A 54,832-nucleotide genomic window follows, 5' to 3' on the forward strand; every position below is an offset into this window, starting at 1 on the left:
TCAAGGAATGCGCACGCTCATTGTGAACTTACTGAAGTAGAAAAGCCGAATAATGGCGATATTCGACCGTCATTTCTGCATTTTCAGCCATATGTACCCAGAGGAGTTCACAATGAGCACCGGTCAGAGCATTTTGAGGCTTAATGGAACAAACTTATTCCTTGACGACCCATGCAATAGGCATTGCCCAGCCAAGTATGGCGCGAATTCGGCCACACGGATGCCAGACGCGGCGCATTCTGGCTCATCCATATGCTTGGCACACGTCCGTCAGGACTGCGTGAACCCAAGAGATTGAAACCGTTCTTCTCCAGTAGCCAATTCGGGTGCTGGGTGGCTATCGACAGACCCTCTTCGAGGGTCAGCGGCAAACGGTCATCGGAATCAATGAGCTTTCTGGCCACATCGGGTTCTCGATTCACGTACGCGGTTCCGGTATGAGGGTCGATCACAATGTAGAACGGCCCCTCAGGAGGCTCAAAGCCATGCTGAGGCGTAAACGAGATGATGTCCCGAGGCGGCAGTGTCGTGAAGCCGGCCATACGGTTGATACTCGTGCGTGCGATCAAGGATTCGGGAGAAACCAGCTCCCGAGTCGGCACCAGAACAAAGCCGATTGTCAACTCACTGTCCTCAAGGGCATGAATGATCGGTTTCGCCAGTGCTCTAAATGCCGAATCGCTCATGTCGGCAACGTCGGGGTATCCAAGCGCAACGATGCGATCAAGTTGCCTCTGCGCCTCATCCGATGCTCTCGACATGTTGATTCCCCTCACCGATGCAATACAACAATATAACATCCAAGTCTCATGCGGTCCCGAGCCAACCCGAACCTACAAACAATACGATGTGCCTTTCAGTACACCCCACGGCAGCAATCCATGCAATGCACCTCAAAGCACATCGTAACTCAATGCTTGAAAGTCAGTGTCTATGCCTCACAGCTTGAAATACTTATCTGCAATGATCTCGGCAATCTGAATGGCATTCAGAGCGGCTCCCTTGCGCAGATTGTCGCTGGTTATAAACATGGAGAGACCCTTGCGACCAGGGACAGCCTGATCCTGACGGATTCGCCCAACGAAGCTGACATCCTTTCCAGCCGCCTGCAACGGGGTTGGAATATCGGTGATGGTCACGTTCTGAGCCTTGGCAAGCACTGCTCGGGCATCATCAGGAGTCACGTCATGTTCGAATTCGGCATTGACACTCATACCGTGTGCCGTAAAGACTCCGACTCGAACGCAGGTGCATGATGCGGCGAGCTCTGGAAGATGAAGGATCTTGCGACTCTCGTTGCGCAGCTTCTGCTCTTCGTCCGTTTCTTCGCTTCCATCATCAACGATTCCTCCAATGAAAGGCACAACATCGAAAGCGATGGTGCGCGCAACCTTGGTCGGTTTCGGAAAATCGATGGCAGAACCATCGAAAACGAGCTTGTCGGCACCCTGATCCAGCGCGGCCTTGGCCTCATTCATCAATTGCAGCGCACCTGCGCGACCTGCACCGGAGACTGCCTGATATGACGACACGATGAGTCTGCTCAGGCCAAATGCATCAGAAAGTGGCTTCAGCACTGGCATGCAGGCCATGGTCGTGCAGTTTGGATTGGCAACTATCCTGTTGGGAATATCGTCGAGATCGTCTGGATTAACTTCGGAAACGACCAGCGGCACATCGTTATGCAAACGCCATTGCGAAGAATTGTCGACAACGAATGCTCCTTTTTCGGCAAAACGTGGTGCCCACACCTTCGAGGTACCGCCGCCCGCAGAGAAAATGGCAATGTCGATACCGCTCAGGTCGGCCTTTGCAACGTCTTCGACTGTGATCTTCCTATCACACCATTCCAACACCGTACCTGCTGAGCGGGCAGAGGCAAGAAAACGCAGATTCTTTACCGGGAACCTGCGATCTGCCAGGATGCGGCGCATAACCATGCCGACCTGGCCCGTGGCTCCGAGTACGGCTACATTGATTCCCTGTTCATTGATTAAGGTCATTTCAGCGTCCTGTTCCTCCATAGACAACGGCTTCAACCTGATCTGCATCAAGCTTGAATGCAGTGTGAATAGCGCGCACGGCATTGTCAAGTTCCCGCAGCGGCACCAGTGCGGAAATGCGGATTTCCGATGTTGAAATCATCAGCACATTGATGTTCTCATCACTCAAGGCACGGAAATAGGTGGCAGTGATGCCAGAGTGATTCTTCATCCCCACACCTACCAGGGTCACCTTTCCCACATCAGGATTAACATCGATGCCAGCTGAGTTCCACTCTTTATTCTCGCGGCGCTCAAGAATTTCGGTGACTGCCTTGGTCTGCGACTCAGGCATGGTGAATGAGATATCGGCAGTGCCCGTTTCTGCGCCTGCCTGCACAATCATGTCAATGTTGATGCCGCCTTCAGCAAGTACTGTGAATAGTTCCGCAGCAACGCCTGGGCGATCGGGAACGGCACGCAGCGTCACCTGAGCCTCAGTGCTGTCGTGTGCAACTCCTGAGACGACAGGCGACTCAGGTCCGTTCAGATCGGGGAAGAGTTCCCCCATGGACTTACCGGCTTCTGTGTTAGTCATATTCATTGTGCCTTTGTTGTCTTGCTGATACTGCTGATGCTACTGGTGTTCGAAGTGTTCATGAGTCCTTGGCCTGATTCGTCATTCAGGTTCTACCCACTCATTGTGGTACATCACTGCCACAGGAAATCAAACGTTCGGAATGCGAGATGGATTCACATCCTGAGGAAGAATCAGGGTTCCCGGACGATGCGAGAACGAGCTGCGCACATGCAGCGGCATACTGAATCTTCGCGCATATTCCACACAACGCAGGGCAAGCACCTTGGTTCCCGCCGCTGCCATTTCCATCATCTCATCGTACGACAAGGTCGGAATGCGGCGAGCGGTCGGAACGATGCGAGGGTCCGCCGTGAATACACCGTCCACATCCGTATATATTTCGCAAACGTCGGCGCCAAGAGCCACTGCCAGAGCAACGGCGGAGGTATCCGAGCCACCTCGACCAAGCGTGGTGGCGTCGCCTTCGGTGCTTACTCCCTGGAACCCGGCAACAATGCCGACGTTGCCCTTCGAAAGTGCCCGCGCCACGCGCTGTGGCTTCACCGAACGAATGTGCGCAGCGCCATATCGCGCATCGGTCACGAAACCTGCCTGTGAACCGGTGAATGAATAGGCCCTATCCCCCTGAGCATGAATGGCCATGGCAAGCAGACTCATGGAGATTCGTTCGCCTGCGGTCATGAGCATGTCCATCTCGCGTGCAGGCGGATTGGAATCGATATCCATGGCCTGATCGATCAGGTCGTCAGTGGTGTCTCCCATTGCAGAGACCACCACGGCAACATCGTTCCCCGCCTTTTTGGTAGAGATGATCCGTTTGGCGACTCTTTTGATCGAATCTGAATCCGCAACGGAGGAGCCGCCATATTTCTGAACGATAAGTGACACATCAATCCAATCTCACAGCCGAACTCAACAGGCACGACATTTTCTCTTCAGTTTCAACGATTATACATTCCGCATGGGCAAACATGACCATGATGTCCAGAAGAGCTCGTTTACGCCGGACGTCTGCCCGATAAGGCACGACCAAGCGTGACCTCGTCGGCATACTCCAAGTCGCTGCCGACCGGCAGTCCACTCGCCAGACGTGTCACCTTCAGCTCCAGTGGAAGCAGCAATCTACTGAGATAGGTAGTTGTCGCCTCACCCTCGATATTCGGATCGAGCGCAAGAATGATCTCCTTCACCTCATCGGTCTTGAGACGTTCGAGGAGGCTTGGAATTCTCAAATCAGCCGGACCGATGTTTGACATCGGATTGATCGCGCCGCCGAGAACGTGATACACGCCCTGGAACTCACGAGTGCGCTCGATGCTCATAACATCCTTCGGCTCTTCCACCACACATATCGTACTGTGGTCGCGACGAGGATCCGAGCATATCGAGCACGGGCTGCTCTCGCATACGTTTCCGCAGATTTCACAGAAGCGCACCCTTGCCTTGACCGTGGTGATGGCATCGGCAAGTTCCTGTGCCTCCTGCTGGTCTGCGCCAAGCAGATAGAACGCTATTCTCTGCGCACCTTTTGGGCCGATGCCAGGCAGCCGAGCGAAGGAATCTATCAGTTGCTGAATTGCGCCATCATAAGCGAGTGCCATTAATCATTCCCCTGTGCGTGCTGTTGGCTGTTGCGACGTTGTTGGATATTCCTTGGATTCTGCGGATCATCTGCGGCAAATTCTTCGATTTTCTTCACATTGAACAGCTGTTTGATGTCGTCCAGCTTCAGCGACTGATCAGTGTTGAGGGCCGGATCATCCATGGAGTAGGTGTCTTGTGAAGGATCTATAGGAGTCTCACGCTGTAGGACTGCCGTTCGCGCGGCCAGTTGTTGCACATGATGAACGGATCTGGTCTGCGTCTTCGGGGGTTGGTCACGCTGATTGGCACTCTGGGATTGCACCGAGTCAGATCGCCCCAAATCAGGTCTCGCTGTGCCGGATTCTACCTTATCGGAACCCGCAGGGTCAGCGTTTATGGTATCGGGTTGTTCTGTGTCAGCTGGCCCCGTCTGCGACGGTGCCAGGCTTGACGATGCGACGTTTTTCGGGGCCCACGGGTCAACCGAGTCATTCATGTCTGGCAAGGCCACATGTTTCGTATGCTGGGCAGATCGGGAATGTGCCAAGGGCTTGTTGATGGCAGAACCAAGATTCGATGCCGAGAGACCAGCCTTCTGCAGGGCAATCTGCCGTTTGACATTCGCCACCTGTTCAGGCGACATTCTGCGAGTCGAAGCGACCTTCTCGCCATTTGCCGCAAGCCCAGATGGGAAAATCATGGTTTCAGAGTCAAATGCCTCTTGAACGGCGTGCATCACGATCTTGGGAACGCTCGTCTGCCCGTGCACTGATTCCCGAGACACCGCAAGGGCAAATGCATGCTGGCTGAGTGGGACGTTGAATGTCATCAACAGCCGTTTTCTGCCCTGTGGAGCATCGATAACCGCCACAGTCGGAACCTTATCCCTGCTCACATATGCCCTGACATCGCTTGGAAGGCTCGTTACCACAGCATCCCAACGCTCGTCGGGGCTGGCATTGTTCATGATCTTGGTTTCGGCAGCCGTTGCGCTTTGCACTTCGTCTGATTCACCGGTACGCTCCGCGTCATTCACGGCGTTCGTGCTGCCGGCTCTCGCGCCATCATCACTCTCGATGCTGTTGGCGTTACCATCGGCAGCATTCGCATTACCAACGTTACCTGCATTGTCAGCATCGCTCGCATTACGCGTCCGACCCGAGTTTTCCACCTCAGTGCCACGACTCTCATTCTTGACCGGCGTCTCGGATATCGCGGCAGGTGACGAGGCAGTTCCTTCGGCACGACGTTCAGAGCCGATAAAGCCTGCGCCGTTTCGAGGCATGGAACTCTGCCTGTGTGCATTGTCTCTCTGGCCAGCGTGCTGCAAAACCTTGTTCGTTGCAATTGCCTGTGCCTTGGTCTGAGGATGCAGTTCATCCGCTCTCATGGCCAACACCCTTGCAGCAAGGAGTTCGAGCCGCATTCTAGGCGAGATGGCACCATTCATATTCGACAAGGTCATATTGATGGCATCTGCAATGTCGTTCAACGCATGCAGACCCAACGAAGCGCTCTGGTGCTGCAATTGCGAAAAGCTTTCATTGCCGTCGTCCAGTTCAAGCACTGACTGAGCCTTGGAACCGCTCACTGCAACGACCAAAAGATCACGAATTCTCGAGAGCAGATCCTCAACGAAACGTTTGGGATCAAATCCGCCAATAACAACCTTTTCAATCACAGCATACAGAGCTTCGCCATTCTGCTGGGCTATGGCATCAATGGAGTCCGAAATCATGGCATCTGGAGTAAAGCCAAGCAACGCACTGGCTGCCTCGTGGGTGATCACACCATCCTCTGCGCCTACCATCAGCTGATCAAGCACGGACATCGTATCTCGAACAGATCCGCCACCCGCACGCATGGCAAGACGCAGCACCCCCGCTGCCGGCTTCACCTGTTCCTTCTCACATACTTGCTCGAGATATGGTCCCATAACCTCGGGCGGCACCAGGCGGAATGGATAGTGATGAGTCCTTGAGCGAATTGTGCCGATGACCTTTTCAGGCTCAGTCGTTGCAAAAATGAAGATGACATGCTCAGGCGGTTCCTCAACGATTTTGAGCAGCGCGTTGAAACCTTGGCTCGTGACCATATGTGCTTCATCAAGGATGAATATCTTATAGCGATCTCGTGCGGGTGCAAAGCCTGCCCGTTCTCTCAGCTCACGGGCATCATCCACACCGTTATGGCTAGCCGCATCGATCTCGACGACGTCAATCGAACCCGGACCACCAGTAGCCAGATCCCGGCAGCTTTCACACGTGCCACATGGGTGGCTGGTGGGACCTTTCTCGCAGTTGATGCAGCGAGCAAGAATGCGAGCGCAGCTGGTTTTCCCACAGCCTCGAGGTCCGGAAAACAGATAGGCGTGGGTTAGCTTGCCCGAATCCAAGGCCCTTGAAAGTGGCACGGTCACTTGGTTCTGACCAATCACCGCATCAAACGTATCTGGACGATACCGGCGATATAATGCGAGTCCCATACTAACCAACCTTACTCATTCTCGACCTTGTCCTGAACGACTCAAGCATAGTAATCTGCAACGAACTTATACGTTCTCAGCAACAATCCGCCGCTGTATCGATATCGGCCGTGCAGGTCGCGTTCAGCATTCCTGCGGTCCTGCCCGTGAGGCGTATGCCATCGAAGGTATCAACGTGATTGAAACGGCAACTTCCGCTGTAACAATGATATCGTCCTTATCTATACTGCACGAGACGAACACTGCATCATTCGCCATCAGTGCCTTTCGAGCCAGTTCACATGGATCGGCATCGCCTTCTTGCCACGCCTGAGCCGCCACGAGCGCGGCGGAATCCGATGCGGTCTGGGCCTTTGCCTTGGCGAGTACCATTGCCCCGAATGCGAGGCTGATCATCAGAACAACTCCGATGCAACAGATCAGAGCCGTTGCCTGGATCGTTCCTGAGCCGGCATCGTGAGCTGCATACCAACGATTGGCATGTGATTCATGGATTCCCATGCATGCCCGTCGAGATTGGATCTTGCGGCATGGCGCAGTACATTTCGGCACTCTATGGACTCCCTTCACGACTCGTGGTGGAATGCAATGGCTCGTCCTGACATGCGAATCGGCAGGATACCCAAAGAGTCGGCAATGATCGGACATTGTGTGGAAACCGTTGTCGAATCGGCACTCTCGCTCAGCGATACTCTTGCCGCACTCCCTGCAATGGCATGCACCAGAGCTGAAGCTCGAGCCGCATCCCCGCTCACCACAATCTCTCGAGCGGCGATGCGTGCAGCCTCCTGGCAGTTCAATCCGACTATCACCGTGCGCGTCAGACCGAGAATCAGCATGGCAAGTGCCATAACAACGGGCAGCAGGATGGCAAATTCAGCAGTGACTGTTCCATGGTCCGCCGCAGCACAGCGCTGACGCACGGAACTCATGAGCTCGCGGCGGCTCAGTACGCAGAATCGATGCAAGCAGGCGCGCATGTACTCACACAGCGAGCGCACGGTTTACCAATTCCGTGAGTAAGGATTTCACTGCCCCAGATTTCAAAATGGCTACCAGCAACCCGGCAAATCCTGTCGCGGCAATCAATACCACCGCGTACTCTGCAGTGGCCATGCCGGACTCTGGTTCTGCGGCCAGCACTCGAATGTGCCGCTCAGCCCGGCACATCTGCAGCAGCATGCGCTTTCGTATATTCAGAATCCGCAGTTCATGCAATCTTCCCCACTTTCTGTGAACTTGAGATTGCTGCGCTGATGAATGCCTACTCATGTTCATGCCGTGCATGATGAACTCCTTAGATCGAAAGAATGTCAATATGGTCGTTCCATTATCAAGAAACGCCGAGGCTGACAACAGCGAATTCAGACAATGTGGTCGAATGTGACATCCGCACAGATCCATTCAGCGAATGCCTTCAGAACAGATCGCTTGCAAATGCCGCCAGACACGGAATCACGCCAATCATGATGAATGACGGCAAGAAGCACAGACCAACCGGAAGCAGGATGCGCACAGAAAGTCGTGCACCTGCATCTTCAATGCCGCGCCTGTCATCTCTGTCCAGCTGTTCGATAACTGCCTCAATTCTGAGAATCGGCGAAACTCCATGCCGCCACGAGGGCTCAAGCGCGTCAGCAAGGCGTGCATAATATTGCGTACATTGCTGCTTGCCGAGAGTCACATATTCATTCGTGACGCGAGTACTCCCGGTCGTCTGAGCTGCTCCATGGTGGATAGTTCGTGCATTCATCCGATTGGTGTGCTCCATCAAGACCCCACGGCTCCAATCCTCGTATTTCCATGCTTCATGCCATGTGGTTCCAGTCTGCAACAGTTGCGCGATTCGTTGCAGACCACTCCCCAGTTCTCCCTCCAGCGCCTCGCCGACAAGCTCAAGCGCTCTGGGAATTGAGGCACCGTGGCGGACGCATACCGTTATCATCTCCAACACAAAGGGGATGGATACGTGCAGTTCGCTCTCGTCAATATGAAACTCGCCATGTCGTCTTTTTCTTAACAGGAGCAGCACGAGCACACCTCCAAAGAATCCCGCGCACACCGCCGCGTTCATTTCGACAATCCCTTCTTCAACGATCGAGTCCATACCAACCCGCATGCATATAACGCGAGCCCGATGGCAAGACATGCGGCTCCAGGAATCGTGGTGAATAGAAAACGCATCGTCTTCGCGCCTATCAGCTCTCCCAAGGCAATGGACACCAAAGGAAGCCAAGACAAGAGTCGGATGGTCGCCAAAGGCATGGAACAGGCCTGTGTTCGTAGTTCTTCGATACGCTGCGCACGACTCAGCGATGCGCCCACAGCATCCAGGCACTTTACCATCTCACATCCAGACTGGGCGCTCAGCCTATATGCAGCAAGCAGATGATGCGCAACTCGAACAATCTCGGCGCTGTTGCCGTGTCCGCCGTGTGCGGCTTCAACAAGATTCATGGCACGTTGCAGGTTCAATTCCTTCGTTGCAAACTCTCTGCCGGCAACCTCTTCAAAAGCGGTGACTACATCTGAACCGTTGCGCAACAGCGAGGATAATGATGCAATCAGGGCGGGAATCCCCATACGGTATGCACCCGAGGAACGCAAACGCCCTATGCTGCGACCACCAGAGTCCCTTGGTGCAAGCAGAGCAGCATTATGAGCCGAATTGCTTGAGAATTCGTCAAGCATACGCAATCTTGCATTCCATCCAAGCTGTCGAAGCGACCTGCTCACTAACCATATGGAGCACATCAGCAGCACAACGCAAACAAATCCATAGGCAACGTCATCGACACGATTCCACACCTCAATGATTTGCATGGTCACCCTCACCTCGCGACACCATATGGCCTGAATGGGGTCGATGTTCAGCCTCGGCACCTGTTGTTTCTGCGTCAAGTCGAGAAGAGCCGATCACGGGCATTTCTGATGTCAGTGAGCCAAAATCCGAGTCCTCGACATTCCAGCGAGACATCACATGATCGAATGCGGAAGAACACTGCACTGCAGAAAAACCGTCCCATATTGCAAGACTGCGTCCAACACATGCATCTGCCGACGCAAGCTCCAACCTGCCAATCTGGGCCAAACGACGTTTGCCCCGATGACGGGCAAGGTGCAGGACTATGTCGAATGCTCCGGTGGAAAGCATGTTCAGTGTCTGCACGCTCAAGCCGGCTTGCAATCCAAGCGAGAGCATGCGCGCGGGCACACGTTCGACACTATCGGCATGCAGGGTCGCCATGCCGCCATGATGTCCGGCATTGAGAGCCATCAGCAGATCAGTGATCTCGCCGCCTCTGCACTCTCCAAGGATCACGCGATCCGGTCGCATACGCAGGGTGGCTCGAAGCAATTCACTCAGCGAGATAGCTCCGACACCTTCGACATTCGCATCACGCGTCGCCATTGCAATATGATTCAGCCTGCCAATATCCCCAAGCTCCCTTGTCTCCTCAACGGTGATGATTCGTTCCCCACTCGCGCATTCCTTGAGCAAGGCCTTCAACATTGTCGTTTTTCCGGTACCGGTACCGCCGGTGATCAGAATATTGGCATGGCCAAGAGCAATATTTCTCAATACCTGCACCCATGCTCTGGGAATCATGCCCCGCTCGTACAAAGTGGCGAGAGAAGCTTGCACCCGATCCGGAAACCGTATGGAAATCGAAGCTCCCTGCGGCACCAATGGGGCAATCACTGCATTGATACGCAATCCATCCGCAGTCGAAGCATCGGCGATGGGACATGAATCATCGAGTCGTGTACCAAACTGTGAGCACAGTTGCACTGCGAATTCTCGAACTATGTGAGGTGATTGCAACCATGGCGGCCTGCATCGTTCCTCCATGCCTTCCCCTCGATCAGTCCATACGCGACCATCCGCAGTGATTGCAAGATCAGTCACACGGCAATCGTTGGCAAACTCATGTAATGGTCCGAAGGAAATGACATGTGCTGCTGCGTTGCCTCGGCCTTGCGAAGCCGCTGACTGTTCCTTGGTTGAAATGAGCATCTCTGCGCTCGTCTCTAGCGAGATCGCCTGTGGCGAGTACCTCTGTGGGAAGCATGCGATGAAACCGAATGCTCCGATTTTCCAACCGTGTCACGCTCAATCGTTGCTAACAGCGCTCTATATTCCTTGGGAATCGAAGCAATGCCAAGTCCTTGCACAATGGACATACTCAATGCCCGTTGTGGCAGCATTGCATCGATAATGGGCATCTGCAGATATGCCTTGGCATCGGCATCATTCATCCGAACCGACTGTCCGCATGCCAGATGCGGATGCATGCCGACAATAAGCACCTGTTCCTCTCTGAATTGCCGAATCAATCGCGTCAGATGATGTTTCGCCCGCGCCATCCCCAGCACCGACATCTCAACGAGCATAATGATATGCAACTGATCGGAAAGACCGTAATCCGTGAAACTTTCAGCAAAACCATGCGTGCATCCCGCATCGACAACCACAAGCTCGTGTATCTGTGCCATGGCTTCCACTGCCGCCTTGATCTCCCACGCTTTCACCATTGCACCATCGCCATTCGTTCGATAATTCCATGGGTCAGCGGCAAGAACCGGAATGCCCTCCCAATGTGGCAATTCCGAGCGCAGCGCTGCACCTGAAAGATGTCCAAGCGGCGCTGACACCTCGCTCATTCTCAATCCACTTTCGCCTTCGATGCCCAATATCACATCCAGGCCACCTATGCGTATATCGAGATCGACAAGCGAGGTTTTTCTGCCTTGGTTGGATGCATGCAGAGCAAACATTGACGCAAGCGTCGTCAATCCCAGACCTCCACTCGGTGCGGTGAACACAACCGTCTGTGCCAAGTTCGAATGTTGGATAGGAATGTGAGTGCTGGTAGGGCCGGAATCGCCTCGTGCATGTTCTGTAATCATAATGCCATTGAAGCCGTCCCATTCGTGCTCTTCCATTCAGATCTGGCAATGTGGTCGAATGTGGAATTCACAACGCGACACGCCGAAGAATGAGGACCTAGCTGGGAACACACACAACTGAACATTCTTCTGCGCGATACAGCACATCAGATAACAATCTTCTTATTACTGCTAACTTCATATAACAAAAAACAAATAAATGTCACATTGTCCAATTCTGTCCTTCAGAGCTTGAATCCATGAGCCAAAGGAGCATAATAGTAACTGCAAGGAAAACAGAATAGAGCAGAAGCCCACAAAGGTATATGGTCACGAGGACTATTATGTTGAACGGGCATTGGATGGACTTACCGTTACAACAAGGATGTTGTGCAGAGATTCTGCCACTGTTGAACTTGCAGGGGAACCCCCTCATCAGGGGGTTCCCTTTTTTGCGTTCCACGGTCTTTTAAGCAGTCACGGGGTTAGGGCTATAGGCACATAGGGTGTTTGCTGGTTGATAATCCTGTTTGACTTAGGGTGCATGAAAGCCAACCCTGTGCCCGCATTGCGGCACCATCATGCATCGCAACAGAACCACGAGAGCAGGAACAACCCAATGCCGATGCCCGCCATCCCGACCTCCCTTGTCACTCCGACCGAATCCACCTCCCTCGTCGCCCCGACCCATTGTCATCTCGAGCGAGCGCAGCGAGTCGAGAGATCTCACCCTTGCGAGCATCAACAGCGAAGATCCCTCGACTCGCTGCGCTCGCTCGGGATGACGATGGTGTTGTCGTTCATACGGCCGACTCTGACGATGGAACATACAGTTTTGACAAGTTCATACGGCCGACTCGTCCCGCTCGCTCGGAATGACGGGAGCGGAGCATGGCATCAATTGGAACGAATTACACGCCAGCACACCAGCGAAGACTAAAACCCACACTCCTGTGCCTATAACCCCGCGCCTGTACTTCCGAAATTGCCACAAAACTCGGGTTAATTGGCAAAAAAGTGTGTCTGATTGTTATCCGCTGCGTTGCGTGTGCTGCACAGGTTGTGCTTTGGAAGTCGTTTCTCGAACAAACTCAAACGAAAAGCGACTTCCAAAGCACAACGTGCAGAAAAACTGAATGCAAACGCACAAGCTGCACATCATGCGTGCATCTTTGCGATATTACCAAGGTGAAAGTCCCCAAGCGGCTGACCCGTTGTCTAAGATGAATTGCGCCTGAATTATTACGACATCAACGCCGACACATGCCACCCCTTCAACTAGGATGGTGGCATGGCTCAGATATTTGACGCACCTTCGAAATCCGTGCTCCGCAGTCAGATTGCGGAACACATAGCGGAGACCGAACGTTCAGTACGAAAAATCAACCCTGATGAGGGTGCAGCTCCTCTGCCCGAAGATCGTTTCTTCGACCGTGAGATTAGCTTGCTCAAGTTCAACAAGCGAGTTCTGGAACTGGCTCAGGACGATACACAGCCGATGCTTGAACGGGCCAATTATGCGGCTATCTTTGCCAGCAATTTGGATGAGTTCTTCATGGTTCGCGTTGCAGGACTGAAACGAAGGGTAACGACCGGCATCGCCGTGACCGCCGCAAGCGGACTCAGCCCACGTCAGCAGCTTCGCTCCATCTCTGAGCAGGCGCACAAGTTGCAGGATGAATATGCACATTACGTCATAGACCATATACTTCCTGAACTTGCTCAGCAGCATATCGTGCTGCTGAGCTGGAACCAGCTGACTGCCACGGAACAGGAGCGCCTGTCCCGCTTCTTCCGTCAGCAGGTATTCCCTGTCTTGACCCCACTGGCAGTGGATCCCGCTCACCCATTCCCTTATATTTCAGGCAATTCCCTGAATCTTGCGGTTCTTGTTGAGAATCCAATCTCTGGAAAATCGCACTTTGCCCGTGTGAAGATACCCGATAACATGCCGCGTCTGGTCGCGGTTGACGACCTCACCGACGAGGAGGGGCGCGAGGAACGCTATGGCTTCATAACAATGGAGAATCTGCTGATTGCGCACCTTGAATCGTTGTTCCCTGGCATGGTGATCAAGGAGGCGCGTTCATTCCGCGTCACGAGAAACGAAGATATCGACGTTGAGGAGGACGATGCCGAGAATCTGCTGAACGCCATGGAGAAGGAATTGCTGCGCCGTCGTTTTGGCCCCCCGATTCGTCTCGAGATTTCAGACACAACATCGCCGTTCCTTTCACAACTGCTGGCAAATCAGCTGCGTGTCAGCGACGATGAGGTGTATCGGGTTCCAGCTCCGCTCGACTTCACGGTACTCTTTGAACTGCAATCGATCGATCGCGCGGATCTGAAGTATCAGCCTTTCATTCCGATCACCAACCGGCAGATTGCAGAGGTTGAATCGAGTCGTGCGCAAGACATCTTCGCCGCGATTCGCGAGCACGACATCATGCTTCACCACCCTTACGACTCATTCTCTACCTCTGTGCAGGCCTTTCTTGCACAGGCAGCGGCTGACCCACAGGTGCTGGCTATCAAGCAGACGCTGTATCGAACATCAGGCAACTCCCCCATCATCGATGCATTGGTCGATGCCGCTCATGCCGGCAAGCAGGTGCTGGTGCTCGTCGAGATCAAGGCACGTTTCGACGAAGAGGCAAACATCGCCTGGGCACGCAAGCTCGAACGTGCAGGCGTCCATGTTGTCTACGGCATTGTTGGACTGAAAACCCACTGCAAGCTGCAACTGGTGGTTCGTCAGGAGGCCGATGGTCTTCGTCGATACTGCCATATCGGAACTGGCAACTACAACCCGAAGACCGCCCGGCAATACACCGATCTTGGTTTGCTTACCTGCGACCCCGTGGTTGGCCAGGATTTGACACGCCTCTTCAACCAGCTTTCGGGGTACGCTCCAAAATCGAGCTTCCATCGATTGCTTGTCGCTCCGCGCTCCGTGCGCTCTGGACTCATTGAGCGCATTCAGCGCGAGGAGGCAGCTGCCAAGGCCGGAAAAGATGCATGGATCAAGATCAAGGTCAACTCCCTCGTTGATGAGAAGTGCATCGATGCGTTGTATCGTGCCAGCCAGGCAGGAGTCAAAATCGACATCGTTGAACGCGGCATATGCGCAATCAAGCCCGAGATCCCAGGCCTAAGCGACAATATTCATGTACGTTCGATTCTCGGACGATTCCTTGAGCACAGCCGTATCTTCGCCTTTGCGAACTCACAGGGTCCACAGATTGGCGAAGGTCCGATTTCCGGCCCAGAGGTATGGATCGGCTCTGCCGATCTGATGCACAGAAATCTCGACCGCAGAGTCGAAGCTCTGGTAAGAATCACATCTCCCGATGAAGTTGACGAACTGATCAAATACATCGACCTGCAGATGGCCGACACCACAGCTTCGTGGCATATGAAGGGCGATGGCAGCTACATTCGCCACTCACGCGACGAGCAGGGCAATCCGCTCGTTGATTGCCAGGAATATCTGATCAAGAAGCACACACGAATCAAGAGACCTACTCACTGAGACACCATATTGCGGCTGACAGCACATCACTGTTAGCCGCAATTTCTTGGTGTGGCGCGAAGCCCGGCACGATGCATCTCTGGCAGTGAATGGCGCATGCAGGGTATTCGATGCCGCTGGAAGAGATAGCAGGAGATGATAGATGTCTACAACGACTGAGGCAGCTGGAGCAATCGTATATCGCTGGCGCACTGCCGCCACTGCTCGAACGCCCGATGATGCAACGAAGCTTCCCCTGAGTGACGACGAAGTTCATGAGGTGATGGGCAACATTGAACTCTGCCTGGTTCACCGTCCCAAATATACGGATTGGAGCTGGCCGAAGGGCAAGGTTGAGGAGAACGAATCCCTGTATCACACAGCGGTGCGCGAGGTTGGTGAGGAAACGGGGATTGCCATTGCTCTGGATTCGTTTCTGAGGGTGGTCGAATACCCGCTGAACCGTGAGGGCGGCAAGCTGCGTAAAGGTAACATCTCTGGCAACAAGCGCGTCTCATTCTGGATGGCTCATATATTGCCGTCTCGGGATGCAGAGCGGCGCAAACTCACCTTTGGACCCGTTCATGAGCCGGATCTCAACGAGATAGATGACGTGCGCTGGGTCAGTGCCAACGAGGCAAGGCACATGCTCTCGCACTCGACCGATAGGGATGTGCTTGATGAATTCACCGATAGGGTGCAGGAGGGTGCACTGCATTCGCGGATTATCTTCATCGTGAGACACAGCAAGGCAGAATCGCGGAAAACATGGCTCGGTGAGGATTCTGACCGCCCGCTGATGCCACGCGGGGCAGCGGCCGCATACGCGATTGGCCGCGAACTGGCATGTTTTGACCCCACGCTGGTGGTCTCGTCGCCATGGCTACGTTGCATTGACACGATCCGACCGTTCTCGCTGCAATCAAGACTTCATATCCACGAGGATGAACGGCTCACCGAATCGAGCTATGAGACATCTCCGGACGATACACTTGCCTCGATGAACGAGGTCATCGAAGAATCCATTCGCCTGCGGAAGAATTCAATTGTATGCACCCACAGGCCCCTTCTGGGTGGTATCTTCGACCTCGTACGTGCGTTATGTGTAAGCACCTCCCTGGCGAAACGTCTGCCGACAAAATCGCCATACATCCCCACTGGGCATGGCGTGGCACTGAGTGTTGTCAATGCCAGCGAAGGCCCTCGGATCATCGACATACAGAAAGTGATACCCATTGTCTACTAATGCTTCATCAAGCTATGGATCCTCTTCGATTCGTGCTTCGCGATCAGGGTTTTCATTCTCTGGTTCGCAGCGCCCTTCACGTCCCGGACAGCTTGATCAGGCGATCGTTGATCATCTTTCGGGAGGCATGGATCCTCAGCAGATCAACGAGATCAGTCATGTATCGGCCGCTTCGCTGCTGAATCGCGTGCACCAGACTCAGGATCCGAATATTGTGCAGCGCGTGCTCACACTGGTCGATCGTGAAGGCGTTGACATCATTGCCGAGCTGTGGAGCGATGCCGACCCAGATTCCCTGCCCGGCATTCTCTGGCGCCTCTATACCCTGCGCAGCTGGATGCGGCGCAGTTCGGATGCCATCAGCGAACTCTGGGCGTTGGGCGAGCCGGTAGACACGGCAGCCTCTGCGATCGTTGGCGTTGATAGACCACCTGTGGCACAAGACATTGCACGCACTGCCGATTCGATTCTTTCCGGAGCGTTCCAAGGTGATTTCGCCGTCGCACTGGAGCGTGCCGGGGCATTCTGTGAAGTGATCAGCCTCGGCATTCGTGCTCAATGCACCCGCTTGCAGAAGGCAAGCACAGACAAAGTCGGTTCGCCCTCTCGCTCGGCTCTGGCAACGCAGCTGGCACGCTCTCTGCATTCCGCACAGGCGCTGCACACCACAGGACGTGATTTTGTTCATGGTGCACACCTATGGCGTCAGGGATCGTTGGAATAGCTCGTCATGGTACCCGTTCACCATCTGACACGCGCGACCGCTTCGTAAGCATACGCTTTCGCAGAGCGCTTATGAACATGCGACAACAAATCATGTCGTAGAATGATATCCGCGTCGAACCGTGCTTAAGCCCCGGGCTCCATTTGTTGCCGCTGCGAGCGGCGTTTGCGCCGACAGGCGCTTTCACGGTTCGGCGTTTTACCATTTCCTCTATTTTCAATGTGAGGTTATGGGCACAAAAATGTGTCCTTGTGTTAGTTGGTTGCGTTTGGATATCGTGTGGCTGTGTGGAATTCGTTTCAGTCGAGGCCTTGTCCCTTTCCCGTCATCCCGAGCGAACTCCACTCTTCTCCCGTCATCCCAAGCGAACTCCACTCTTCTCCCGTCATCCCGAGCGAGCGGAGCGAGTCGAGGGATCTCCACTGATGCTCACAAGGATGAGATCTCTCGACTCGCTCCGCTCGCTCGAGATGACAAGGGGCGGTGGGGACGCTCGGAATGACACAAGTGAAGTGGGGACGGTCGAGATGGCAGGCAGCGCTATCAGATCATGCCCGCGCTCGTGGTGCCATTACGTTTCATCGGATGATTGCAGGAAGCACACGAGGCTCTGGTCATCACCCCCATGAAACCAGCAAACACAAACCAGACTCAGCTATACTCCCACAAGGGATGAAAGCCAATATCAGACACACTTTCTTGCCAGGCGCGTATTCAACCGCACCAAACACAATCACCCCTTGAGCCTTACAACCACAACACCTCACAACCAAAAACAGACACACTTTCTTGCATATAGCCCGGCTTCCAATCCCCAGGCTATAGGCAATGTGATGAAACATACCAATAACACCACATTTCTGCGATTTTGATGTTCAAGGGGTTAGGCTTAGCAGTATGGAACTCCATGTATTAGAACATCCTCTGATTGAGCATAAGCTCACTGTGCTGAGGGATAAGAAAACACCATCCAATACCTTCCGCGAGCTCGTCAGCGAGCTGGTCATGCTGGAAGCATATGAAGCAACACGAAATCTGAGTGTTTCGGATTATCCGATCGAGACCCCGGTTGCGCCTATGGTTGGGAAGAAACTCAGCACGCCGCGCCCTATGGTCGTGCCGGTCCTGCGAGCGGGACTGGGCATGCTCGATGGCATGACTCGCCTTGTTCCTACTGCCGAAGTTGGTTTCTTGGGCATGAAGCGCGATGAAAGCACCCTTGACATCATCACCTATGCCAACCGCCTGCCTGAAGATCTTTCTGGGCGTCAGTGCTTCCTGCTTGATCCAATGCTGGCAACCGGTGGCACACTTGTTGCCGCAACGCATTATCTTGCCGAGCATGGTGCCAAGGATGTCACTGCCATCAATATTCTGGCCGCTCCAGAAGGTTTGGAACGCTTGAAGCGCGACATCGACCCTTCCATCGATTTCAAGGTCGTTGTGTGCGCGGTCGACGAGAAGCTGAACGACAAGGCTTACATTGTGCCTGGCCTGGGCGATGCAGGCGACAGATTGTACGGCGTCATCGACTGATTGTGTTGAGCTGCCGAGTTTTGTTGCCTCATGTGGAAAATGGGCAGTCAGAATCGTTGAAATACCGTTAGATTTTTGAGCTTTTATGCGATTCTTCTCATAATCGGCCACAAAATTCACATTCTCGTTTTGGAAATAACTGTTGGGGTGTGTTTTCGCAAGCTTTTTCGAAAACACACCCCAACTTCATGTTCCAACTCACAGCGCACATCAACACATGAGAACAAACCAACACACATATGAACTTCTTGCCCAATCAGCGAGTGAGAAGTTCACAGTTTCAACTACTCAACAGAGCTGTTGTAATCCTGCACGTCGGATTGCAGCCCCTTGACCTCTGATGTCAATGCCGTTTTGGCATCTGCACCCGCGAAGACCTTCTCGATGCCATCCTCAACGGCCTTGCGAGCCTGTGGCATCACACCTGCCGAGCAGCCCTGCGTTGCAGCTGTCAGCTTGGTGCTTTCGAGCTGCTTCACGGCAACATCAAACTGTGGATATTGCTTTCTCCATGCCTTGTCGGTCTCTGTATTCAGGGCCTTCTTTGAAGTTGGGAAGTAACCGGTGCCAGTGTGCCACGTTGCCTGATTCTCCGGCTCGGAGAGGAACTTGATGAACTTCCAGGCGGCCTCCTGCTGGGCAGAGGAATGGCCAAGCTTGGAGATCCAGAGTGAGGCTCCTCCGATGATTGGGCCAGAATTGTTCTTCTTGATCTTTGGATAGTTGCCTACGCCAACCTCGAAGCCCTTGGTCTTTGCAGCGGCCATGATGCCGCTCAAACCCGCCGTGGATTCGAAGGTGATGCCCACCTTTCCTGACTCGAATGCACTGTCTGCATCGTCGGTATCCGTGCCGGTGTTGCCCGAGATACCGGAATCAATCATGCCCTTCCACCAAGTGAGGAATGTCGTCGCCGAGGAATTGTTGAAAGTGAAATCATCCGCACGTTTCGAACCTCTTCCGTTCTGAGGCGAGCAATAGAGCTGGCCATTCGCAGCGATCTCCTGCTCGACGAACCAGCCATACACAGCTGCATTGAATCCGTATTGTGCGGGGCCACCATTCTTCTGCGAAAGCTTCTCGGCATCAGCCTTGACCTCTGCAAGCGTCGTCGGTGCCTTGTCTGGATCGAGTCCGGCTTGCCTGAACATGGTCTTGTTGTAGTAGATCACCGGCATGGAAGAATTGAATGGCATGGAATAGAGTTTGCCGTCAACCTTGTAATATCCTGCGACGTTCGGCTGCAAGTCAGACACATCATAATTATCTGCATCAATGAAGTTCTGCATCGGAGTGACGGTGCCTGAATCCATCATGAATCGAGAGCCGACATCGTAGACTTGCATCAAGGTTGGAGTGGATTTGGATTGCACTGCTGACTTGTATTTAGTAATCGCATCATCGTACGCACCCTGGTAGAGGGCCTTGACGGTGATCTTGTCCTTGTTGGTCTTGTTGAACTTTGCAATGAGCTTGTCAAGCACCTGTCCGTTCGTTCCTGACATCGAATGCCAGAAGGTGACCGTCTGCGGACCTGCATTCTTGGTTGCAGTCCCTGCAGCGCTTGCAGAGCCACACCCTGCGCTGATGAGCGTTCCGAGGACTGCAACCACAGCCAACGCTGTTTTGAATCCATTTTTCATTTCCTTCTCCTTGTTTTTTATTGCGGAAAAATCCTGATTGATATCGTTGCTGAACTCGCTGCGCACGGCGAATTGTGTCATCGACTCGACCCCGCGGTGAGTCCGCGGACGATCTGACGCTGGCAGAGCGCGACGATGATAACGGTTGGTACCACTGCCATGACCGCCCCAGCCATGGTGAGTCCTGGATTGAAATCGTCGGGCGACTGCAACTGCGTTATGCCAATCTGAATGGTCTGCATCTGCGGTGTCTCCGCCACAAGCAGCGGCCATAGAAAGCCATTCCAGTGAGTCAGGAAGGTATAGATTGCGAGCGAAGCGGCGGCTGGCCTACTCAGTGGCAACACAATCGACCACAGAATTCGCAAGTGGGAACAGCCATCCAGTCGAGCTGCCTCAACAAGTTCCATGGGGAACTGCCTGAGGAAGGTATACATCATGAAAATCCCGAATCCGCTGGCCAGGTATGGCAACACCAAGGCTATGAATGAGTTGCGCAGGCCAAGCGAGGCAATCGTCAGATAGTTGGGAATGATGATTGCCTCTCCAGGAATCATCATGGTACCGAGAAACAGCGCGAACCAGATCTTTGCACCCCGAACCCGCATGATCGCGAGCGCATATCCCGCGAGAAGCGAAGTGAGAATCTGAGAGAAAGTTATCGCCAAGGTTGACCCGAACGAGTTCAGATATTGTCTGCCGAGCGGAATCAGATGCACCGCCGTCACGATATTCGACCATGTGAGTCCATGTTCTGGCCATATTCGTGGAGGGCTGCTCACAATATCGGCATTCTTCATCAGCGAGCCCATGAAAGAGTAATACACGGGGAACGCCACGATACAGGCGAGCAGCAATAGTATCAGAATGCCGAATGTGCGCTTGACGAGGATCGAGACTCGATTGAGATTCATGCCACATCAACCTTTCTGCCCATGCCACCAAATTGGATGATCGTGATGATGGCGACCACCAGAATCAGCACAAGCGCCTCGGCTGATGCATAACCGAAGTTGGAGTTATTGTTTGCAAACCCGTGAAGATAGATGTCATAGACAAGCGTGGTACTTGAGGATGCCGGGCCACCCTTGGTCAGCACATGAATCTGACCGAAGCTTTCGAGGGACTGGATGGTGCCCGTGACGATCAGGAAGAACAGCTGGGGGCGGATCAGCGGAATCATGATGTAATGCTGAAGACGCAGACCAGAGGCACCGTCAAGCCGAGCTGCCTCGACAATATCTTCGGGAACGGAACCAAGCCCCGCGAGCAGGACGAGGATGTTATATCCGATGTTCATCCAGACGGTGGTGAGTGCAATGGACAGCAAGGCGAAGCGTTGATCCGTCAACCAGCCAACTCCTGAACCGCCGAACTGCTTGATGACTTCGTTGAAGAGTCCCGTCGCTGGATTGAAGAACGCAGAGAAGACGATTGAGGCTGCTGAGACCGAATACGCAAAGGGAAGCGCGAACACCGTGCGAAATACTCGATTGACCAGTGATTCACGATTCAGCATGAGTGAAATCACCAGGGAAATGGCTATCGTAGGAACGACCGTATATAGGGCAAAGAGCGCGGTGTTAATGAGAATCTTGACAAAATCAGGGTTGGTGAACAACCTCACGAAATTGCGCACACCAACGAATGTGTCAGCACTGCCGAAGAGATCCGTTCCTGAGAGCGAAAGTCTCAAAGTCTGGAACAGCGGATATGCCACAAAGATGCAAAACACGATGCTTGCTGGAAGAAAATACCAGTACTGTGTGATTGGCGTTCGTTGCGACCTGCGCTGTGTCTGAGACCTATGCGGTGGCTCTGGCTTCTCGACTGGTATCTGCTGGCTGCGAATACTGCTATTCTGACCTGCTGACTGCGGTGCTGAGGTCGACATGCATACCCTTCCATCTTGCTGTTTCCATGGGAAACGGATTCTGGACGAGAACGGAACTACTCATGTTTCTTCCGAACCCATATCTGTAGTAACAGTTATGGATGGTCGGCATGGTCGATGTCAGCAAGCATTCATGTTGAATTCATGATGAGGTCACAGTGAGGCCACGGCTAGGTCACTTGAGGCCACTTGAGGCCACGGCTAGATCACAGTGAGGTTATGTTGGGGACAGATGTTGTGCGCGTTGTGCTTTGTAAGTCGCTTTTCACTTGAATTTGCTCGAAAAATGACTTCCCAAGCGCAACACGCGCAATATTCACCTGGTAACGAGCGGACACACTTTTGTGCCTATAACCCCACTTTTGTACCTATAACCGCCCACGGTCTAGCCCTGGGCGGTTCCCAGGAAATGGCAGTGATGATGCCGGATACAATGAAAATCAGCCAGCGATCTGGTACTTCTATGCTTCGGGAACGAAGGCTTCGAATATGAATCTATCAAAATTCGGAGCTGATTCTTCCAGTTCTTCCTCACTCCGGATTGTCCACGAAACAGGAATGGCTCCGAGCTTAACTGCGGCTTTGAGCTGGAATGAATCGCCACCCTGCCAATCATACGCAATGAAGTCGGGACGTCCCTTCCAATTCAGCAGCAACTTGGCGAGCAGCCACTGCTTGCCGTCAACAACACTCTTGATCGGACGCCCCAACTCGCTGGAGAGCTGACCGCGGCATACTTGCGGATCGTTGTTGCGATACCATTCAACGGCTTCAGGGTGGAAGGACTCAATGACATAGGGCCCTCGATAATCCTCAAGGATTTCGTGTCCGGCTTCCATCAACGGCTCGTCGAATGCCTCACCCATCTTGTATTCGATGATCAGCGGAACACGCCCGTCAACGAGCTCGAGCACATCCGTAAACAGCGGAACATGCTGGAAGTCCTCATGACTGATGCCAGTCGGCTCATCCCTTATTCCAGCATCATCTTCAATCGGAATCGCCTTGGCATCCCCCGGCTTGGCTGGTGCCGGAAAGAGAGGAATCTCACACAATTCCCTGTAGGTCAAATCTGCGACCTGCGCATCTACTCCGGTCACTCGCCGGATGTTGGCATCATGAACCACAACAACTCGTCCATCTCGAGTCAGCTGCAGATCGAGTTCAATGCCATATCCAGCCTCGCATGCTGCTGCGAATGCTGCAAGTGAGTTCTCTGGCGCAATGGGAAAGTCGGAGCTTTCATTGCCAAATCCAGCCTTGGCGGCCATGGAGCGCGCGAGGCCGATATAGGCGCCGCTGGTTGGTGCATATTTTGTCGTCAATCCTGAACCTGCATCATGCAAACCTCGGTGCGCATATGGAATATCTGGAATGATGTCGTCATCGCGGTACTGTGAACCTGAGCCGAAGGAACCAGGTATTGAAGAAACATATGCATCTTTTCGGCCTTGTGCGTTGCGAGGCATCCAAGCCCAGACCGCTGCCCCAGAGGCAGCGCCTAGCAGAGCCAAGGACTTCGCTATTTTCGAAAACCCCATTTTCTCAACTCCCCTTTCAAACAGATTCGATGGTCAGTAAGCAGAACCGTAAGCTTCATGCCACTGTCAGACACCAATCATACTGGTGTGACCGTTGTCAACCTACGATGCTGACTCTGAGTGTCAATGGGAAGTGAAAATGGAGGCAGCATTCACGCGATTGTGAGTGTTGTGGCAATTACACAGTATCGAAGCTCAAATTCTTGAAATTTGGAATGGAAACAAGCCAAAAACTCGCCCTACTACTGTGCAATTGCCACAACACTCACAATCTCGATTCATCAGACGCCAAATTTGACATTCTGACGGTGCGAAAGCCAGTTAGCACACTTCGAGATTGCATAGTTCACCAGCACATAGATGATGGAGACCACAAGATAGACCGGAACCAGGGAATCAAAGTTGGCTATGATCACCTTTGCATTCACCATCAGCTCTGGATAGGTGACGACATAGCCGAACGTGGTGTCTTTCACCACGACGACGAGCTGCGCCACCAACGCAGGAGTCACGATACGCATGGTCTGCGGCAAGATGATGTATCTAAAGTTCTGGGCACGCGTAAATCCGAGCGAAAGGCCGGCCTCCTTCTGTCCAAATGGCACAGCCGCAACGCCTGAGCGATATACCTCGGCAAGCACTGCAGACGCATAGGCCGAAGTCGGGATGACCACCATCCAATAGGTGCTGATATGCAAACCCAATTGAGCAGGCACCAGAAACATGAAATATATGAACAGCAGCGTCGGTGTTCCGCGCAGGAACTCAATAATCGTAGTGGCGAGCCAGCGAACCGGGGCGATCTTCGATATCCGGCCGAACATGAGTACCAGACCCATGATCAGCGAAATGATGCCAGATCCGATTGCCGCACGAATAGTGCCGACCAAGCCAGCGCCAATGAACTCCCAGACATTGAGCTGCGAAAAAAAGTACCAGTACTGTGGTTCGAGCTGACCCTTGGTATAGAAGCGATACACAATCCAAACCCCAAGGGCGATGAGGGCCACGATGCTGATGATGGTTCCACACATGATTCTACGGCGTGCCTTGGGACCAGTTGCCTCGAAAAGAGCCGCCTCTGTTCTGCTCATCGCCATAGTGCGTACCTCTTTTCAAGCCGACGTCCAACGAATGCGATGATCAGCCCCGTCAACACATAGAGAATAGACGCAAGGAAGAAGGTCACCACACCCATTGCCTCCTTATTGTTGATCTCTGTGACCAACCCGGTCAACTCCTCGTGAGCCAGCGGCACAAGAGAACCCGTTGATGAGCTGATGACCACAGAAATGAACAGCGTGACCATGGGCTGGATCACCGAGGAAAGCGCCTGGGGAAGAATGATGGAGGTCACGATTGTGGAGAAATTCAAACCAAGGGCACGCGCCGCCTGGATCTGCTGGGCATCAATGGTATTGATGCCGGTTCTGAGATTGTCGCAGGTGAAGGCGGAAGATACCAGTATCAATGAGATAATGACACACGGTTCATAGTCAATGACCAGCCCCAGATCCGGAAGTGCATAGACGATGAACACCAGCAAAGCCAGAACAGGAATGTTTCTAAATGTTTCGACATATATGTTGATCGCTTCGCGAAGTGGCGGGATAGGGCTGATTCGGCCGACTGTGAGCACTGTGCCAAGCAACAGCCCCAGTACGAATGCGATGCACGATATGCGCAGTGAAACACCATAACTCGCAATAAACTGCCAACCGTAATCGCTAATCAGCTGTTTCACATGTCCTCCCAAATGCAACCTGATGAAACATATCGTGTGCAAGATAATGTACCCAAGCTACCACTCGGAAGTTGCAGCTTGGGTATTAACTATGTTAATTAGACAGAAATAGTGTCACACCTGCATGATGCCTCGAAAGCAAGGCATCATGCACGAAGGACTAATCGATTGTCGGAGGCGTTGGAACATCAGTCACGCCCGTACGATCACCGATCGTGACCTTCCAGAGCTTTGCCCAGGTACCGTCAGCTTCGATCTTCTTCAACCATGCATTGACGAACTTCGTCGCGTCAGAACCCTTTGGCAGACCGATGCCATAAGGATCCTTGTCGCCGAATGGCTTGCCGACAATCTTGAAATCGTTGGGATTCTTCACGACATCACCGAGAAGAAGGCTCTCGTCGACAACATAGGCATCAATACGCCCCTGACGCAACGCCTGAGTGATTTCAGTATCGGTCTGGAACTGTTCGACACTTGCCTTCGGAGCGTTCTTTGCAACAATATCCGCACCGGTCGAACCCTCCTGAACGCCAACCTTCTTGCCTTCCAGATCCTTCACACTCTTGATGTCGGAATTGCTCTTCTTGACCAGAATGCCAGTCTGAGACACATAGTACGGGCCAGCAAAATCAACTTTCTGCTTGCGTTCACTGGTGATGGAGTAGGTCGCGAACACGGAATTCACCGTGCCATTTTGCAACACGCTCTCACGCGTCGAGGAATCAACCACAGTCAGTTGGGTATTCGCCTTGCCGATGATGTACTTGGCAAGGAGCTGAGAAAGACCCGCATCGAATCCGCGAACCTTGTTGTCGCTTGTGGACTGCAACGAAAACAGCGTTGATGTCTTCGTTCCGCCGACCTTGAGAACTCCAGCCTTCTTCACAGCTGCCGCCCAGGTGTTTGCATCTACCGTTGAAGAATCAGCTGTGGTACCGGAGTCGATAATCTTTGTGTACGCGCTTACATCAATATCTGGATTGACGGAAGTGCTTGAGCTGCTTCCGCTTGCCGTTGATGCAGTCGGCGCTTCGCCGCAGCCCGCAAGTAGCATTGAGGCGGCAGCAAGAATGGCTGCACCGGCAACATATGCTTTGCGATAGGAACGCATGCGCTTTCCTGTGAGTGACATGATCGATCTCCTTCTTCTAGATCCGAATGCGGGGTCAGGCTCCACAGCATGTGGAGCGAACTCACTCCCGACTCGGCTCAATTACAGACTTTAATGTAACCGAAGAAATGAGAATCTGTGTAACTTTGACTATAATTTTTCCGTGTAGCGTTATAGCAATCTTTTGTAGCAAACTCAAGATTGGCTTCATATCAGGGTTAATGAGAGCTTTATTATCTTGCAATCCGAAAGATACGGCGAAGCGTCGTCGAGACGACACGCATGATCCGTCATCTCACATGCGTGAGGCATGCTTACGTATCGCTCTGTTCTTGCGAAAGATATCGATGACGATCCACACGGAAAGCAGGAATGCAACCACATATCCCATCAGACCGATCACAGGAATGCCCAGTATGACGGGCTTGATTCCGGCAAAATACACGATCGATGAACCGACATACAAGCCGACCACAATCAATGCCATGGTGATGCGGTTGACCATGTCTGAAAGCTGCTGCAATGGCTGCTCTGAGCCGACCAACTCCATATTGATACGAAGTTGGCCACGCGAAAGCATGGTGGAAACGGTTTTTGCATCAGCCAATGCGCCCAGCACACCGTGCAGGGCCTTGCCGCTCTCTCTGCCCAATTGCATGGTTTCGTTTTTGATGCTTGCCATGGTGCCCTGAGATGCCGCGATATGACGCGAGATGATCTCTATCATGTTCACATCGGGAAGAAACTCGTCAACCGTGCCTTCAAGCGTGACCAGCCCTCGAGCAACGGTCGTGACCGAGCTGGGTACGGCAATGGAATGTCTGCGCGCCAACTGCATGATCGCATTGAAGAATTCACCGATATTGAGGTCGGCAAGATTCACCGTTCCAAATTCATCGATGACCGAATCCAGATCATCGAGCAGCAGTGGATAATCGTCCTTCACCTTGTCGGCGCTTGAAGTGAAGCGGAGCAATCCCTTCGCCAGTGCGGGTGAATCGCGCTTCGCGACAGCGAAAATCATTTCCTTGAGGGCAGATCGGGAACTCTTGTTGACTCGTCCGGTCATCCCTAAGTCAATGAGCACAATGCGCCCGCCATTGATGATGATATTGCCCGGGTGAGGGTCAGCATGGAAGAAGCCTTCATCAAGAATCTGAGCTGCGTAATTATCGACAAGTTTCTCGCCGATGTCGCTGAGGCTGTAGCCGGCATCGATGAGTTCCTGTGGATGAGACACTGAGATGCCATCCACATAGTCCATCACGACCACATGCTGCGTGCAAAGATTGATATAGGGGCTTGGGCAATCCATGTATGCATAAGGAGCGCAGAAGCGGCGGAAATCTCTCAGATTACGCGCCTCCATCAAGAAGTCGGTCTCATCCTGGAAGGTGTCCCACAATTCTTCGACCACACCGCGAAGATCAAGTATCTGGGCGCTCTGCGTAAACCTGGTGGCATAGCCCGCGAAGGAACGCATGATCTCAACATCCTGTGCCATGGTTTCCTTGACACCAGGACGCTGAACCTTGACTGCCACATCCTCTCCGGTCAGCAGCCGTGCACGATGAACCTGAGCCAATGATGCCGAACCGAGCGGAGTCGGGTCAATCGTCGAGAAAATAGTGTCAATCGGTCTGCCATATTCATTGGTGAGGGTGCTGATGACCGTATCATAGGGCATCGGATCCGCATCGGCCCTCAACTTTGAGAGTTCCTTGCGGAAAGCCTCGGGCAGAATCTCAGAACGCATGGATAGTATCTGCCCAACCTTCACAAACGTCGGCCCCAGGGCTTCGAGCATCAGCCGCAAATTCGTCGGAGTCACGCCGTGAAGAATGTCGAATTTACTGGCAATTCTGGCAATCTGGAACAGCCTATGCAACCGGCCATGCCTGCTGGCACGAAGGGTCTCCCCCTCGGCGCTGTCAGACAAACCGCCGAACAGACCTATTTTCTGTGTACGCGTGCGTTGTCGAAAGTCTCCTGTGCCATCGGCAGACGCACTGCCAGCAGAGTTCTTATCGCCTGAAACCATTGATGTATACCGCCCTCACAGAGCCTACAGCGCTCAATCAGAGTGCGTCGACGTTGTTGCCGAGGTCGTCTGGGTCTCCCGTCGAACCTTCATCTGCCTGCTCGGAGGGAGTTTCTTCGGAAACCTTCTGCGCATCCACTCGATCCGCTGCAGCGGAGCGCGCGCCAGCGCCGGTATTTTCCCTGAAGGTACGCTTCAACTCAGAGTTGAGCTGCTTTCCCTGCTCAACGGTTATTTCCCCCTTGCGCGCAAGGTCATCAACGATTGCTTGGCTCTTTTCGATTCCAGTAGCCAATGCCCCAACGCCTGCGAGCAACACTTTGCGCAGTCCATCACCTAGATCTTGAGTGGCCATGACATTCTCCTTACCTGTTGAAAGTCGTGCATCGGATGAGCACGAGCAAACAATGCAAAAACTGTTGGGAACAGTCGTCTGCCCTGATTGTCTGCGTTCTTTCAACTCTACTCTGTCAGACGCAATTATCCTGGAGTTTAACTGTGCGTATATCTTGCCCCTAGCTGACTGCGCATCATCTCGCATGGCGATTGCGAGGATTCGATGACTCTAGCGTGGCCGATGCATGGCAACGGTCTTGGCATGTTGCGCCAAGGCATCCAGACGCTTCAACTCGGCCTTGCCCTTGTCGCTTGGATGAGGCGCATAGGTGCCGTAGCGAAACATACAGGCCTTCGATATGAGGAAATCAGCGATTCCAGGATTCTTTGGCAGCAATGAGCCATGCATGTATGTGCCTATGACATTGTTGTTGATGGCTCCCTCGGTGCGATCAGCGCCGTTGTTGCCCATGTTGATCGAATCGACCTCACCCAAAGGCTTGGTACCCTCATGCAGAAAAGTCTGCCCGGAGTGATTCTCATAGCCCACGACTGCACCGAATTGTTCCGAATGCTCGACCAGATTGCCTATGAGCCGCAGCTTTTCGCCGATTGTGTGGACACCTAGCACACAGATTCCCGGCAGTCTATCGCCTTCGATGGGCTGGAAATACTCGCCGAAGAGCTGATACAGGCCGCAAATCATCAGCATGGGGACCCCTTGGTGCGCAAGACCCCTGAGAAGTTCCGCACGCTTGCATAGGTCACGAATGATCTTGCGCTGCCCTTCGTCCTGGCCGCCACCGCCGAGAATCATATCGACGTGATCAGGCCATGCATCGCCCTGGTTGTAGTAGTGAATCCTTGGTTCGAAGCCATACAGGCTCAAGCGACGTTCCACGGTAAGCAGATTGCCGGAATCACCATAGATGTTCATGTCTTTTGGATAGAGCGAGAGTACGTCAATTACCTCAGCCATACGTTGCATCCTTCCCTATCGTGGCTCGTGATATGTCCTGCGTTGATTGTGGTGCATCGCCGACGCGGTGCATTCGATACGTGCATCGTGTGTATGTTAGAGACCTGCATCCGCCACCTCAGTGAGATGCGAGATCAGTGTTCGGATCTTCAGCATAGCCGTATATGTGCAGAAAATACGCTTCGGATGACTTGGGTTCACTGCCAGGAAAGCTTCGAGGGCTGTTGAAGGGTTTGTTTCCGTGGCCCCCACATGAACCTGGTCATAATCGAGGCGCAAGGCCATGTCCCAAGCTCGAACGCCGGAAACAACAGCCACACCGGTCTCGCGCAGGGTGGTGAAATCGACGTCCCAGAGCCAGCTCATGTCACGTCCGTCAGCAAAATCGTCATTGATGACGATCATCGTGTCATGGCCCGTTGGGTTGAACGAGGCCAGTGCGAGTCTGAAGCCCATGGGATTCTTTACCAGCACAAGTTCGATCGGGGTGCCATGGAAATCTATGATCTCGCCACGGCCAAAGGCAGGCGTCACATGCGAAAGAGCCGTTACCATCGACTGCGCATCGATCGTCTTGCCAGCACTTGCGAACGATGAATTCTTGATGACCCGACCGATGAGGGTGAGAGCGGCAGCCGCATTGAAGAGGTTGTATACGCCCTCGAGCTTAACGGTCGTTGAAAATACCGCACCGAAAATATCGAAGATGGCTCCGTGATCAATCAGACCATTGAGAGTGACGTCAGCGTGAAGCTCCAGGTTGGAGGACTGCGAACCATCGACTGAAGCATCGGTCGTGGCAGCTGACGACACTTGCAGCAGGGCTGCCGGATTGTCGACTGACCCCTTGCCCGATTCCCTTGCAGGATCGTTGTCTGCGATGTCATCATGCATGTTGTCGTCATCTGGGAAATATGAGCGCATTGCAGGAGCAAGACCGAAGTAAGCGCACTGCACGCCCTCGGGAACCAGCTTGGACAGGGCGGCGATGCGAGGATCCTCACGATTGAGCACCACCGTGCCGGTGGTATGTTTGGCAACTTCACCGAGTAACTTGGCCGTGTTGTCGATTTCACCGAATCTATCGAGTTGATCGCGCATGACGTTCAGCAACAGTGCATATCTTGGTTCAACCTGATGTACAAAGTGCACCGCATAGGCTTCGTCAAGTTCAAGTACGGCAATATCGGCATCGATGTTGCCTTTGACATCAACCTTGTCCAGCAGAGCAGAGACCACTCCCCTCGTGAAATTCGAACCGGTTGGATTGGTGAATACCTTCATTCCCAGTGTTTCGAGAATCGAAGAGACCATACGCGTCGTCGTGGTCTTGCCGTTGGTTCCTGAAACCAAGACGACTCCATCCGGCAGCTGGGCCAATGTTCTGGCGAGAAAATCCGGATCGCAGGCCTCAATGACCTTGCCGGGGAAGGCGCTGCCACCGTGACGAGTCAAGCGGGACAACGCTCGGATGCTCTTGCCAAGAATCGGGATCAAGAACGAATACCACGGTTTTGCGGATCTACCCTTGCTTAATGCTGAAGTCATTCATTACCACCAGATACATTTGCTCGAATCATGTGTACCAACTGCTTTACGTCGTTCCCAAAAGTCTTGTGTGCCTATGTGCCGCGCGTCGGTCGCGCGCGTACGTGATCACGGCCGGCTGCGTTGCTGCGCACATCGCAAGCTCGTTGTGAACATTGCCCCTATCGGCGCATTGTGTTTCCACGCCATAATACACACCCAATGCACCAAGCAGATGTGTAGGCAGTCCCCTGATGCTGCCTACACACCATCTTGCTGATAATCCTGGGGCATGTCCTTGAATTTGGAGGTTGCTCCGAGGAATGCAAGGTGGAAGGTGTCGGTCGGGCCATTACGGTGCTTTGCCATGATGATGTCAGCCTCACCAGGTCGGTCTTCCTTGTCGTAGAAGTCCGGGCGATGAACGAGGAGCACCACGTCGGCATCCTGCTCGATGGAACCGGATTCGCGCAAATCCGCAAGCATTGGCTTGCGATCGTTTCTCATTTCTGGGCCACGATTCAGCTGACTGAGTGCGACTACAGGCAGATTCAGCTCCTTCGCCAGAAGCTTCAAGGCACGCGAGAACTCCGAAACCTCCTGCTGACGCGATTCGACTCGCTTGCCTGAACTCATCAGCTGCAGATAATCGATGACCACAAGTTTAAGATCGTTGGTCTGTTTAAGGCGGCGACATTTGGCTCGAATTTCCATCAGGCTCATGTTCGGCGAATCATCAATGAACAGTGGCGACTCATCCAAGGTGCTCCAGAAGCGATTGAGCGTATTCCAACGTTCTGGTGTGATGTCATCGGCACGACGCAGGGCCACGAGAGGAATGTTCGTTTCTGCCGAGATAATGCGCTGCGCCAGCTCGGTCTTGCTCATCTCGAGCGAGAATATGACGGTTGCCATGTGATGATGGAGCGCTGCCGAGCGCGCAAAATCGACCCCCAGCGTGGACTTTCCCATGGCAGGTCGACCTGCGACGACGATCATCTGGCCAGGTTGAAGCCCCTGGGTCACGTCATCCATATCGCGAAAGCCCGTTGGCACACCGCGCTGCAGATCACCGTTCTGGAGTTTGTCGAGCTGGTCGAGAGCATCGTGGACCACCGGTCCTATGGCTGAATAATCCTGACGAACCTTGCCCACACTCATCTCGTAGACTTCGGACTGCGCCAAATTGACGATGTCTTCAGCCTGCGATCCCTCTGCCGAATAGCCAAGCTGCGCAATTTTCGTTCCCGCTGTAATCACGTTACGAAGAATGGCGCGCTGATGCACGATTTCGGCATAATATGTGGCGTTTGCTGCAGTCGGAACGGATGCAACCAATGAATGCAAATAGTCCGTGCCACCAACCTTGTCAAGGTTGCCGTCCTTGAGCAGCTGATTCGCGACAAGCACGGCATCGACTGGCTGCGAGGTCGAGAAGAGTGAAATGACCGCTTCGTAAATGGTCTGATGCTTTGGTTGATAAAAATCGGAAACGTCAATCAGCTGACTGACCTCGCCAATGGCATCCTTGCTCATGAGCATTCCACCCAGCACAGCCATCTCAGCTTCATCATCATGCGGCGGAATGCGGTCAAACAAAGCATCGCCAGAAGGCAGGGCGATACTGGTGTTTGAATCATTGTTGCGCGATGAATCGGGAAAGCCGGAAGAACTCATAGCGATGATTCTACGATGTGCCCTTGTCAGTAGGGCATCATTGATGGAGCGCCACGCCCCTATCCGTTCGAATCTGGATCACAGGGCCGTGAAGAATGCTATGAGACCAAAGAGTATTCCTGGTGCATTTGCAATGGCAATCGGCAAATCACGAGGTTTCTTCAGCAATGCGTACGTCACCCAAAGTGTACAGTTGAATGCAGCAACAAGCGGTTGAACAGGGCTTCCCTTGTCGCCTGCCAGGTTGTTCGCAATTTGTGGAATGTACGAGACATACATCAGTATTGCCGTCGTTGTGGCTACCCAGCTCAAATAGTGGAAGAATTTTTCAGTATTCATTGATCCCCTCTCACCCATTGCACATGGAGTCACGCACGATCTGATGATTAATTCTCAAGGTACATGAATGAAAGGACGCTCATTCACAAGGTGTTGCGCTGTTACTCATGCATTCTCTATTCTGCATTTTCAGCATTTTTTCAACTTCAGTTCACCAATTCGGCACCGTTTCATCACCTCGTGTTCATTAATTGTGGATAAAAAAATAAGTTATCCACAATTTAGGCGTGTTTATGGGGATAATTCACAAAGTTATCCACACGGTGGGTATAACTTTGTGGATAGCCGGGGGATAAGATTGATATTGCGTTGCTCGCTTCTTTTTTTCCTAGAAGAGTGCTATGTAATTTTTCTTTCATCGTTTCGTCCCATTCATTTGCACATCGCAACACTCGTTATTGCACAATGAGCCCCTCATCATACGTGCAGTTGATCGCATTCATGCTTCACACACAGCACGACTTCACTGCACATGCCGTGATCCTTTTCTTATACCATTGTTCAATGGTCTGAGAAAGCCTGTACCATCTTTGGCGCAACCCAAACGAGTCGGAAGGGGCAATCCCATGGCTGTGACACATCACGATGAGGACATGGCGGCCGGACATCAGCAATCCCCATATCTGCACATCGCCGCACTCGCAATTCCCACTTTCGGGCAGTTGATTGCCGAACCAGCCTTCATCCTTATCGATACAGCCGTTGTCGGCCATGTGGGAGGTGCAGCACTCGCTGGACTTTCCATAGGTTCCACCATCATCCTCACCACCGTTGGACTATGCGTGTTCCTGGCATATGGCACTACCTCACAGGTAGCGAGGCTCATCGGAGCTGGCCGAAAGCGCCAGGGACTCGAAGCCGGCGTTGATGGCATGTGGCTCGCGCTGATCATTGGAGTTATCGTCTCCCTCGGCATTTTTCTGTTCAGCCGGCAGATATGCGCATTCATGGGAGCTCAAGGTCAGGTGCTCCGTCAGGCAACAATATATGTGAATGCCGTGGTGTTCGGACTTCCGGGAATGCTGCTCGTATATGCCGCAAATGGAATCTTCCGTGGTCTTCAGAAGGTTCGTATCACGCTGATTGCAGCAATAACGGGAGCCATCATCAACACGGTTCTCGATATCGTGTTCGTTGTCATACTCCATTGGGGCATTCTGGGATCTGGCATTGCCACGCTGATTGCACAGTGGGTCATGAGCATCATGCTCATAGTGCCTGCTGCGATGTGGGTGGTCAAGGAAGGCGCTAGCTGGTTACCGCGTATTACAGGTATAGCATCAAGTGCAAGCGACGGGCTGCCATTGTTCATTCGAACTCTTGCCCTGCGCGTATCGCTGTTCGTGACCGTCGTTGCCGCCGCAAAGATGGGTCAGCAGGTTCTAGCCGCCTATCAAGGTGTCAACGCCACATGGAACCTCGCGCTGAATGTGCTTGACGCGATAGGCATTTCGGGTCAATCACTCGTAGCCACGGCTCTCGGCGCGAAGCACCGCAAGGAGACGCGATTCATGGTGCATGCCTCAGGCACAGCTGGCATGTGGATGGGAGTATTCACCGGAGGCATGATGGCGCTGCTGGGGTTCACCGCCACAGGATTGTTTAGCCCTGATGCGCAGATCCAGCATCTGATTATGGTCGGCATGGTTGTGCAGGCCGTGTTTCTGCCGCTCTGTGGATGGATGTGGGCGCTTGATGGGATTCTTATTGGCGCAGAGGATTATCGGTATCTCGCGGCAACCTGCACGCTCACCTCAGTGGTCTATGTGCTTGCGCTTTGGGGTTTGACTTCATTGGACTGGCCCAATGCCACATGGAGAATCGCCATGCTATGGGCAGCGATCAATGTGTTCTTCATTGGCATTCGAGCGATAAGCAATGGCATACGCGCACAAGGTGAGGTGTGGATCGAGCGCGCCATCACCCCTCATGCAACTCGCTAGGCAGGCTGTTGCGTCCGCACTATCGCTCTGCGCACAGCCTGATACATGTTTTCCACAATCGATGCTCTCCACGAAGACCAGCCATAACGTTTTGTAATGGCTTCGTTCGCCGTTGCTCCGAGTGAGGATCCGTCTGCCTTAGTCAGATCATAAAGCATGTCAAGCAGCACAGGATCTCGACGAATGCGATTCGCAAGATCCTCAATCACCACCGTGTCGTGTGGATTCTTGGTCGTCGCATACTGGGATAGCGTCAGATGCTCGCGAACAAGCAGGGTGGCCATAGCGACTATGTTCTGCGCATATCCGATGCGGCTGAGGATAATCGGCACGTGCCGCGCACCTTCAATCGAATGGTCAAGGATTCCCTGACGCTTGCCAATATCATGAAAAATGCCGGCCAACAGCAGAGCCGCATAATGATCATCGTCATATCTGCCGCCGCTGTGCGTCTGTCTGTCCAAGCGTGAAGCGACCTCAACCATGTGTCTGTCAATGGTGTATCGATGGGCATCCGATGCGCTTGGACGATTACGAACACCCAGCCATTCCGGCACCAAGCGTCCAGGAACATCAACGTAGTCGATCTCTTCCCAGATACGCATAAGCGTTGGGCCAGATGCGAGCAGACGAACGAACAATTCGCGCTCCTCTTCGGTCCATGCATGATCCTGTATAGGCGACCGCCGAATATTCAAGAGGGTTGCCACGGAGATTGGCAGATTGAACTCAGCGGCTGCGACTGCCACGCGAAGAGCGATGGAACGATCACGAACCGGATTTTCGCCAATCGCAAGAACGATTTCCTGCTCATGGGTTGCCACCCCATGAGCAACGACATCAAATCTGGGCGCCCCGCGTCTGCCACGAAAGAAGGTGAAGCGTGGCTTCTCATGAATTAACGAGTGCTGAGCATTTGACGAAGTCATGTCAAGAGATAGTGCAATGCGGCGGCCCAAGGCCGCAAGGACCGTCTGCAAATCGTCTATGGCGACGATATCGCGCGATTCCTCGGGAAGCGTGGGATCCGCCAATCCAAGCATCTTTGCTACCTTGGGCTGGTACTGGTGGAGCAGCATATCAGTATCACGGTTGGCAATCAGATGAATGCTATCGCGTACATCAAGCAGGCGTTCAACTGCGGCATCGTATCTTCCGTGAGGTCTGTCAGCAAGCCATGTAGCCGTAAGTGCAGAGACGAGAACGGCATCTCGAAGCCCGCCACGGGCCTCCTTGATATCTGGTTGATTGATATACGCCAGACGACCGAATCTATCGAGACGCGTAGTTGCGGACTCGACGAGCTCTGGAAGGCGCTTCCTCGCTGCCTTTCTCCATCTGTCAAGAATTGAAGAAGCTATGTCAGCAATAAGATCCGTATCCCCTGCAACAGGAAGCACGTTCAGCCATCCCATTGCGGCAGGAAGATCATGATCGGTAACAGATTCGCATTGTGCCCGGGTTCTTACCGAATGATCAAGGTCCAAACCCGAATCCCACAGTGGGTACCAGAGCTTGTCAGCCAATTGCGAGACCTGTTCGTCGTTGAGGGAATGGGTATCCACGATCAAGACCAGATCCAGGTCAGAACTCGGACCGAGCTGTTTTCTCGCCAGAGACCCCACGGCGGCAAGACCGACCCCGCTATCCGGTATGTCAAAAGGTATCTCGTCCGTTGCGTGTTTCCACAGAGTGCGCAAAGCATTCAGTACGAACTCGGATCGTTGAGCTCTTTTTTCACTCCCCTGACGATATACACCGTCAGAATCCGGTTGACTCATGGCTACGAGCTTGTCATGGAGACCTTGGACTGCTGTAATCATGAAAATCATCCCTCACCACATGCGTTGACCGAAAAATTGGCGTTTACAAAGCGATATTCCGAGTTTTGTTGCCTTTTCAAGGTACAAGACGTATATATCCTTGAAATGACGACATAATTAAGCCAAAAATCGCTTTTACACTTTGAAAAGGCAACAAAACTCAATACCTCGGGAAAAACGTATCCCCACACAAAGCCTTGTGTGGGGATACGTGTGATGATGATCTACAGCGTGCTCATGTGAGCCGGTTTCAGATGGCCGCTGAGCCTGTTTCGCCCGTTCGAACCCGAGTTACCGATTCGAGAGGTGAAACCCAAACCTTGCCATCGCCAATGGTGCCCGTTGCAGCAGCCTTGACAATGACATCGACAAGAGTCTCCGCATCTGCATCATCAGCAATAATCTCGATGCGCACCTTGGGAATGAGATCGACGGTATATTCCGCACCGCGGTAGATCTCCGTATGACCGCGCTGACGACCGTATCCGTTGGCCTCCGAAACAGTAAGACCGTGGACTCCAGAAGCAGACAATGCTTCCTTTACGTCATCAAGCTTATGTGGCTGAATGATTCCTGTTATAAGCTTCATCTCACTTCACCTCCTTGAGGATTGAGCTGGCAGTTCCAGCGAAATCGTAAGCACGCTCGCCCTGATCAGCCAAATCAACGCCGCTGACTTCCTGGGCCTCAGTAACGCGCCAACCAATGGTCTTCTCGAGTGCGAACGCAATAACGGCAGTAACCACGCCAGAGAAGATGATTGCCACACACGCAATCACGATCTGAACGAGCAGCTGCTTGAAGTCGCCACCAGCGAACAGACCGGTCCCCTCGCCGAAGAAACCAATAAGAACGGTTCCTGTAACACCACCAACACCGTGGACACCTACGACATCGAGCGAATCATCATAGCCGAATCTGAATTTGAGACCACATGCGAAGCAGCATACGATACCCGCGATAAGACCAAGGACCATTGCCCAGAATGGCGAAACGACATCGGCAGCAGGCGTGATTGCAACCAGACCGGCAACCATGCCTGAAGCAGCACCGATCGCTGTGTAATGGCCTGAACGGATCTTTTCTGTAAAGAGCCATCCGAGGGTTGCGGCTGAAGTCGCTGCCGTGGTAGATACCCAGGCATACCCTGCGGTGCCGTTCGCACCGAAGGCGGAACCTGCGTTGAAGCCGAACCAACCGAACCAGAGCAGGAAAGCACCAAGCATGACGAATGGGACATTGTGCGGCTTGAACGGCTCCTTGGCGAAGCCCTTACGCTTGCCAATGATGAGAACGATAACCAAAGCCGCAATTGCAGCATTGATGTGTACAACGGTGCCACCTGCAAAATCATGAGCATGTGCACCGATTGCCTGTGAGATTGCACCGTCTGGAGAAAGCAGACCGCCATTCCACACCATGTGCGCCATCGGGGCGTAGTCGAAAGTGATCCACAAAGCAACGAAGATCATCCAGGTGCTGAACTTTATACGTTCTGCAAGCGCACCGGAGATCAATGCGACGGTAATCATCGCGAATGTCACCTGGAAGGCCACGTCAATGCTTGGTGGGTAAGAAGCACCCTTGGTGCTCACGGAGCCAAAGACACCATCCGTTGAGACCATCGTGTCCTTAAGCAGGAACCCTGTGGCAGGATCGCCAAAGATTCCACCAATGTCAGTGCCCGCATAGGCAATTGACCAACCCCATAACGTCCACACGATTCCAGTAACTGCCAAAGCACCTACCGAAAGCATCAGCATATTCAGAATAGCCTTTGCGCGGACCATACCTCCATAGAAGAACGCCACTGCTGGCGTCATGAGGAATACAAAGGACGCGGATGTTAACATCCATGCTGCGTTACCAGTGTCCATATCTACCTCCCTCTCATTTTTCTTTTTCTCTCTGCCTACCAAGGCCGAGAATCGATGTCGAGCGAACCCGACCTCTAACAATGGTAGCGACCTCTCCTTAGAGGCCAACGATTGCAATACAACGTGGTATGAGTTTCGGTCTTCGTCACTCAGCGTTACGGCAATGTAACAATGTCAGCTATCGTGCAACATTGAGTTCACTCAGTTCACTCAGTTCACTGCAAGGATGCCATCAACGAATGTCGCGGGATCGAAAACGGTCAGATCATCGGGTCCTTCACCCAGCCCGACCAACTTCACCGGAACGCCAAGTTCCTGCTGAACCGAGATGACGATGCCACCTCGCGCTGAGCCGTCAAGCTTGGTGAGGACAATGCCCGTAATGCCAATTGCATCGGCAAATACCTTGGCCTGTGCCATGCCATTCTGCCCAGTCGTTGCATCGAGCACCAGCAGGACTTCGTCAACCTTTGCCGTTTTTTCGATAACGCGACGAATCTTTCCCAACTCCTGCATCAGGTTGGCCTTGTTCTGCAGACGTCCTGCTGTATCGACAATCAGAACATCGCTCCCCTGCTCCTTCGCAGTATGGGCGGCCTCAAAGGCAACCGATGCGGGATCGGCTCCATCCTTGTCGCTTCGAACAACCCTCACACCTACACGGTTACCCCACGTTTCCAACTGATCTGCAGCCGCAGCTCGGAAGGTATCTGCCGCAGCCATCATCACAGTCCTACCTTCGGCGACGAAGAAGCGCGCCAACTTACCCGCAGTCGTTGTCTTGCCTGTTCCATTGACGCCGACCATAATGATTACCGATGGTTTCTGGTCGTTTGGCACCTGTGTCTCAGAGAGTTCCGCACACAGCCTGCGATCCATACCTGCATCAACGATGGCGAGCAGTCTGGTCTTAAGCATCTCGCGCACGGTATTCGGTTCAGTTTCGCCCTGGATGCGTACATCCGACTTGAGCTGATCGACAAGGCGGGAACTGGCATCAGCACCGACATCGGCCAGAAGCAAAGTGTCTTCGACATCTTCCCAGTCGCTATTCGTCAGATGATTTTTGCTGAGAATCGTAAACAGTGCCTTGCCAAGAGGATTCGCACTCTTGGAAAGTCGCGCCCGAAGACGAATCAACCTCGATGTTGCAGACTCCGGAGTCTGCACCTGAGGAATTGCAGGTACTGTCATCTGTGGTGATGCAGACTCTGGAGAGCCTGACGTGACTGTGCCCGTTGCAGTTGAGCTGCGTGTTCCTTCTGCAGAGTCAACTGGCGGCATGTCCTGGGATTGAGTGGAAATGCCTGTAGCGTCTGGCCTGCTGCCCTTCTTTCTGGCAGCTCTGATTATCAGTGCGGCAACGATGATTGCAAGAACCAGTGCCATCAATCCGATGACGAGATAAATCACAGAATTTGTATCCATACTGTTCACCCTAAAAATCGAGAGGGACAGGCTTCACGGTGTCCTAGCGGCCGACCTTGGGAATATCGCCGGTATTCTGCTGTGAATTCTGTGCCTCGGCATTCAGATCGGGAGCATTGTGCAAGGATGATGGCTCATCCGAATCCGTTTGGAACAACGCGTGCACCTCAACTACGGAATCATTGTTTACGTATACAGGATTCTCAGAGGTCTCCTCAAACATCCTTCTCGTTCCAGCAGAAGGATGTACACGCATCGTTGGTTCAAATGACGGCGCGCTGCCAGCAACGCGCGGATCATGACGCTTGTGCTTGATGTCCCAGCCTTCGCGCGCATGCTCGTCTATATCAGCGGAGACCGAACCATTCCTGGATTCGCCCCGAGCCAGCCATAGCACCACAATTACCAAAACTGCAAGCACTAGCAGCCAAATGAGTATTGCCCAAACCATAGTATTCATTCTGCCAGTTTCCGCTCAATTCTCAAATAATGAACCACACTCCTCCTTGTTCTTTACACCTGAAGCTCGATTTTCATTGGACGACGCAGATGCGGACGCTGCCGAACGCAGACACTGACGAAGCCAATCGGATGGAAGGATAGAGGACAATCAAAGAGTATATTGCCATTATAGGGTTTTGCTTGTTACTCGCCTTACACATGGCAGCAAAGATGGGTAGGGTAGCGCACGTGCCACACTAGGGTCTTATGAGTGGGACAACAAGGATGACTTCTTTTCAGCGGCGTGAACAACTATTGACCGTTGGCAGGGCGTTATTCGCCTCACAGGGGTTCGAAGCCACGAGCGTTGAGGAAATCGCATCGAAGGCAAAGGTCAGCAAGCCCATTGTCTATGAACATTTTGGCGGCAAGGAAGGACTCTACGCTGTGGTTGTGGACCGTGAAATGCAATCCTTGACGACTGCATTGACCGATGCGCTGAGCGATGCCGAAGGACATCCACGTCAAATTGTTGAAAAAACAGCCCTTGCATTGCTCACATATATTGAGGAGCATACCGAAGGTTTCAAGATTCTTGCCCGCGACTCACCGACGACCGATCCTGCGAGTTCGTTCAGCTCGCTTCTGGGAGAGGTCAGCATGCGCGTTGAGGAAATTCTGAAGGAACAGTTCCGACACCGCAAAATATCGACCAAGGGTGTACCTTTCTATGCTCAGATGCTGGTGGGGATGACAGTCTTCACCGGACAATATTGGGCGGATGGACGCAAGGCAGGCAAGGAACAGCTAGCTGCCTACATCGTCAACCTGGCGTGGAATGGTCTATCCCGATTGGAATCGAAGCCAACGCTCCGATACGAAGGCAAGCATGCGAAGACCGCACGATCCGAAAAGAACGAAAAGGCCGTGGATGGCGAGGACCGCACAGCTCAGCACAAGTCCGGCGAATTGCTCTCTCCAGTTGCCTCAGCGGAGAACACTATGAACAATGGCACGAACTCGGACACGAGCATAGAGAGCCCCGAGACCACTGATGCAGACAGGAGCCTTAGTCAGAGTGCTACTCAAAGCAGTGATCAGAGCATTACTCAGAACACTACCAACGATGCACGGGAAGACACACACGAGACCAAAGCCACAGAAACGGTCGAAGACACAAGCGAAGGCACCATGCAAGCTTGAGCGAACCCTGCGGTCAATATCATTGAAGATGCGCAGCATGATGGTTGCAGGAATCAACCATGCAACTTTTCGTATGATGCCTTGAGTGTGCGAACAATTGTCGTTATCTGATTGGCTGCCAACGGTTTCTGGAAAGTCATTCTTATTGATGTCTTCGCAGTCTGCTCATCAAAACCCATGGCAAGCAAGGTATGTGGCGCCGCATTGCTGCCATCCGAGCATGCCGATCCACTCGAACACATGATGCCTGCGGCATCAAGATCCACCAGAAGCGCCTCGCCCCATACCCCCGGAAAGACGAAGGACGCATGTCCGGGCAAACGTCGTTCAGCATCAGGCGAGCCCGTGAGTCTCACTTGCGGAATTGCCTCTTGGATCGCTGCAATGAGTTTGTCACGCGAATCGGCAAGTTCGGCATTCAGAGACTGCCGATGTTCGAGGGCAGTGTGCAACGCCACTGCCATACCGACAGCACCTGCGACATTCTGAGTTCCTGAACGGCGTCCCTGCTCTTGCCCCCCACCGGATATCAAGGGCTCAAAGGGTGTTGTTGATCGTAGAATCAGTGCACCAAGCCCTTTGGGTGTGCCGAACTTATGCCCGGATATGCTCATTGCATCAACGCCCAGAGCTGCCATATCAACCGGAATATGACCCACTGCCTGGACTGCATCCGTATGCATGAAAGCCCCTGCACTATGCGCCATGGCAGCAATCCGAGCAACGGGTTGAATCGTTCCGACTTCATTGTTTGCCAACGTGACGCTCACCAAAGCAGTTCGCTCTGTGATAAGAGTTTTGGCTGCGTCGATATCGATGCAGCCAAACTCGTCAACGGGAAGAACATCGATATGGAAACCAAAATACTGTGCCATCCACTCTGCCGATTCGCTTATTGCAGGATGCTCAACGGCACTGATGGCAATGCGATTGCGCGTCGCCCTTCCACTGTTGTGGATCGGATAGTGCTGCGGCACATCGCTATGGAACGCATCGCCCTGACTTTCTTGAGTCAGCAATGCCATGGCAATGCCTTTGATTGCGAGATTGTCGGATTCAGTGCCGCCAGAAGTGAAAATCACATCCTGTGCAACAGCCCCCACATCGGAGGCGAAACAACTCCGAGCCCTCTCCAACGATTCCGCAGCCGCTTTTCCAAAGGCATGTACACTCGCCGGATTGGCATAGTCGCTAAGCCAGAACGGAAGCATCGCCTTGATCACGCTTGGAAACGCTGCCTGCGTCGAAGCAGCGTCAAGATATAATTCCTCCGATGGACTGGAGCTTGCGGACGCACACATCTAACTCACCCAATCCAATCCAAGATCAACCCCTATGACGCTATGCGTCAGCGATCCGATGGAAATGACATCGATTCCCGAATCAGCTATAGAACGCACTTTCTCCAAGGTCATGTTTCCACTCGCTTCAATCTCGATCTGGTGATGACTCATGCGGTGAATGTTCCGTACGGCTCGCACGGTGTCTGCCGGAGAGAAATTGTCAAGCATGATTACATCCGGTTTGCCCTCAAGCACGTCATTAATCTGCCCAAGATCATCAATCTCAACCTCCACGCTTACGGGCTTGCCATCGACACGTATCTTTCGTGCCTCTTCAATCGCATGAGCTATCGTAATTCCAGAGCTGCGAAGTGCAGCCAGATGATTGTCCTTCATCATCACCGCATCGGATAGTCCGTCACGATGGTTGGTGCCACCCCCACAGACGACGGCGTACCGTTGTATCGCTCGCAATCCGGGAAGCGTCTTGCGCGTATCTTTTATGGCAATGGACTTGCCCTGAACCTCATTCACAAACATTGCCGTGGCAGTTGCAATGCCAGTCATGTGCTGGACGAAGTTCAATGCGATGCGCTCACTGCGCAAAATAGCGCGCATTGAACCACTCACTTTCGCCAGTCTTTCTCCTGCCTGAAAATGATGACCGTCGGCAGCATATTGCTCAACCTCCACCTGCGTATCGATGAAGGAAAAGGCATCGGCAAATATGCTGATCCCACTGAGCACCCCACCTTCTCTCGCCACCAGATCCGCTTCACCGATGACATGTTCGGGAATGACATGCTCTGAGGTGATGTCTCCATTCGGAGAATCCTCTTCAAAGGCTCTGTGCAAGACATCCTGGATTGCAGATTGATCTAATATCATGGGTTTCCTTGTGATTACGGTGTGTTGTGGGACGAAGACTGCTCGTCGCCCAAATTGCGATCTATGCCTATGCTCTGGTATGTGCGCCCAATGATTCTGGACGGTTCAAGGCAGCCTGCGCTATCACATATCCGACGGTGACGAGATTGCGATCTTCCAAGAAGCTCCTGTCTAGAACACAATCCTTCGCATTGCTGCCTGGCATGTCTCGCTGATCATAGGCATCGTTCATCGCATGCAGCCACGACGAAAGTGTCTTGACCGCATACTGCAAGTCGGCTTCTCTGCGAATAACACCGACCTTTGTCCACATCAGCTTCTGAATTTCGACTCGTGAGGGTATGCGTCCTCCTTTGGTCTTCGCTACTTGAGAAGGCCGGCAATCAACCTGCCCAGCAGCTTCATGAGCCGGTGCAATCCCTCGTATTCGGTCCGCAATCGCCGTGGCGCCTGCACGCTTGCCAAATACCAAGCCCTCAAGAAGCGAGTTCGAGGCCAGACGATTTGCCCCATGCACTCCGGTTCTCGCACATTCACCGGCTGCATAGAGCCCTCTGATGGTTGTTCTTCCCCAAAGGTCGGTATGTATGCCGCCCATCCAGTAGTGCGCGGCAGGAGTAACCGGAATCGCCTCATGAGACCAGTCGAAGCCTTCCTTTGTGGTGAAATTATCGAGTGTCGGGAAACGACGTTTCAAGAAATCAGCCAAATGAGGATGCTTCCGTGCAAGCACGGTGACATCCAGACGAACGGGTTCCCCGTCTTGATCCATCATGGTACGGAAGTTGGCCCGTGCGACGATGTCTCGAGGAGCCAGCTCTGCTCGGGGATCAATGGTTGGCATATAGCGCTTGCCCTGTGCGTCAAGAAGGACTGCGCCCTCACCTCGAACGGCTTCAGATACCAGAAAATGCCGGTGAGACGCCAGAGCAGTTGGATGGAATTGATAGAATTCCGCATCCTGAATACGAGCGCCAGCACGCCATGCTGCGGCTACACCATCACCGGTTGCGATTTCAGGATTGGTCGTATATTCATAGACCTGGCCTGCTCCCCCGGTTGCCAAGATGACTGAATTCGATGCAATCTCAATAAGATGACCAGGTGCTACAGCTGACCGTTCGCGTAACGCGTCGACAATCGAATCACTATTTCGAGCCTCATAAGCCCTTTGCAGCAATGGAGAAGTGACGGCATCAGGGTCAATGCGCACTTTGAGACCATGGACTGCTCCATTCCGTATGCAAAGATCCTCCAAAAATGCGTATTCGAGAATGTGAATGCGCGGATTTGCAGCAGCCACTGCAGCCAAATCCACTTCCATCACATATCCCGTCGCATCACCACCGGCATGCAGTATGCGAGGCACTGAATGAGCACCCTCCATGCCATGCTGCAGTTGACCGGAAGCATCTCTATCGAAGTGCACCACACCCTGAGCCAGGGCGCGTACCGCATGAGCACCTTCAGTCGTCAAAATCCTGACCGCTTCCTCATCGCACAGACCATCACCGGCAAGCAAGGTGTCATGCATATGCAGTGCGGGGCTATCCGTTTCGGCTATGGCTGCCGCTATGCCCCCTTGAGCGCAGTATGTGTTGGACATGGTGAAATTCGCCTTGGAGATGAGCAGAACGTCTTCAATCGGTTGACCGGAATCAAGTTCGGACGTCTCATTCCCACCCGCAACCGCGAGCGCTGCTGAAAGTCCTGCAATTCCAGCTCCTACAACCACGATCATGGATGAACCTCCAACATTCTTTCCAAGGCGATTCGCGCCTCAGCGGCTGTGTCCGAATCAACGGTTATGCGATTGACAATGTCACCCTCAATGATGCTTTCCAATGCCCACGCCAAGTAAGCTGGATGAATTCGATACATGGTCGAGCAAGGGCAGACCACAGGATCGAGGCAGAAAACGGTTTTATCGGGATATTGCGCGGCAAGTCGATTGACGAGATTGATTTCCGTCCCGACTGCAATGACAGAACCTGGCTTGGCCTGTTCGATCTCTTTGACAATATATGCCGTTGACCCTGTGCCGTCTGCTGCCTGAACAACTTCCATCGAACACTCAGGATGCACGATTACCTTCACTCCTGGGTAAGCGGCACGAGCCTTCTCTATTTGCTCGACAGTGAATCTCTGATGTACCGAGCAGAATCCCCTCCAGAGAATCAATTTCGCCTTAGCGTAGGTCATGGCCTGCGATCCGCCCATGGGACGGAATGGATTCCACAGTTGCATGCGTTCGAGTGGAATCCCCATCTGCATGCCGGTATTTCTTCCCAGGTGCTGGTCAGGGAAGAAGAGCACGCGTTGTCCGCGTTCAAAGGCCCATGCCAAAACAGCTCTCGCATTCGAGGATGTGCACACGATTCCTCCGTGCCGTCCGCAGAAAGCCTTCAATGCTGCCGAGGAATTCATGTAGGTGATGGGAATGATCGGGACTCTGCCCTTGTCATCGGTGCCCTTCCCACACGCTTCCATCAGTTGGGACCAGCAATCTTCGACCTGATCGATATTCGCCATATCGGCCATCGAGCACCCCGCCGAAAGATTGGGAAGTGTGACGCTCTGTTCAGGCAGGGAAAGAATATCGGCAGTTTCTGCCATGAAGTGAACCCCGCAGAACACTATATGCTGTGCATCAGCGTGTTCTGTCGCATTCTTTGCGAGTTGAAAAGAGTCACCCACATAGTCGGCATGCTCAACGATCTCGTCTCTTTGATAGAAGTGCCCCAAAATCAGAAGGCTGGAGCCCATTTTTGCCTTCGCTTCGACAATGCGCGCATGCAACTCCTCGTCAGAAGCAAGTCGATATTTCTCAGGAATCATGCGCTGTTTGGGAGCAAGAGAGGGAAGCTTGTCGAAGATCGAGGCGCCAGGTCCATAGGTTGGCTTTTCCGTAGGCTTGTCAAAGGCCCAAGGGTCTAGCGTGAGTCGGGAATCACAGCTATCTTCAGCGCCAAGGCGCTCCAGTATTTCATTGATTGCGGTCATGATGTTCCTTTACTCTCAACACTTCTCCCATGCGGTTTGAATGCGAAGATTCATCTGTGCTGCCTGGCCGTGTTCGCAGCCAGTACCTTATGCGATGTGAGCGCAGCAAGTGAACCTTCGTAGATTTCTTCAATCGGAGTATCTGCCGAGTAGCGATAGAGTGCTGCAGGACGATGCCTGCCCTCGGCCTGATACTTTCCCGTCTGTTGCAAGGAGTCTGATGTCAGCATTCGTCTTCGAAAATTAGCCGGATCCAACGCCTTGCCAAGGACTGCCTCATATACATGTCGCAATTGAGCCAGCGTGAATTCGTTGCCTACCAAGCGCGAGGCAATGGAAGAGTACTCGATCTTGTTTCTTAGCCGCCACAATGCATAATCGACGATTGCCTCATGATCGAAAGCCATCTCAGGCAGTGCATCAGTCGCGAACCACTGAACATTGTTTGCCTCATGCAGCGTTTCGGCCTCAGCTTGCCCCACCAAAGCCCAATACACAATGGAAACCATGGGCAATCCTCCCTGAGAGCGAGCAGGACCTCCAAACGTGTAGAGCTGTTCCAAATAGTGAGGATGCATCGCCGTTGTGGATTCCAAAGCGGTGAAAGCCGCATCCTCAAGGGAAATATCGCTGCGCAGACCGGCACCGGGCAGTGCCCAGCAACCGAGGTATGGCTGTTTCACACGCTTGACCAAGGGAAGCCAGAGTCTACCAACTTCGTTACTGGCAGGCGCATCGTCATGGTGTGCAGATTTTCCCAAGCCAGAAGCAATGTTTGCGCGCTTGTCCAGGGCAAGGATCACCACGGACACGCCCAGATCGGGTGCTCCATGTCTGCGTTCGGATACATTTCCCAAAGGCATGATCCACCACCTCACGATTGCGCTCATTGTTGAATACGAGAATTCCATCGAATCCGCACTCAGTATACACGAGTTATGGTCATACTGACTTTTAGTCGTGTCGAAGCTGCAACAAGGCCAGAAATCCAGTCTGATGCACATACCACAAACCAGACAACGCGCGTTGAACCTATACTTGACAAGGAACGCAGAAAACCTCGCAACACTATGCACAACGAGTAGAATCTTGAACAATGACCAGCAGGCATCGAGAAGGAGCATCATGGCAGACGCAATCGTATTAATCAGCGCAGAGTCACAGAAAATTAATGAAGTTGCACAGTCAATCGTCGAGATTCCTGGGGTCAAGGACGTGTATTCAGTTGCCGGAGACATCGATCTTGTGGCTGTCGTTTCCGCCGCAGCCTTCGACGATCTTACCGATATCATTCCTGGCGGCATTGCCAAGGTTGACGGAGTATTGAGCACGCAGACTCTGATGGCGTTCAAGACCTATTCTCGAAAGGAAATGAAGGCCGCGTTCGAACTGGGACTCGACTGAATCCGCGCCATGGAGCGATTGCTTTCATAGCGTGACTGAAGTACATAATCAGCTATATTCGTAGCTTTCACATCAACGCAAATCCTGCATCACCTGCTATTCCCCTGAGTAGTGATGCAAAATTCGCTCCACTTGCGTGTTCGAGTTTGATTCATCAATCGTTCCACCACCATTGCGTTCATGCTCTGACACCACGCAAGAAAACTCCATGCATTCGCCTGGCAGAAACAATCCAGAGAAGGGCAACTCACTGGCGTAAGCTCATGAATCGGTTGCATGTTATGAGCGTCTGTCGTGGATTGTCAGGGGGAACATATGGGATTCATCGGTAGTTACGTTCGCAGACGCATCGGCATGGTATGTATCGCCCTGACCTTTCTTCTGATTGAAACCACCACCGATCTTCTGCAACCGACACTGATGTCGCAGGTTGTTGATGAAGGCGTCACGCAGCGTGATATTTCCAGTGTCATGCACTGGGGTGCGTTCATGTTAGCAGCAGCCGCCTTGGGCGCAATCGCGGCCGTGGTCCGCAATATCTATTCTTCACGCTTCTCGCAGCTCATCGGCCGGGACATTCGTTCCGACACCTTCTCCAAGGTCATGAGACTGCCCTTTCCATCAGTAGACCGCCTACGCACCAGTGCGATCATCACACGGATCACCAATGATGTGGTGCAGATTCAGAACTTTACACAGGGCATGACGCGGATCATGCTCAAGGCACCGATAACGTGCATCGGCGCAATTGCCCTGATCATTATTCAGATTCCCCGACAGACTGCGATCATTGTGATTGTGGTGCTGATCTGTGCAGGATTGACAATCATGAGCATGCGTGCAGGTTTTCCACGTTTCATGCGCGCCCAGAAAGCGCTCGATAGCCTTGGCAATGTCAGCAGAGAGTTTCTGGTATCGGTCCGAGTCATCAAATCATTTGGTGCGGAAGATAGGGAACAGAGGAAATTTAGCACTGCCGCAGGCCATTTTGCTCGAGCAACGGTAAGCGCATCAAGGATTTCTGCAGTATACGGGCCTCTGACCAATCTCACTGTCAATGCTGGAATCATTGCCCTGCTGTGGCTTTCACGAACGCAGTCCCCTGCGAAGATAGGCATTCTCATGGCTTGCGTAAACTATATGACTCAAGTGCTGTTTGCTCTTGGGCGAGTTTCCGCGATTCTCAACACGGCTGTGCGTGCATCGGCATCAGCTCATCGCATCGAGGAGATTTTCGACGAACCCGATGAGCAATTCGCCGGTTTGACAATAGACGAGATTCCAATGGAGCGACATTCTCACCTTTCTATGAACAGAGTTCTGCAACGAGCCAGCCACGGCGAAAACACTGATCTGCTGACTTTCAATCACGTCACCTTCACACATCCAGGTGCTTCAGCACCATCGCTCAACGACCTGTGTCTGCAGATGAAAGATGTCTCAACCTTAGGAATCATAGGTCCAACGGGATCCGGCAAAACGACATTGATAACGATGATTCCGCGGTTCTATAAGCCTCAGCAGGGTCAGATCAGATTTCGAGGCATGCCTCTCAACTCCATTGATCTCGATGACCTTCGATCACACATGGCACTGGTGCCTCAGCACCCAGTACTATTCACTGGCACGGTACGTTCAAATCTGCTGTGGGGTAATCCATCAGCTTCCGATGATGAACTGTGGCGAGCCATTCGTCGCGCGAGTGCAGACGAGTTCATCGAGCACCTCGGCAAGGGCATCGATTCGGTTATTGGGCAGGGCGGGGTAAATCTATCGGGCGGTCAGCAACAGCGACTTTCCCTGGCCCGAGCGTTATTACGCAAACCAGATCTGTTGATTCTTGATGATTGCACGAGTGCGCTGGACGGCTCAACAGAAGCTCGTGTGCTTGAGAGTCTGCGTGATATGGCAGCCGAATCGAATGGTATGTCGATGATTGTCGTCTCTCAACGAATCTCTACGGTACGAGGCATGGATGAGATTGTAGTAATGAACGAAGGCGGTGTTAGTGGAGCAGGAACGCATGACCATTTATTGCATGACAACGAGCAATATCAGGCAATTTACGAGTCACAGATTGGACCGGTGAGAGTATGAGCGGAGCACGCGGTTTCGGTCCCTCAATGGGCGGAGGCATGGCTCGCCGAGGCAGAGCTGTGATCAAGCCAAAGAATCTTCGTGGAACACTGCGCCGACTCTTTGATATCACGGCAGGCCAGCGCAAGGGATTTGGTGCCGTTTTATTCTTTTCCGGGTTATCAGCATGTTCATCGGTGCTTTCTCCGCTGATGGTCGGCAAGGTCATCAGCCGCATTTCGTTGCGAGATCCAATCGAGAATGCTCTGCTATTACTGGCGCTGGTCTACGTTTTCGACTGGTTCGTCAATTTCGCGCAAGGATATCTGATTGCCTCAGCAGGTCAGCGCGTTGTGCTGCATCTGCGAATCGCTTTGTATGATGCTTTGAAACATTTGCCACTGAGATTCTTTGACCGTCATCAGCACGGTGAGCTGATGAGCCGTCTGACCAACGATGTGGACAACATCAGCACGACGATTTCCGATTCTGTCGCGGAATTGATGGTCTATAGCTTCACGATTCTTGGGACCTTGACATTCATGATGCTACTGAGCCCATTCCTGACTTTGGTCGCCATCATTCCGGTGATTCTTGTGCTGATCTTGACCAAGGTGGTCACAACTCGGACCAGGCCGCTCTATGCACGGCAACAGCAGGTTCTCGGCAGGCTTGACGGCCATGTCGAGGAAACCGTTTCGGGATTAAGCATGGTAAAGGCATATGGCCGGGAAAAGTCCGTGACCGAGCAGTTTGAATCCTTGAATTCCGAGCTCTGTGCAACAGCAACGACTGCACAGATTTGGTCGGGCATGTTGATGCCACTGTCGAATGTCATCAACAATTTTGGCTTTCTGGCTGTCTGTGTGACCAGCGGTATCATGGCGATTCACGGGCAGATTGAGATTGGCGTCATTGCCAGTTTTCTGCTGTACGTTCGGCAATTTTCTCGACCGTTCGTTGACATTGCCAATATTTATAACACCTTCCAGACTGCAGTTGCAGGCGCTGAGCGCATTTTCCAGATTATGGATGAGCCTGCTGAGCCGAGTGACCACCCAGATGCACTTTCAGTCGTGAATCCTCAGGGCAACATCACCTTCGACAACATTCGTTTTGGATATAACTCGGACGAACCAGTCATTCATGGGATCAGCCTACATATTCCAACTGGAACCAAGGTTGCGGTTGTTGGTCAGACGGGTTCAGGCAAGACAACGCTAATCAATCTGCTCGAGCGTTTCTATGAGCTAGATTCCGGGCAGATTCTGCTTGATGACAAGCCGATTCAGGATTACAGACTCGTGGAGCTGCGCAAGACTTTCGGGACTGTTCTGCAAGATCCATCATTGTTCGAAGGTACCATCGCCGAGAATATTTCGTATGGCAACGCTGGTGCACACAAGGCAGACATCGTCCGCGCAGCTACAGCAGCAGGCGCTTCAGGATTCATCTCACGACTTGAGCATGGTTACGACACACTGTTGCGTTCAGGAGGCTCAGAGCTGAGTCAGGGCGAACGGCAGCTGCTCACCATTGCGCGCGCCATGCTCGCCGATGCTCCGGTCATCATACTGGATGAGGCCACAAGTTCTGTCGACACCGTCACCGAAGAGACCATTCAACAGGCAATGACAACCATGACCGCCGGCCGCACGAGCATTGTCATCGCCCATCGGCTCTCCACAATCCGCAACGCAGATCTGATAGTCGTCATCGACCACGGGCGGCTCGTCGAGCAGGGCACGCATGAGCAGCTTCTCGCAAAAGAGGGAATTTACGCACAGATGTACCACAACCAGACAGGGGTGTGAGTCATTCGAAACTATGCTGGTCGTCAAGCTCAAGGATGGTCAAGGGTGTCGGAACACCAAAACGAGAACCAGTCTCAAAAAAGATGCGAAATGGCTGGGCCCAGAGGAAAAACCGATGGATTTTCTCGAGATTTCGAGTTTTGTTGCCTTTTACAAATCCACACTCCGAAAATTGGCTTGATTCGGTCGATATTTCAGAAATTTTGGCTTATCAACTTTCCAATTGCCACAAAACTCGTGGCCCCGGAGGAAATCGAGCTATTTCAGAGGCTCAGAGTGAGTCTGCTCCGCCTAATCTACCCTCTTGTTCCCAAGTCATGCAATCACCACTAGAAACTGCCGACCAACACCATTCCAAGGCAGACTATTGCAGCAGACCAGCGACCGGTCGTGGCATGGCGATCGGATGCCGTGTCTCTGGTTTGCATATGTTCCATTCATGCAGCTAAAGGAACAGATTATGCTTGGCTCGTCACTTCGAGAATCGACTATGATGCAATAGAAGGCGAGATTCTTGCACAACGATTTGGGATGATTGTACCGTTCCAATCATTGTCCAAGATTTGCAAGGCAATGTCGCTACAATGCAGAGGATGAACAAGTGGGTCATGTCACTGATCAACAGCGGGCAGGTTCACCATGTTCATCAGAAGTCGTTTCGTTGCAAATTCCACGCCGCCACTTCTTTTGTCATCGGATCAACCATGCATAACGCAACGCCACCACATTGTCTGAATCACCCGTGGCTTTTCTGGCCAGTGAAGCCGACGGTTCACGCTAATGGTCAGGGCAGCAGGTCAGGCATAGCATGAATGAACAGGTTACACTCTCTTTCATCGTTCCTGCGTATAACGTTTCCGCATACCTCCGTCGTTGCCTCTCCTCACTTATCTCATGTGATGCTTCCGACGTTGAGGTCGTGCTCGTTGACGACGGATCGACGGATGACACCGGACTCATAGCCGATGGGTATGCCCAAGCGCATCCTGAAATGTTCAAGGTCATTCATCAGCACAACCTGGGTCATGGAGGAGCAATAAACAGTGGACTGGCACATAGCACCGGCGCTTATGTCAAAGTCGTAGATGCCGATGATTGGGTGGATCCTTCCTCTGTCATCCTCGTGCTTGAAGCATTGCGCAGACAACTGCGGCAATCCTGTGCGCCTGATGTGGTGGTGACCAACTATGTATATGAGAGGGAACGCAGACTTTTCAAGCATGTTGTCCGCTTTGACAATGTCATGACTTCGGGAAGAAACATCTCCTGGGACGAGGTCGGTCCATTTCGAACGAATCAGTATCTGATGATGCACTCACTCATCTTCAAGGCATCAGTGCTGCGCATTTCACAGATGAGGTTGCCTCTGCACATGTATTATGTCGATTTCATCTTTTCTTACCAACCACTACCATGTACGTCGACCTTGCTCTATATCAACACAAATTTCTACCACTACTACACTGGTCGCAAAGGTCAGTCCGTCGAGACGAAGACGATGGTATCGAGAATCACTCAGCTTCTGTCCGTGAATCAGATCATGACCAAGCTCACCCCCAATCCTGAGACCGTCCCGAGAGGGCTATATCGATATATGATTCATTATCTTTCCATCAACTGCGTAATCACGTCGACTTTCCTGATTCTCTCAAAGAAACAGGAAAACTATAGGATCAAGCAGGATAACGTCCGGATTCTTGCGCAGTTTTGAGGTGGTGGGAGCATAGCCCGTCCTGTGTGTACGATTTTCAATCGCTGAAAGAGAAAACCGATTGGAAAGCAGGTACGGGCCATGCCCAAGCACATTTTACAGGTGAATCAACCCATGTTCGAGACCCAACTGGACCGGATGGTGAGCGAGAAGGTCACCGAGATCCTCAACCGGATGCTGGACGCCGAGGCCGACGAGATCACCGGCGCGGCCCGCTACGAGCGTTCCTGCGGCAGGAAGGCGTATCGTGCCGGCCATTACGAACGCGATCTGACGGTCAAGGCCGGCAAATTGAGTGTGAGGGTGCCGAAGCTGAAGGGCGCCCTGTTCGAGTCGGCGGTCATCGAACGGTACCGACGCCGGGAGGAGAGCGTGGAGGAGGCCTTGATCGACATGTACCTGGCGGGCGTGTCCACCCGCCGCGTCGACGACATCTCCCAGGCGCTGTGGGGAGCGCGGATGCCGTCGCAGACCCTGTCGGACAAGCTCAGGAAGGTCTACGGGGACATCGACGCCTGGCGCGAACGCCCGCTATCCCAGCCCT

47 protein-coding genes are annotated in these 54,832 nt (G+C 52.9%); 11 read left to right on the forward strand and 36 right to left on the reverse strand.

Features of this window, described 5'->3' with window-relative positions; translation table 11 throughout:
• Positions 1–140: 140 nt before the first annotated feature.
• The 13 genes from BAQU_RS07190 to BAQU_RS07250 all read right to left on the reverse strand — a co-directional run bounded on the left by BAQU_RS07190 (position 141) and on the right by BAQU_RS07250 (position 11,563).
• Complete coding sequence (locus BAQU_RS07190; RefSeq protein WP_094694204.1) at positions 141–761, reverse strand: DUF5701 family protein; 621 nt, start codon at positions 759–761, stop codon at positions 141–143.
• Positions 762–938: 177 nt separating this feature from the next.
• The gene (locus tag BAQU_RS07195) at positions 939–2,003 is read right to left on the reverse strand and encodes an aspartate-semialdehyde dehydrogenase (RefSeq protein WP_094694299.1); all 1,065 of its coding nucleotides are present in this window, start codon (positions 2,001–2,003) and stop codon (positions 939–941) included.
• A 1-nt stretch (position 2,004) separates the two neighbouring features.
• Positions 2,005–2,580 carry an ACT domain-containing protein gene (locus BAQU_RS07200; RefSeq protein WP_094694301.1) on the reverse strand — a complete coding sequence of 192 codons (576 nt, stop codon included), beginning with the start codon at positions 2,578–2,580 and terminating at the stop codon, positions 2,005–2,007.
• A 129-nt stretch (positions 2,581–2,709) separates the two neighbouring features.
• The gene (locus BAQU_RS07205; RefSeq protein ID WP_094694206.1) at positions 2,710–3,471 is read right to left on the reverse strand and encodes an aspartate kinase; all 762 of its coding nucleotides are present in this window, start codon (positions 3,469–3,471) and stop codon (positions 2,710–2,712) included.
• A gap of 110 nt (positions 3,472–3,581) precedes the next feature.
• The gene (recR, locus tag BAQU_RS07210; protein WP_094694208.1) at positions 3,582–4,184 is read right to left on the reverse strand and encodes a recombination mediator RecR; all 603 of its coding nucleotides are present in this window, start codon (positions 4,182–4,184) and stop codon (positions 3,582–3,584) included.
• Complete coding sequence (gene dnaX, locus BAQU_RS07215; protein ID WP_094694210.1) at positions 4,184–6,652, reverse strand: DNA polymerase III subunit gamma/tau; 2,469 nt, start codon at positions 6,650–6,652, stop codon at positions 4,184–4,186. Before dnaX ends, recR begins: the two co-directional genes overlap by 1 nt.
• A 123-nt stretch (positions 6,653–6,775) precedes the next feature.
• Entirely contained in the window at positions 6,776–7,153 is a 378-nt protein-coding gene (locus BAQU_RS07220) for an Rv3654c family TadE-like protein (protein WP_158215670.1), read from the reverse strand.
• Positions 7,154–7,218: 65 nt separating this feature from the next.
• Complete coding sequence (locus BAQU_RS07225; RefSeq protein WP_094694214.1) at positions 7,219–7,632, reverse strand: TadE family protein; 414 nt, start codon at positions 7,630–7,632, stop codon at positions 7,219–7,221.
• A gap of 4 nt (positions 7,633–7,636) precedes the next feature.
• Positions 7,637–7,939, reverse strand: coding sequence for a DUF4244 domain-containing protein (locus BAQU_RS07230; RefSeq protein ID WP_415447778.1), 303 nt, complete (start codon positions 7,937–7,939; stop codon positions 7,637–7,639).
• A gap of 130 nt (positions 7,940–8,069) precedes the next feature.
• A complete protein-coding gene (locus BAQU_RS07235) occupies positions 8,070–8,726 on the reverse strand; it encodes a type II secretion system F family protein (RefSeq protein WP_094694216.1) in 657 nt (218 codons plus the stop codon).
• Positions 8,723–9,475: a type II secretion system F family protein gene (locus BAQU_RS07240; RefSeq protein WP_094694218.1), complete on the reverse strand. Its 753-nt coding sequence runs from the start codon at positions 9,473–9,475 to the stop codon at positions 8,723–8,725. The genes BAQU_RS07235 and BAQU_RS07240 overlap by 4 nt, the downstream gene beginning before the upstream one ends.
• Positions 9,462–10,670: a TadA family conjugal transfer-associated ATPase gene (locus tag BAQU_RS07245; protein ID WP_094694220.1), complete on the reverse strand. Its 1,209-nt coding sequence runs from the start codon at positions 10,668–10,670 to the stop codon at positions 9,462–9,464. The genes BAQU_RS07240 and BAQU_RS07245 overlap by 14 nt, the downstream gene beginning before the upstream one ends.
• Before the next feature lie 14 nt (positions 10,671–10,684).
• Positions 10,685–11,563 carry a CpaE-like family protein gene (locus BAQU_RS07250; RefSeq protein WP_143241978.1) on the reverse strand — a complete coding sequence of 293 codons (879 nt, stop codon included), beginning with the start codon at positions 11,561–11,563 and terminating at the stop codon, positions 10,685–10,687.
• 1,270 nt (positions 11,564–12,833) lie between these two features.
• Between BAQU_RS07250 and BAQU_RS07260 the strand changes: the two genes are divergently transcribed.
• The 4 genes from BAQU_RS07260 to upp all read left to right on the forward strand — a co-directional run bounded on the left by BAQU_RS07260 (position 12,834) and on the right by upp (position 18,559).
• On the forward strand, positions 12,834–15,074 hold the full coding sequence (locus BAQU_RS07260; protein WP_094694226.1) for an RNA degradosome polyphosphate kinase: 2,241 nt from the start codon (positions 12,834–12,836) through the stop codon (positions 15,072–15,074).
• 142 nt (positions 15,075–15,216) lie between these two features.
• Positions 15,217–16,299 carry an NUDIX hydrolase gene (locus tag BAQU_RS07265; protein ID WP_094694228.1) on the forward strand — a complete coding sequence of 361 codons (1,083 nt, stop codon included), beginning with the start codon at positions 15,217–15,219 and terminating at the stop codon, positions 16,297–16,299.
• A complete protein-coding gene (locus tag BAQU_RS07270) occupies positions 16,289–17,023 on the forward strand; it encodes a thymidine phosphorylase (protein WP_094694230.1) in 735 nt (244 codons plus the stop codon). Before BAQU_RS07265 ends, BAQU_RS07270 begins: the two co-directional genes overlap by 11 nt.
• Positions 17,024–17,920: 897 nt before the next feature.
• A complete protein-coding gene (gene upp / locus BAQU_RS07275; protein WP_094694232.1) occupies positions 17,921–18,559 on the forward strand; it encodes a uracil phosphoribosyltransferase in 639 nt (212 codons plus the stop codon).
• Positions 18,560–18,843: 284 nt separating this feature from the next.
• On the opposite strand, the gene BAQU_RS07280 is transcribed toward upp, so the two are convergent.
• The 13 genes from BAQU_RS07280 to BAQU_RS07340 form a co-directional block, all read right to left on the reverse strand.
• Positions 18,844–20,202, reverse strand: a complete 1,359-nt coding sequence (locus tag BAQU_RS07280; protein ID WP_094694305.1) for an ABC transporter substrate-binding protein — start codon at positions 20,200–20,202, stop codon at positions 18,844–18,846.
• Between the two features lie 77 nt (positions 20,203–20,279).
• Positions 20,280–21,116: a carbohydrate ABC transporter permease gene (locus BAQU_RS07285; RefSeq protein WP_094694234.1), complete on the reverse strand. Its 837-nt coding sequence runs from the start codon at positions 21,114–21,116 to the stop codon at positions 20,280–20,282.
• The gene (locus tag BAQU_RS07290) at positions 21,113–22,096 is read right to left on the reverse strand and encodes a carbohydrate ABC transporter permease (protein ID WP_094694236.1); all 984 of its coding nucleotides are present in this window, start codon (positions 22,094–22,096) and stop codon (positions 21,113–21,115) included. Before BAQU_RS07290 ends, BAQU_RS07285 begins: the two co-directional genes overlap by 4 nt.
• A gap of 461 nt (positions 22,097–22,557) precedes the next feature.
• A complete protein-coding gene (locus BAQU_RS07295) occupies positions 22,558–23,637 on the reverse strand; it encodes a glycerophosphodiester phosphodiesterase family protein (RefSeq protein ID WP_094694238.1) in 1,080 nt (359 codons plus the stop codon).
• 281 nt (positions 23,638–23,918) lie between these two features.
• Positions 23,919–24,731 carry an amino acid ABC transporter permease gene (locus tag BAQU_RS07300; protein ID WP_094694307.1) on the reverse strand — a complete coding sequence of 271 codons (813 nt, stop codon included), beginning with the start codon at positions 24,729–24,731 and terminating at the stop codon, positions 23,919–23,921.
• On the reverse strand, positions 24,728–25,381 hold the full coding sequence (locus BAQU_RS07305; RefSeq protein WP_211277139.1) for an amino acid ABC transporter permease: 654 nt from the start codon (positions 25,379–25,381) through the stop codon (positions 24,728–24,730). Before BAQU_RS07305 ends, BAQU_RS07300 begins: the two co-directional genes overlap by 4 nt.
• Positions 25,382–25,541: 160 nt before the next feature.
• A complete protein-coding gene (locus tag BAQU_RS07310) occupies positions 25,542–26,516 on the reverse strand; it encodes a glutamate ABC transporter substrate-binding protein (protein ID WP_094694242.1) in 975 nt (324 codons plus the stop codon).
• A 274-nt stretch (positions 26,517–26,790) separates the two neighbouring features.
• Positions 26,791–28,536, reverse strand: coding sequence for an ABC1 kinase family protein (locus tag BAQU_RS07315; protein WP_094694244.1), 1,746 nt, complete (start codon positions 28,534–28,536; stop codon positions 26,791–26,793).
• Between the two features lie 37 nt (positions 28,537–28,573).
• On the reverse strand, positions 28,574–28,891 hold the full coding sequence (locus BAQU_RS07320; RefSeq protein WP_094694246.1) for a phasin family protein: 318 nt from the start codon (positions 28,889–28,891) through the stop codon (positions 28,574–28,576).
• A gap of 210 nt (positions 28,892–29,101) precedes the next feature.
• On the reverse strand, positions 29,102–29,851 hold the full coding sequence (locus BAQU_RS07325) for a type 1 glutamine amidotransferase (protein ID WP_094694248.1): 750 nt from the start codon (positions 29,849–29,851) through the stop codon (positions 29,102–29,104).
• A gap of 96 nt (positions 29,852–29,947) precedes the next feature.
• Complete coding sequence (locus BAQU_RS07330; RefSeq protein WP_094694250.1) at positions 29,948–31,399, reverse strand: Mur ligase family protein; 1,452 nt, start codon at positions 31,397–31,399, stop codon at positions 29,948–29,950.
• Positions 31,400–31,639: 240 nt separating this feature from the next.
• The gene (dnaB, locus tag BAQU_RS07335) at positions 31,640–33,055 is read right to left on the reverse strand and encodes a replicative DNA helicase (protein ID WP_211277140.1); all 1,416 of its coding nucleotides are present in this window, start codon (positions 33,053–33,055) and stop codon (positions 31,640–31,642) included.
• Positions 33,056–33,133: 78 nt separating this feature from the next.
• Positions 33,134–33,394 (reverse strand): SemiSWEET family transporter, encoded by a 261-nt coding sequence (locus BAQU_RS07340; protein WP_094694252.1) that lies wholly within the window; start codon positions 33,392–33,394, stop codon positions 33,134–33,136.
• Positions 33,395–33,960: 566 nt separating this feature from the next.
• Between BAQU_RS07340 and BAQU_RS07345 the strand changes: the two genes are divergently transcribed.
• Positions 33,961–35,337 carry an MATE family efflux transporter gene (locus tag BAQU_RS07345; RefSeq protein WP_094694254.1) on the forward strand — a complete coding sequence of 459 codons (1,377 nt, stop codon included), beginning with the start codon at positions 33,961–33,963 and terminating at the stop codon, positions 35,335–35,337.
• Here BAQU_RS07345 and BAQU_RS07350 read toward each other — a convergent pair.
• From BAQU_RS07350 to BAQU_RS07370, 5 genes are all read right to left on the reverse strand, one after another.
• Positions 35,334–37,160 (reverse strand): [protein-PII] uridylyltransferase family protein, encoded by a 1,827-nt coding sequence (locus tag BAQU_RS07350; protein ID WP_094694311.1) that lies wholly within the window; start codon positions 37,158–37,160, stop codon positions 35,334–35,336. The genes BAQU_RS07345 and BAQU_RS07350 overlap by 4 nt on opposite strands.
• Positions 37,161–37,410: 250 nt before the next feature.
• On the reverse strand, positions 37,411–37,749 hold the full coding sequence (locus BAQU_RS07355; RefSeq protein ID WP_094694256.1) for a P-II family nitrogen regulator: 339 nt from the start codon (positions 37,747–37,749) through the stop codon (positions 37,411–37,413).
• Between the two features lies 1 nt (position 37,750).
• Positions 37,751–39,037 carry an ammonium transporter gene (locus BAQU_RS07360; protein WP_094694258.1) on the reverse strand — a complete coding sequence of 429 codons (1,287 nt, stop codon included), beginning with the start codon at positions 39,035–39,037 and terminating at the stop codon, positions 37,751–37,753.
• Between the two features lie 210 nt (positions 39,038–39,247).
• On the reverse strand, positions 39,248–40,465 hold the full coding sequence (gene ftsY / locus BAQU_RS07365; protein WP_094694260.1) for a signal recognition particle-docking protein FtsY: 1,218 nt from the start codon (positions 40,463–40,465) through the stop codon (positions 39,248–39,250).
• A gap of 43 nt (positions 40,466–40,508) precedes the next feature.
• Positions 40,509–40,916, reverse strand: coding sequence for a hypothetical protein (locus BAQU_RS07370; protein WP_094694262.1), 408 nt, complete (start codon positions 40,914–40,916; stop codon positions 40,509–40,511).
• 275 nt (positions 40,917–41,191) lie between these two features.
• On the opposite strand from BAQU_RS07370, the gene BAQU_RS07375 reads away from it, so the two are divergent.
• Positions 41,192–42,109: a TetR/AcrR family transcriptional regulator gene (locus tag BAQU_RS07375; protein WP_094694264.1), complete on the forward strand. Its 918-nt coding sequence runs from the start codon at positions 41,192–41,194 to the stop codon at positions 42,107–42,109.
• Between the two features lie 53 nt (positions 42,110–42,162).
• Here BAQU_RS07375 and BAQU_RS07380 read toward each other — a convergent pair whose 3' ends face one another.
• From BAQU_RS07380 to BAQU_RS07400, 5 genes are all read right to left on the reverse strand, one after another.
• On the reverse strand, positions 42,163–43,410 hold the full coding sequence (locus tag BAQU_RS07380; protein WP_094694265.1) for a cysteine desulfurase family protein: 1,248 nt from the start codon (positions 43,408–43,410) through the stop codon (positions 42,163–42,165).
• A complete protein-coding gene (gene nadC, locus BAQU_RS07385; protein ID WP_415447786.1) occupies positions 43,411–44,277 on the reverse strand; it encodes a carboxylating nicotinate-nucleotide diphosphorylase in 867 nt (288 codons plus the stop codon). It lies immediately after the preceding gene.
• A 70-nt stretch (positions 44,278–44,347) separates the two neighbouring features.
• Complete coding sequence (locus BAQU_RS07390) at positions 44,348–46,021, reverse strand: L-aspartate oxidase (protein WP_094694269.1); 1,674 nt, start codon at positions 46,019–46,021, stop codon at positions 44,348–44,350.
• Entirely contained in the window at positions 46,018–47,283 is a 1,266-nt protein-coding gene (gene nadA / locus BAQU_RS07395; RefSeq protein WP_094694271.1) for a quinolinate synthase NadA, read from the reverse strand. The genes BAQU_RS07390 and nadA overlap by 4 nt, the downstream gene beginning before the upstream one ends.
• A gap of 50 nt (positions 47,284–47,333) precedes the next feature.
• Positions 47,334–48,146: an NUDIX hydrolase gene (locus BAQU_RS07400; protein ID WP_094694313.1), complete on the reverse strand. Its 813-nt coding sequence runs from the start codon at positions 48,144–48,146 to the stop codon at positions 47,334–47,336.
• 262 nt (positions 48,147–48,408) lie between these two features.
• Between BAQU_RS07400 and BAQU_RS07405 the strand changes: the two genes are divergently transcribed.
• The 5 genes from BAQU_RS07405 to BAQU_RS07430 all read left to right on the forward strand — a co-directional run.
• Positions 48,409–48,687 (forward strand): Lrp/AsnC ligand binding domain-containing protein, encoded by a 279-nt coding sequence (locus tag BAQU_RS07405; protein WP_094694315.1) that lies wholly within the window; start codon positions 48,409–48,411, stop codon positions 48,685–48,687.
• A 315-nt stretch (positions 48,688–49,002) separates the two neighbouring features.
• The gene (locus tag BAQU_RS07410; RefSeq protein WP_094694273.1) at positions 49,003–50,784 is read left to right on the forward strand and encodes an ABC transporter ATP-binding protein; all 1,782 of its coding nucleotides are present in this window, start codon (positions 49,003–49,005) and stop codon (positions 50,782–50,784) included.
• The gene (locus BAQU_RS07415; protein WP_211277141.1) at positions 50,781–52,577 is read left to right on the forward strand and encodes an ABC transporter ATP-binding protein; all 1,797 of its coding nucleotides are present in this window, start codon (positions 50,781–50,783) and stop codon (positions 52,575–52,577) included. The genes BAQU_RS07410 and BAQU_RS07415 overlap by 4 nt, the downstream gene beginning before the upstream one ends.
• An 808-nt stretch (positions 52,578–53,385) precedes the next feature.
• Complete coding sequence (locus tag BAQU_RS07425; protein WP_094694277.1) at positions 53,386–54,288, forward strand: glycosyltransferase family 2 protein; 903 nt, start codon at positions 53,386–53,388, stop codon at positions 54,286–54,288.
• 81 nt (positions 54,289–54,369) lie between these two features.
• The coding region (locus BAQU_RS07430; RefSeq protein ID WP_211277142.1) for a transposase at positions 54,370–54,832 on the forward strand (463 nt) is incomplete at its 3' end.

Source organism: Bifidobacterium aquikefiri, assembly GCF_002259795.1.
Taxonomy (GTDB): Bacteria; Actinomycetota; Actinomycetes; order Actinomycetales; family Bifidobacteriaceae; genus Bombiscardovia; species Bombiscardovia aquikefiri.

Excerpts from the sequence above, each read along its gene's own strand:
- BAQU_RS07190 (WP_094694204.1), bottom strand. The coding sequence starts at position 761 with ATGTCGAGAGCATCGGATGAGGCGCAGAGGCAACTTGATCGCATCGTT.
- BAQU_RS07195 (WP_094694299.1), bottom strand. The coding sequence starts at position 2,003 with ATGACCTTAATCAATGAACAGGGAATCAATGTAGCCGTACTCGGAGCC.
- BAQU_RS07200 (WP_094694301.1), bottom strand. The coding sequence starts at position 2,580 with ATGACTAACACAGAAGCCGGTAAGTCCATGGGGGAACTCTTCCCCGAT.
- recR (WP_094694208.1), bottom strand. The coding sequence starts at position 4,184 with ATGGCACTCGCTTATGATGGCGCAATTCAGCAACTGATAGATTCCTTC.
- dnaX (WP_094694210.1), bottom strand. The coding sequence starts at position 6,652 with ATGGGACTCGCATTATATCGCCGGTATCGTCCAGATACGTTTGATGCG.
- BAQU_RS07220 (WP_158215670.1), bottom strand. The coding sequence starts at position 7,153 with ATGGGAATCCATGAATCACATGCCAATCGTTGGTATGCAGCTCACGAT.
- BAQU_RS07225 (WP_094694214.1), bottom strand. The coding sequence starts at position 7,632 with ATGCGCGCCTGCTTGCATCGATTCTGCGTACTGAGCCGCCGCGAGCTC.
- BAQU_RS07230 (WP_415447778.1), bottom strand. The coding sequence starts at position 7,939 with ATGCACGGCATGAACATGAGTAGGCATTCATCAGCGCAGCAATCTCAA.
- BAQU_RS07235 (WP_094694216.1), bottom strand. The coding sequence starts at position 8,726 with ATGAACGCGGCGGTGTGCGCGGGATTCTTTGGAGGTGTGCTCGTGCTG.
- BAQU_RS07240 (WP_094694218.1), bottom strand. The coding sequence starts at position 9,475 with ATGCAAATCATTGAGGTGTGGAATCGTGTCGATGACGTTGCCTATGGA.
- BAQU_RS07245 (WP_094694220.1), bottom strand. The coding sequence starts at position 10,670 with ATGCTCATTTCAACCAAGGAACAGTCAGCGGCTTCGCAAGGCCGAGGC.
- BAQU_RS07250 (WP_143241978.1), bottom strand. The coding sequence starts at position 11,563 with ATGATTACAGAACATGCACGAGGCGATTCCGGCCCTACCAGCACTCAC.
- BAQU_RS07260 (WP_094694226.1), top strand. The coding sequence starts at position 12,834 with ATGGCTCAGATATTTGACGCACCTTCGAAATCCGTGCTCCGCAGTCAG.
- BAQU_RS07265 (WP_094694228.1), top strand. The coding sequence starts at position 15,217 with ATGTCTACAACGACTGAGGCAGCTGGAGCAATCGTATATCGCTGGCGC.
- upp (WP_094694232.1), top strand. The coding sequence starts at position 17,921 with ATGGAACTCCATGTATTAGAACATCCTCTGATTGAGCATAAGCTCACT.
- BAQU_RS07280 (WP_094694305.1), bottom strand. The coding sequence starts at position 20,202 with ATGAAAAATGGATTCAAAACAGCGTTGGCTGTGGTTGCAGTCCTCGGA.
- BAQU_RS07285 (WP_094694234.1), bottom strand. The coding sequence starts at position 21,116 with ATGAATCTCAATCGAGTCTCGATCCTCGTCAAGCGCACATTCGGCATT.
- BAQU_RS07290 (WP_094694236.1), bottom strand. The coding sequence starts at position 22,096 with ATGTCGACCTCAGCACCGCAGTCAGCAGGTCAGAATAGCAGTATTCGC.
- BAQU_RS07295 (WP_094694238.1), bottom strand. The coding sequence starts at position 23,637 with ATGGGGTTTTCGAAAATAGCGAAGTCCTTGGCTCTGCTAGGCGCTGCC.
- BAQU_RS07300 (WP_094694307.1), bottom strand. The coding sequence starts at position 24,731 with ATGAGCAGAACAGAGGCGGCTCTTTTCGAGGCAACTGGTCCCAAGGCA.
- BAQU_RS07310 (WP_094694242.1), bottom strand. The coding sequence starts at position 26,516 with ATGTCACTCACAGGAAAGCGCATGCGTTCCTATCGCAAAGCATATGTT.
- BAQU_RS07315 (WP_094694244.1), bottom strand. The coding sequence starts at position 28,536 with ATGGTTTCAGGCGATAAGAACTCTGCTGGCAGTGCGTCTGCCGATGGC.
- BAQU_RS07320 (WP_094694246.1), bottom strand. The coding sequence starts at position 28,891 with ATGGCCACTCAAGATCTAGGTGATGGACTGCGCAAAGTGTTGCTCGCA.
- BAQU_RS07325 (WP_094694248.1), bottom strand. The coding sequence starts at position 29,851 with ATGGCTGAGGTAATTGACGTACTCTCGCTCTATCCAAAAGACATGAAC.
- BAQU_RS07330 (WP_094694250.1), bottom strand. The coding sequence starts at position 31,399 with ATGACTTCAGCATTAAGCAAGGGTAGATCCGCAAAACCGTGGTATTCG.
- dnaB (WP_211277140.1), bottom strand. The coding sequence starts at position 33,055 with ATGAGTTCTTCCGGCTTTCCCGATTCATCGCGCAACAATGATTCAAAC.
- BAQU_RS07340 (WP_094694252.1), bottom strand. The coding sequence starts at position 33,394 with ATGAATACTGAAAAATTCTTCCACTATTTGAGCTGGGTAGCCACAACG.
- BAQU_RS07345 (WP_094694254.1), top strand. The coding sequence starts at position 33,961 with ATGGCTGTGACACATCACGATGAGGACATGGCGGCCGGACATCAGCAA.
- BAQU_RS07350 (WP_094694311.1), bottom strand. The coding sequence starts at position 37,160 with ATGATTACAGCAGTCCAAGGTCTCCATGACAAGCTCGTAGCCATGAGT.
- BAQU_RS07355 (WP_094694256.1), bottom strand. The coding sequence starts at position 37,749 with ATGAAGCTTATAACAGGAATCATTCAGCCACATAAGCTTGATGACGTA.
- BAQU_RS07360 (WP_094694258.1), bottom strand. The coding sequence starts at position 39,037 with ATGGACACTGGTAACGCAGCATGGATGTTAACATCCGCGTCCTTTGTA.
- ftsY (WP_094694260.1), bottom strand. The coding sequence starts at position 40,465 with ATGGATACAAATTCTGTGATTTATCTCGTCATCGGATTGATGGCACTG.
- BAQU_RS07370 (WP_094694262.1), bottom strand. The coding sequence starts at position 40,916 with ATGGTTTGGGCAATACTCATTTGGCTGCTAGTGCTTGCAGTTTTGGTA.
- BAQU_RS07375 (WP_094694264.1), top strand. The coding sequence starts at position 41,192 with ATGACTTCTTTTCAGCGGCGTGAACAACTATTGACCGTTGGCAGGGCG.
- BAQU_RS07380 (WP_094694265.1), bottom strand. The coding sequence starts at position 43,410 with ATGTGTGCGTCCGCAAGCTCCAGTCCATCGGAGGAATTATATCTTGAC.
- BAQU_RS07390 (WP_094694269.1), bottom strand. The coding sequence starts at position 46,021 with ATGATCGTGGTTGTAGGAGCTGGAATTGCAGGACTTTCAGCAGCGCTC.
- nadA (WP_094694271.1), bottom strand. The coding sequence starts at position 47,283 with ATGACCGCAATCAATGAAATACTGGAGCGCCTTGGCGCTGAAGATAGC.
- BAQU_RS07400 (WP_094694313.1), bottom strand. The coding sequence starts at position 48,146 with ATGCCTTTGGGAAATGTATCCGAACGCAGACATGGAGCACCCGATCTG.
- BAQU_RS07405 (WP_094694315.1), top strand. The coding sequence starts at position 48,409 with ATGGCAGACGCAATCGTATTAATCAGCGCAGAGTCACAGAAAATTAAT.
- BAQU_RS07410 (WP_094694273.1), top strand. The coding sequence starts at position 49,003 with ATGGGATTCATCGGTAGTTACGTTCGCAGACGCATCGGCATGGTATGT.
- BAQU_RS07415 (WP_211277141.1), top strand. The coding sequence starts at position 50,781 with ATGAGCGGAGCACGCGGTTTCGGTCCCTCAATGGGCGGAGGCATGGCT.
- BAQU_RS07425 (WP_094694277.1), top strand. The coding sequence starts at position 53,386 with ATGAATGAACAGGTTACACTCTCTTTCATCGTTCCTGCGTATAACGTT.